Source organism: Brevibacillus panacihumi W25, from assembly GCF_000503775.1.
GTDB lineage: Bacteria > Bacillota > Bacilli > Brevibacillales > Brevibacillaceae > Brevibacillus > Brevibacillus panacihumi_A.
The window spans coordinates 417501-474590 of record NZ_KI629786.1; the positions used below are offsets into that span (position 1 = coordinate 417501).

Below are 57090 nucleotides of genomic sequence, written 5' to 3' on the forward strand. Positions count from 1 at the left end.
GATTCGAACCCCTGTATGACAGCGTGAAAGGCTGCTGTGTTAAACCGCTTCACCAACGGGCCTTGAAGTGGCTCCTCGGGACGGACTCGAACCGCCGACCGATCGGTTAACAGCCGATTGCTCTACCAACTGAGCTACCGAGGAACAATGATTATGTATCATGGTGGAGCTGAACGGGATCGAACCGATGACCTCCTGCTTGCAAGGCAGGCGCTCTCCCAACTGAGCTACAGCCCCAAGAACCCAAAAAGGGACACTTGCGCATCGCGGGTACTTCCGAAGTCCTTTTCGGAGATCCCATCGACGAAAGCTATATGGTGGGCCTAGGCTGACTCGAACAGCCGACCTCACGCTTATCAGGCGTGCGCTCTAACCAACTGAGCTATAGGCCCGTAACCTCTTGGACTTTTAATCTAGCACATATTTTAATTCATTGCAATAGAAATTCTCATTTTTTATTTGTAAATTCTTCTCTTGCTCACAGGAGCTTTTTTGAAAGCCTTGAATCATTCTGGAGAGGAGTACATTCCTCCTAAAAATTTCACTTCTAAGGAGTAAACAACCAAATGAATGAACCTCATTCCTCTCACACATCAAACATAGGGAAATGGGCTGCTCTTGCAGAGGTCCTAGGTGTTTCCATAAAGCTGGGGCTCACTTCCTTTGGTGGTCCCATTGCCCATCTTGGTTATTTTCATCATGAATACATCCGTCGGCGAAAATGGCTTGATGAAAAGAGCTACGCTGAACTGGTCGCGCTCTGTCAATTTCTTCCCGGTCCGGCGAGCAGTCAGGTCGGCATCGGGATTGGCATTATTCGCGCCGGGTTGTGGGGCGGATTCGTTGCTTGGCTCGGCTTCACCCTACCTTCTGTTATCGCCTTGGTCGTGTTTGCCTTTCTTTTGCAATCTTACGGTCTCTCTGATACAGGGTGGATTCACGGTTTAAAAATCGTAGCCGTAGCCATTGTCGCTCATGCCATTTGGGGAATGGGGCAAAAACTCACACCCGATCGGGAGCGCGTGACCATTGCCGTACTCACCGCGGCTGTCGCCTTGTCTTGGCAGTCCGCATACAGTCAAGTACTACTGATTCTCGTATCCGGACTTGTCGGCGTCTACTTATTCAGGAAAAAACCAATCGATCCAGTGCCAGAGGTACATATCCCGATCAGCCGTTCCTTGGCGGTAGTTTGTCTGCTCTTCTTTTTCGCACTGCTATTCGCGCTTCCTTTGCTCAGGCAGTGGGGGGAGTCGGAATGGCTGGGGCTTGCAGACAGCTTTTACCGGGCAGGCTCCCTGGTCTTTGGCGGCGGACATGTCGTCCTCCCGCTTCTGGAACACGAAATTGTATCGGCCGGCTGGGTCCGTCCGGAGGATTTCCTTGCAGGTTATGGGGCTGCACAAGCTGTTCCCGGGCCCTTGTTTACCTTTGCGAGTTATCTCGGTGCCTTGGCAGGGGGAATTCCCGGTGCCATTCTAGCCACAATCGCTATCTTTTTGCCCGCATTTCTTCTCGTGGTTGGTTCGCTCCCGTTCTGGAACCAACTGCGGAAAAGCAAGAACCTTCAGGCTGCCCTCGCAGGGGTAAATGCAGCAGTGGTAGGAATCCTGCTAGCAGCGCTGTATGATCCTGTATGGACGTCAGCCATATCGAAACCAGCCGATTTCATTTTGGCGATCTTGCTGTTTGTATTGCTGCAGGTATGGAAAATGCCTCCTTGGTCAGTCGTTCTGACCGGTGTACTCGGCGGTATGATGCTCGATTTCCTGTAAAGATGAAACACGTGAACCATTACCCGGCAACAGCTTTTCATCCTGTCATTGATCGGTCACATTGATCCTTTAGAATAGAGCCTTAGCTGATTTCTCGTATCATGGAATCTTTGACAGCAATTCTTGCAGATCCTTTTAGTATGATAGCTTTTGGGATCAGAGAACGGGAGAGAAAGGTTGTTACATAGTGAAACGAATACTTTTGATTGAGGATGAAACACCTATTGCCGAGATGCTTCAAGCGTATTTGGAACAAGCCCAATTTGCTGTGACATGGGATGCGGGAGAAGGGAATGTACTGGACGTATTTTTACGATGTAGACCCGATTTAGTGCTTCTGGATTTAATGCTGCCTGATAATGATGGACTGGACCTCCTTCAACAGATCCGCAAATACGGAAGCTGTCCCATTATCATTCTGACTGCCCGCGGAAGTGTGCCAGACCGCCTGGAAGGATTGCAGCGAGGAGCGGATGACTACATTTCCAAGCCGTTTGATCCGGATGAAGTAGTGGCTCGTGTACAGGCTGTGCTACGTCGTTCAGCCTATCTGGAAGATAGCGAAGTAATACGATTAGGACGCTTGATTGTTGATTATACTGCCCGTACTGTGGCTCTTTATGACCAGCAGATTGTATTGACTCCGCGTGATTGGAACTTGCTCGCTTTCTTGGTGAGGCACCCGAATCAGTGTTTTTCCCGCTTACACCTGCTCGACCATGTTTGGGGGATCGATTACGATGGCGGAGATCGTGCAGTAGATGCCTCGATCAAACGAATCCGTCAAAGCTTACAGGACTGGCCAACGAGTGAGGGAGAAATCCAAACCATCCGTGGAACGGGGTACATGCTGCATGTCAAATAACCCCCAGCACGATAAAGCAATCCCGTTGCTGCGTTTTTGGACGTGGCGCTACGCCCTGATTCTTCTCGGTACGCTTGTCGTGCTCGGGCTGCTCGCTGGTTTTTGGATGCAAATGAATACCGAGCAGCAAAGCTTTCAAGTGCTGCAGGCGAGAGCCGAACAGTTGGGGGATTCTTATGTCAGAGCAAAACATGTCATTCAGCTGCAACGAATCAAATTAGTGGAGACGGCGTTCAAAATTTCTCCAACCTTGCCCGCAACAACCGCCGTCCCCTATACATCGACCATAGTGATGAAACCGCTGGAGATTGCCCGTCCCATTGAACGTGATTACATGCAAATTTTCAATAAAAACGGTGCCGTCCTTGACTCTTTTGGTGCTGACCCAACAGTACCAGTCGACATTATGAAGCCATCCTCCCATCAAAAGCTGGTGTTGGAGGGAAAAAGCATACGCGAAAAAATTCGGGTAAACGGTGTTACCTGGTTGCGAGTGGGTGTGCCCTTATGGAAAGATGGCACCGTCATGGGAGCGCTGTATCTGAGTGCACCTCCAACAGATAACATGGCGAAAATGAAGGAGACCTATGAAATTCTTGCTCTCGTCATCACAGGAATCGCTTTTGGGGGCTGGACGGTCATCTATCTTCTCTCGCGAAAACTAACAAGACCCTTACGTCAGTTGGCAGGCGCTGCGATCCAGGTTGCAGAAGGAGACTACTCTCCCGATTTGCCTTTGCCATCAGATGTCAAAGAGGACGAACTGAAACAACTGGTCACCTCTTTCAATACGATGACCGAACGTCTAAAGCAGCTTGAACAGCTGAGAACTGATTTGTTGGCGGGTGTATCCCACGAGCTGCGGACACCTGTTACCTCCATTCGCGGTATGGTCCAAGCTGTACAAAGAGGAGTCGTGACGGGAGAAAAGGCAGACAGGTTTTTGCTGACAACACTAGAGGAAGCCAAGCGCATGCAGAAAATGGTAGAGGATTTGCTTGAATTCTCTTCCCTTGAAGCAGGTGTGGTGCAGGGGGAACAGAAATGGATTCCTGTTTCGGAGTTGATAACTGAAGTCACCCAACAAATGCAGGCCATGTCTTTTTTTAAAAGCGTCAAACTAGAAACGTCTCCACCGTCTGACCCGGTTGAAATTCGTGGGGACAGAGGACAGCTGAAACAAATCCTGATGAATCTATTGGCGAATAGCGTTGCTGCAGGTGCGACGCATATTACGCTGGAGGCTTCGCTGAACGATCACAACCTCGTTATTGATGTAGCCGATAACGGAAAGGGAATCAAAGAAGCAGAAGTGCCTTATATTTTTGAACGGTATTATCGCGGGGATAGCAAAAGGAAGAAAAAGCATGGCTTGGGACTCGGGCTTCCGCTCAGTCGATTGCTAGCCAAAGCCAACGGCGGAGAGCTTTTTCTCCTGCATACTTCTGAAAAGGGAACCGTATTTCGGTTGTCATTACCGAAGCAATAGAGAAAGATCGCTCGGCTTTTGGCAGTGGCAGTAATGGCTATGGCATTGTCCGCAATGGCGGGCTCTGCATTTGCAGCTCAGGAAGACACCACCTATCAGAAATTGACTCCAGCAGTGAAAACAGTCAAAGCTGAACTGATGCCTGCAAAAATAGTGCCCATCCAAAACGCTGTAAAAATAACTCGGAACCCCTAAAAAATAATGGCATAAGAAGCCCCCTGACAACGATTCGTCAGGGGGTTTTGCAACTAAAGACTGGATACTACCAAATAGGATCCAGTAAAAAGCAAGATCATGTATGTGATTATTTTAAACACCCTTTGACTGATCCGTGCAAACAATAGCTGTCCGAGCCATATCCCGACGAGAAGCGGGGGAAGCGCAATCATGGATGATACCCAGACCTCTTTGCTGGAACCGTCAAAAGAGATCTGCAGGACTAAACTAATCAAATAGACAAACAAATAATAGGCCAATGTCGTGCTGCGCAATGTCTCCTTTTTCGTCCCAACTCCCGCAAAATAAAGCAGCAGAGGAGGACCCGGCACCCCGATGCTTGTCGTTAACAAGCCAGAGATTCCCCCGGTGAAAAAGTCTCGAAGCCTGGTTTGCCTTATCGTTAGCTGCAAAATCAACAGCACCGTTAGAATCAGGATAAGGCTACCTACCGCCATTTTTAACAATTGCACATCTACATACAAATACACCATCAATCCCGCCATCAGCCCGATCAGACTGCCTTCTATCAGTCTGACTAGCAAAGAGCGATCAATCTCTTTTCTGATCTTGTAAATCATGATGACGGATATGCAAAGAGACAAAACGATATTGATTTGGATAGCCGTATGGGCCGGATAAAGCAAGAACAGAAATGGTGTACCGATAATGGAAAAACAATAGCCCGTACTTGTTTGCAGCAATGCAGCTACAAGGACGATCAAGACCAGGAACAGCCAATCCTCCATTGGAATTCGACACATCACTTTCATGCTAGATTGTTTGCGTATCGGTCTTTGCCTTGGGATGTATGCATACCTTGGTGTAAAAGGAAAAGGGGCCAGGCACTGCTGCGTCTTGACTAACATCACATTTATTCTATAATTTGAATAAATTGGAGATGAAGAAAAGGGGACTCGCTATCCAATGTGGACTGCCTTGTAATGGATTGATTGAATCTGATCGCATGACTCGGACATGGTTATTCGCCAATGGTCCGATTCATCATGCTGATCCTCAACCATTCAAGGGACGCGAGCAACCGTTTTATCGACCCGTTGCGCGGATACTTGATGTATCCGCTTTTTCTTATGCGGCGGTAATATTCCATCTCCATACGATGAACGATGTGCTCGTTTTCCCATAACGGGAGGTATATCTATAATGGCCAGATTGCAAGGAAAAATCGCCATCGTCACGGGGGCAAGTCGTCCCGGTGGAATCGGAGCTGCAATTTGCCGGGCATTTGCCGCTGAAGGCGCGAGCATATTCTTTACACATCTGTATGACTACGATAAAAACGTTAATCCAAGCGATGCCGATGAAAGCTGGCCTGATCTTTTCGCTCGGGAACTGCGTCAATCGGGTATAAAAGTTGGACATATGAAGTTGGACCTTGCCTTGCCGGGTTCAGGGTCTTTATTACTGGAGGAAGTACGGAAAGTAGTGGGGTTTCCGACCATCCTCGTTAATAACGCTGCGTATAGCGTTGATTCAGATTTTCGACAAATAAACGAGGCTCTCATCGACGCGCACTGTGCTGTAAACATAAGGGGTACATTCATGTTATCGGCTGAATTCGCGCGCATGATTGAGGCAGAGAAAAACACTCATTCCTCCCATAGCAGCAAATTCTGTGGACGAATCATTAACCTCACTTCCGGTCAGGGGAAAGGCCCCATGCCCGGAAATCTTGCCTATGCCGCGACAAAAGGTGCCATTTCTGTTTTTACCGAATCGCTAGCTGCGGAGCTGGCACCGCTTTGTATAACAGTAAACGCTGTTGATCCCGGTCCTACCGACTCGGGGTGGATGTCCGAAGAGGTGAAAAAGGCTCTGTTTCCACGATTCCCAATGGGTCGGATCGGTCTTCCTGAAGATGCGGCACGCCTGATCACTTTTCTCGCAAGCGACGATTCTCAATGGATCACCGGCCAAATTATTCATTCCAGAGGTGGTTTTTAAAGCTTCGCCTCTACTCTGACGTGTTCGTTCGTCTAAAAAAAACAGCGGTCAGTCTAAGACTTTATTTTCAGGTCTTAGACTGACCGCTTTCCGGTTTATTAAGAAACTAATCAAAAATCCAAGTCCCGCACGTTGGAAGCAAACCGCTCAATAAACTCCCTGCGCGGCTCTACTTCGTCACCCATCAGCGTTTCAAACACCATATCCGCTTCCATCGCATCCTCCAGGCTGACCTGAAGCATGGTCCGCTCTTCCGGATTCATCGTAGTTTCCCACAATTGGTCGGCGTTCATCTCGCCCAATCCTTTATAGCGCTGGATACTTGGTTTTGGTACGGTTTTCAGCGTGGCAAGGATCTGATCACGCTGTTGATCGGTATACGCATAATGCATCTGCTTGCCCTGCTTGATGCTATAGAGTGGCGGCTGCGCAATGTAAATATAGCCCGCTTCGATCAACTGGCGCATGTAGCGGTAGAAGAAGGTCAAGAGCAGAGTACGGATGTGTGAACCGTCTACGTCCGCGTCCGTCATGATTACGACTTTGTGGTAACGCGCTTTGGAAATGTCGAAGTCTTCGCCTACACCTGTCCCGAGCGCCGTAATGATTGCACGGATCTCATTGTTGGCCAGAATTTTATCCAAGCGCGATTTTTCTACGTTGAGAACTTTCCCGCGCAACGGCAGGATTGCCTGAAAATGACGGTCGCGTCCAGACTTGGCAGAACCGCCCGCAGAGTCACCCTCAACGATGAACAGTTCGGATTCGGAAGCGTCCTTGGAGGAGCAATCCGCCAGTTTACCCGGCAACGCGCTCACTTCCAATGCGCTTTTGCGTCTGGTCATCTCCCGTGCCTTCCGCGCTGCTTCACGAGCTCTCGAAGCCATCAAGGCTTTCTCCACGATCTTTTTCGCTACACCCGGATTTTCCTCCATGAAGGTGTTGAAGCGATCGCCAAACACGGACTCCGTAATGCTCCGCGCTTCGGAGTTCCCAAGCTTGGTCTTGGTCTGCCCTTCAAATTGCGGCTCCTGGATTTTTACAGAAATAATCGCCGTAATCCCTTCGCGCACATCATCCCCGGAGAGGTTCGGGTCCTTTTCCTTCAGGAAGTTGAATTTGCGGCTGTAGTCGTTGATGACACGAGTCAGGGCTGTTTTGAAGCCCGTCTCGTGGGTACCGCCTTCATGCGTATTGATGTTGTTGGCAAAAGAGTAAATATTGCTGACATAGCTGTCGTTGTACTGAATCGCGACCTCGACCAGCAAGCCGTCCTTTTCTCCTTCGCAATAAATCACGTCTTCATGCAAAGCTTCGCGGTTTTTATTCAAATACTCGACGAATTGCACGATCCCGCCCTCGTAATGGAACGATTCCTCCCGCTCCTGTCCAGGCCGCGTATCCTTGAGGGTAATCCGCAGTCCTTTGTTGAGGAAGGCCAGCTCGCGAATCCGTTTTTGCAAAATATCGTATTCAAATTCGGTTGTTTCGGTAAAAATAGTCGGGTCTGGTTTAAACGTAACAGTTGTCCCTGTCTCTTCCGTCTCGCCCACGATAGCGAGGTCTGCTTCTGGCGCCCCCATGCTGAAACGCATGAAATAGACGTTGCCGTTTTGCTTGACTTCGACTTCCATCCACTCTGACAACGCGTTTACAACAGAGCTACCTACCCCGTGAAGACCGCCGGAAACTTTATAGCCGCCGCCGCCGAATTTACCGCCGGCATGCAGCACTGTCAAAACCGTCTCAACGGTCGATTTTCCCGTCTTTTCATGAATACCTGTAGGAATCCCGCGCCCGTTGTCCGTCACTGCTACAGAGTTGTCAGGGCGAATGACAACCAAAATATCGTCGCAGTAACCGGCCAAGGCCTCGTCGATGGCATTGTCCACGATCTCCCACACCAGATGATGCAGGCCGCGGCTGCTGGTAGACCCGATGTACATCCCCGGGCGTTTGCGTACCGCTTCCAGCCCTTCCAACACCTGAATCTGACTGGCGTCGTAGTTTGTATCTTTCGTCGTCACTTGATCCACTACTCTGTCAACTCCTCCACTTCAGCTTGTACGATGGGCACCTGATCCAAGCTGTCCACGAACTGAGCGCGTCGCTTCAGCGTCAGAGAAGAAATAGGTGAACAGTATATGGCATCCTGCGTGATTACATACGATTTCGTCTCTTCCACACTGTGATCGACGACTGTCTTTCGCTTATCCTGCAAAAATCCCTTGTTGGTCTTCGAGGATTTGACAGTCTGGTGATCCAGGATGGAAATCACTTCCTTCGTGCTCACAACAGTATCTCCACCAATGTGTATAAACATCCCTGTTCCCCCTACCTTTCCCCTGAGATAGTCCCTTCCTTCACGTAAAAACGAGAGGCTTGCTGGAGTACCTGATGCTTTAAGCCTTCCACACCCGTCGTGCTTACAAACGTTTGAACCCGATCCTGAATCGTTTCCAGAAGCAGGGTCTGCCTGTGCTCATCCAATTCGGACAAAACGTCGTCCAACAAAAGCACAGGGTATTCGCCTACTTCTTCCTTGATCAGTTCGATCTCGGCTAATTTGATGGACAGCGCGGACGTCCGCTGCTGTCCTTGGGAACCGTATGTCTGTACATCCATGCCGTTCACTTTTAGAGAAAAATCATCGCGGTGCGGGCCAATCATCGTGCTTCCGCGCATGATCTCCCGGTCACGCAAATCATCGTATGCAGCAAGCAGCATATCGACTGCTGCATCCGCTCCCATTTCTTCCGTGACTGGCGTCGTATTTTCATAATGCAAAGAGAGCGTTTCCCTGCCGTCGGTAATGCCGGTGTGGATGTCTTTAGCCCACGACTCCAGCTTCCGAATGAACTCAAAACGCTTTCGTAACAATTTTACCGCTAAATCAGCCAATTGGGTATTCCAAATTGACAGCATTTCCAGCGAGTGGCTTTTTTTCATCGCCAAATCCTTCAAAAGCTGGTTGCGTTGAGCCAGTACTTTGTTGTAATTGCTCAAATAGTACAGATAGGTCGGCGATACCTGTCCGATCTCCATGTCGATAAATCGCCTGCGCTGTGCCGGCGAGCCTTTGACGATGGACAGGTCCTCTGGCGCAAACATGACGACATTCAAGGCGCCTACGTACTCGCTCAGCTTCTGTTGTTCCATTCCGTTGATTTTGGCCCGCTTTCCCTTCCCTGTCAACTGCAACTCCAAACGAACAGATCCGTAGCGACGAAGAACATCGCTACGGATGGCGGCATAATCAGCATCCCACGCGATCAGTTCCTTGTCCCGTGGGGTGCGATGTGATTTGGCAAGAGCGAGCACATAGATGGATTCCAGCACGTTCGTCTTGCCTTGAGCATTATTTCCAATAAAAAGTTGAATCGGGCTGTCGAAGGAAAGCGACAGCGACTCGTAATTGCGATAATGGGTCAGCGAAAGGTTCTTGAGAAACAAGCGTCACGCTCTCCTCTCAGCGGCTTACCACTTGATAGCGGCCAAAGCCTTCGATCGCCACTTCATCACCCGGATACAGCTTGCGGCCGCGTCTGTTCTCAAGCTCTCCATTGACTTGGATGGGAACCTCGGCGAGAAACGCCTTCGCCATGCCGCCTGTGTCAATCACTTCAGCCAGCTTTAAAAATTGCCCTAAGGCGATGTATTCGGTCTTGATGGAAACCTCACGCATGGTTTGGCTCCTTTCTGGGTGGAAATCGACTAATAGGTACGAACAGGCAGGATCAGATGCAGCATCCAGTCATGGTCAGTAGGGCGGAGCACGAAGGGGCTCATCGGACCGTTAAAGCTTGCCTTGATCTCGCTGCTGTCAATGGCGCGCAGGGCGTCGATCATGTATTTTGCGTTGAAGGAGATTTTCAATTCTTCTCCTTCCATTGCTTTCGGCTGCAAGACGTCGGTTACTTTCCCGATCTCCGGCGCGTTAGAGGTAATTTCCACATTGCCGTCTGGCAGTGTAACCATTTTGACGACGTTGGATTTTCCTTCGCGGCTGAGCAGGGAAGCGCGCTCGATCGACTGCAAAAATTCCTTGGTGTTGACGGTAATCTCTGTTTTGCTGCCTTGGGGAATGATCCGGGTAGTATCCGGGTAGGTTCCCTCCAGCAACCGGGAATAAAACAGAATATGCTTTGATTTTACCAGGATCTGGTTATCCGTCACAACAATATCTGCTGGACTTTGGTCCTCGTCCAAAATTTTCACTAGTTCATTGCAGCTTTTGCCGGGAACGACAACATTGTGGAACGAAAGCTCTTCAGGACATTCTACCATAGCTGTGCGGCTAGCCAAACGGTGACTGTCTGTCGCGACGAAACGAAGCTTCCCTTGTTCGAGAGACCACATCAGCCCGGTCAAGATCGGACGCATTTCGGACGTAGACACGCCAAATACGGTTTGACGAATCATGGTTTTCAGCAAATCTCCTGGAATGCTGAATACTTTTTCCTCTTCCAGATGCGGCAATTGCGGATATTCATTGGCGTCCATGCCGTTGATTGAAAATTCGGCTTGTCCGGAACGAATTGACGTAACCAAACGCTCGTCTGCTTCGATGTGAATCTCGTTGCTAGGAAGTTTGCGCACAATTTCGCTAAAAATACGAGCAGGCAACACGATGTTTCCTGCTTGGTGGACGGTTACGCCCCATTCATCCGCTTCCTCCAACGGAATTTGCACCTCGATGGATACATCTGAGTCGCTTGCGGTTAGTGTAAGTCCTTCCTCATCGGCTTTTATTTTGATTCCGGTCAAAATAGGAATAGTAGTCCGGCTGGAAACAGCTTTGCTTACATGTGATACGGCGTTGGACAGTTTGTCGCGTTGGACAGTGATTTTCATCAACGTGGCCTCCCTCGATCGTCGCTTTTTTTTCGAAAATGAATGCATAGCAGCGACGCCTTTATCATATCTTATTAGGATAATCTTTTTTAACAGAAGTAGTAATAGGGCCTGTGGATTTGTGGATATGTGGATTGATGACGTAAAAGAGAGCCTATACACATGTGGGTAAAGTGTGTATAGGCTTTTTGCGTTATTCACAGGTTAATGGTTTGCTTTTAATTTTTCAATGAGCGCCTGGATGGTCGTTTGCATCTGAGGATCAGTGGCCAGGGCACGCGAAATTTTTTCATGAGCATGGATGACGGTAGTATGGTCCCGACCGCCAAATTCATCGCCGATTTTCGGCAGGGAGGCATCTGTCAGCTCCCGAGATAAGTACATGGCGATCTGACGAGGAAAAGCGACGGTTTTGGTCCGTTTTTTCGCTTTGAAATCCTCCAGTTTGAGACTGTATTCTTCTCCTACGACCCGCTGGATGTCCATGATGGTAATCACCCGTGGCCTGGAGGAAGGAATGATGTCTTTCAAGGCTTCCGCGGCCAATTGAGTATCGATATCGCGATTGATCAGGGATGAATACGCTACAACTCGGATAAGTGCACCTTCCAGCTCGCGGATGTTGCTGTCGATTTGATTGGCGATATAGGCCATTACTTCATTGGGTATGTCCAGGTTCTCCGCTTTTGCCTTCTTTCGCAGAATGGCGATCCGCGTTTCCAGATCCGGTGGTTGAATATCAGTAATCAAGCCCCATTCAAAGCGGGAGCGCAGCCGATCTTCCAGCGTCGGGATCTCCTTGGGAGGCCGGTCGGAGGAAATGATGATCTGCTTGCTTTCTTCATGCAAAGCATTGAAGGTATGGAAGAACTCTTCCTGGGTAGACTCTTTTCCAGCGAGAAACTGGATGTCGTCTATCAGCAAGACATCGACGCTGCGGTACTTGTTGCGGAATTCGACGGCCTTGTTGTCCCGAATCGAGTTGATGAATTCGTTTGTAAATTTTTCAGATGACAAATAAACCACTTTTGCCGAAGGATTGTGCTGAATCACATAATGTCCGATGGCGTGCATTAAGTGTGTCTTCCCCAATCCCACACCCCCGTATATAAAAAGGGGATTGTACGCTTTGGCAGGGGCTTCAGCGACTGCGAGAGACGCAGCGTGAGCAAAACGGTTGCCAGAGCCGATGACGAACGTGTCAAACGTGTACTTGGGATTTAGAATGCTGGGCGGCTGATCATCCGCGGCTTGTGGCGGTGCAGAAGTCTTGACGCGGGCAGGGGGCTGTTCGTCGGCTAATGCGGAGTCCGGATTTTGCAAGACTACGAATTTCACCTTCATATTAACCCCTGTCACTTCATATAGTGTATCGGTGATCAGTTGAGAGTACCTGGTTTCGAGCCAATCCCTGGCAAAGTCATTCGGTGCCACGACAATAAGGGCATCTTCTTCCAAAGTAGTCGCCTTGGTCGCTTTGAGCCAGGTATCAAAACTGGGTTTGCTTAGCGATTTCTCTATCTTGGCCAAGACTTTGCGCCATAGCTCGCTAATCGCTGCATCCAACCAGAATCCCTCCTTCATAAAAAAAGTATCAATAGAAAACAAACTGGGAAAATATAGAGATAACGACGGTAAATAGCGCTGCCAGGATCAAACTTATCACCAGGTCGCGCTTTCACAACTGTGGATAAAAAAAGTCGAAAAATAGGGATTCCACTCGGAGCAAAGAAAAAAAACAGACAATTATCCGCATCCTTGTGAGTAAACAGACCCACAATGGGTGCAATCTGTCCACAAACTTATCCACATGCTGTGGAAAACCCGTTCATCTAGATGGAGTTATTCACGCTCCAAAACAAAAATATAATAACAGATAAAAGGCATGTCAGCAATGGTTTTTTCAGACTTATCCACAAACACAACTACTGGTATGCTAGACATATTCACACAACTAGATTTTGTGTACAAGCTGTAGATAATCTTGTCGAAATTTTGTGATGTGGATAAAATGATATCCACAGGTTCGGGAAATAATGGAGTGGGGATATTTACCGTGGTAGACAAACCCAGGACTGACTTGACTTTTCGGCCATATCTTTTTATAATTCGAAAGAATGTCTGCCTAGGACGGAGGTGTATACTGTAATGAAACCATCTTTCAATCCTAATAACCGTAAGCGCAAAAAGGACCATGGGTTCCGTACGCGCATGAGTACGAAAAACGGCCGTAAGATTTTGGCGGCTCGTCGTCGTAAAGGTAGAAAAGTTCTTTCCGCTTAGGCCACACTTTCAGTGGCCTTTTTTGTTTCTATCTTGATTTTTTCACGAAAATAGGCGGCTATCAGGTAAAAAAGTGGTGGAAAGAAGGATATACTGGTAGATGCTGTTTGCTTTTTCTACTATAATTGTGATGTTAGGGGTTGTTTACCTTGCATCGTTCGCACCGGCTAAGAAAAAATGAGCACTTTCAGGCAGTGTTTCAACGAGGAACTTCGGCAGCCAACAAGCAATTTGTCTTATATTCTGCCAGGCAGGAGGGACAGGCTGCATTTCGCGCCGGAATTTCTGTAAGCAAAAAAATCGGCAACGCCGTTATCCGCAACAGGGTCAAGCGGCTCATTCGCGAGGCGGTGGCTCGATTGGAGGATGCCATTCCAAAGGGAGTGGATCTCGTGATCATCGCTCGTCCAGGAGTCGAGTCGATGTCCCTTGAGACAATCGAGCAGTCGCTTTTACATGTAATGAAGCGAGCCAAAGTGATCAAGCAAGGCCCCATACATAATGGAAAAAGAGGTTGAACAGCAATGTCTACATTATTGGTGTGGCTGATTCGGGGATACCAAAAATTCATTTCTCCGTTGAAACCGCCTACATGCCGATTTGCTCCGACCTGCTCCCATTATGCGATCGAAGCAGTACGACGTTTTGGCGCGTTCAAAGGGGGATGGCTGGCAGTGCTCCGCATTTTAAAATGCCATCCGTTTCACCCGGGAGGAATCGATCCGGTACCTGAAAAACGCGAATCATCACATCATTTATTGAAGCGGGGAAAAGGAGGTTCATCCCTTGAGTAGACGTACCCTCAGCATGATTTTGCTGACTTTGCTGGTTCTGGTTTTGTCGGGGTGTAACCCGGCTACCGCAGAGCCAATCGGGCCAGATGCAACCGGAATTTGGGACAAGTATCTTGTGTATCCCTTGTCATGGTTGATCAAAGAAAGTGCCCTGATCCTTGGCAACAATTACGGTTTGGGGATTTTGGTTGCGACGGTCATCATCCGTTTGATCGTATTGCCGCTAATGGTCAAGCAGATCAAGAGCTCCAAGAAAATGCAAGAGCTTCAACCGGAAATGCAAAAAATCCGTGAGAAGTACAAAAATGATCCGCAGAAGGCGCAAATGGAAACCATGGCTATTTTCCAGAGAGAAGGCGTCAACCCGTTGGCTGGGTGTCTGCCACTCCTGGTGCAAATGCCGATCCTGATCGCGTTCTATCATGCGATCATTCGAACACATGAAATCAACACGCAAACGTTCCTGTGGATGGAGCTGGGAGCGAAGGACCCGTATTACATCTTGCCGATCATCGCTGCGATTACGACGTATCTGCAATCCAAGATGATGGGACAAGCGACACAAGGCAATCCGCAAATGCAAATGATGATCATCATGATGCCGTTGATGATCTTGGCGATTGGGGTTACCTTGCCGTCTGCACTTTCCCTGTACTGGGTATACGGAAACCTGTTTACCATCGTGCAAACGTATTTCTTGTACCGAGATAAAGGCGATAAGAATCCAAAGCCAACTCCTAAGGGGGGAGCCTCCAAGTGAAAAAGGTGGTTGCTACGGCTAAGACGATAGACGATGCTGTGCAGAAAGCTTTGTTGGAATTGGGTGTGCCTCGGGAAAAGGCAAGCATTCGGGTACTGGAGGAGCCGAGCAGGGGACTGTTCGGCCTGATCGGAGCCAAGGATGCCAAAGTGGAGGTTGAATTTCACTTTGACCCGGTTGTAGAGGGACGTAACTTTCTTCAAGATGTATTAACCAATATGAAGGTAGATGCTCGGGTGGAATCCCGTCCCAACGAAGAAGGCATGCTTTTTGACATCCAGGGGACCAATCTGGGGATCATCATTGGCCGCAGGGGACAAACGCTAGACTCCCTACAGTATCTCGTAAATGTCGTAGCAAACCGTCATGCGGACAAGCATGTGCGCATCACGTTGGACGCTGAAAATTACCGGCTGCGCCGCAAGGAAACACTGGAGCAGTTGGCCGACCGGGTCGCCAAAAAGGCGCTCTCTACCAAACAGAACATTCGTTTGGAGCCGATGTCAGCAGCAGAGCGCAAGGTGATTCACGCCTTTTTGCAGAAGCGCTCGGATGTTGTGACGTTCAGCGAAGGAGAAGAACCCAACCGTTATATTGTCATTGCCGCAAAAGGAGCCTCTCGTTAGGCTCTTTTTTTATTCGAAAATCGTGTTTGTTCGTCCCTGCAGCATTGTCCACTGTGGATAAGAAAGCGCGAGGGTTGGTTGGGACGAAAAACGCTCATACTGTGGATAACAAGAAAAGGGAGGCAACCTTCAAAACAAGGTTGCTTTTTCGGTTTTACCGGATGCTGGAAGCGTCGTAGATGCAGTTTTCGCTTGGTATTTTTCGACTGTATCTGTTAAGCTAATAAGTTAGTGGCTGATTCGTGTGAAGGGAAAGCTTGAGGTGAACAATCATGAAATTCGATACGATAGCGGCAGTGGCTACACCAATGGGTGAGGGCGGTATTGCCGTGATCCGGGTAAGCGGTCCCGAGGCGATCGAAGTTGTGGATAAGATCTATAAAGGGAAGCGAAAATTGTCCACTGTGGATACACATACGATTCATTACGGCCATTTGGTGGACCCGCAATCAGGGGATCTAATAGAAGAAGTGCTCGTATCCGTAATGAAGGCGCCGCGAACGTTTACGCGGGAGGATGTCGTAGAGGTCAATTGCCATGGCGGGATTGTCTCTGTCGAGCGCGTCCTGGGGCTGATTCTGGAGTACGGGGCAAGATTGGCAGAGCCCGGCGAGTTTACCAAGCGCGCTTTTTTAAATGGACGTGTGGACCTGTCGCAGGCAGAGGCAGTAATCGATTTGATCCGCGCAAAGACGGATCGGGCCATGAAGGTAGCCCTGCATCAGGTGGAGGGGAAATTATCCCGACTCATTCGCAATTTACGCCAGAATTTGATTGAAGCGATGGCACATATAGAGGTAACGTTGGATTATCCCGAGCATGACGTAGAGGAATTCACCCAGAATTTCTTGCGTGAAAAATGCTTGGAGGTAAAAGAGGAAGTAGGCAGGCTGCTGCAGACAGCCAAGCAGGGAAAAATTCTGCGGGAAGGCTTGTCTACTGCCATTATCGGCAGGCCTAATGTCGGGAAATCATCACTGCTGAACAGTCTGGTGCAGGAGGAGAAGGCGATCGTCACAGATGTAGCTGGGACCACTCGTGACGTGATTGAAGAATACGTCAATGTGCGCGGAGTGCCGTTGCGCTTGATCGATACAGCCGGAATCCGCGAGACAGAAGACGTCGTAGAGAAAATCGGAGTGGAGAAATCCAGACAGCTTTTGCAAAAAGCTGATCTGGTCTTGCTTGTCGTCAACTACAACGAACCGCTCAGTCCCGATGATTATGCCATTTTTGAGACGGCGAAGGGCTTTTCGGTGATCGTCATCGTCAACAAATTCGATCTGCCGCAGAAAATTGACCTGGAAGAGGTCAAACGGCATTTTCCTGATCAACCGCTGATCATGACATCGGCTAAAATGGAGCAGGGGATTGAATTGCTGGAGAAGGCGATCGCGGATATTTTCTTCGCGGGACGTGTGCAGCAGGACGATTTGACCTATGTGAGCAATGCTCGGCACATTCATCTGCTGCGTCAAGCAGAACGGGCGATAGACGATGCATTGGCTGGAATCGACCAGCTCATGCCGGTGGATATGATTCAGATTGATATTAAAAAGGCTTGGGAGCTGCTGGGAGAAGTGATCGGAGAAAGCGTCGGCGAAGATCTCATCGACCAGATCTTTTCCCAATTCTGTTTGGGCAAGTAGGCAAGGAAATAAGGAGGATTTACTATGAGTGATGCACCAACCTATGAAGCCGGCTCGTTTGACGTGATCGTAATTGGAGCGGGGCATGCTGGTTGTGAAGCGGCTTTGGCGTCAGCGCGGATGGGATGTAATACCTTGCTTTTGACCATCAACCTGGATGCAGTCGCTTTTATGCCTTGCAACCCTTCGGTAGGGGGACCTGCCAAAGGGCACGTCGTACGCGAGGTAGACGCATTGGGCGGCGAAATGGCGCGCAATACGGACAAAACCCACATCCAGATGCGGATGCTGAACACAGGGAAAGGACCTGCTGTCCATGCCCTGCGTGCGCAGGCAGATAAAATTGCCTATCAGCATGAAATGAAAAAAACGATCGAAAATACACCTAACCTGCTGTTGCGTCAAGCGATGGTCGAAGAACTGGTCGTCAACGACGGAGTTTGTGAGGGCGTTTTGACACAGACGGGCGCAATCTATCGTGCGAAGGCCGTCGTGCTGACCACAGGTACCTATCTGCGCGGAAAAATCATTTTGGGCGATTTGCAGTATGAGAGCGGTCCAAATAACATGCGTCCATCGATTCGCCTTGCTTATCATCTCAAAGAGCTGGGCTTTGAATTGAAGCGTTTCAAGACCGGGACGCCACCGCGGGTTCACAAGCACAGCGTAGATTTCAGCAAAATGGAAATTCAGCCGGGCGATGATGTTCCGCGTGCTTTTTCCTATGAAACGACTGAATTTATCACCGATCAACTGCCTTGCTGGCTGACGTACACCAACGAGGAGACGCATGGTCTGATCAACAGCAACCTGCACCGTGCGCCGATGTATTCTGGAACCATCGAAGGAGCAGGTGCGCGTTATTGCCCATCGATTGAAGATAAGGTTGTCCGCTTTAATGACAAGCCTCGCCACCAGATTTTCCTGGAGCCGGAAGGAAGAAATACGGAAGAGATGTACGTCCAAGGGCTGTCTACAAGTATGCCGGAAGAGGTGCAGCTCTCGATGCTTCGCTCCCTGGCGGGGATGGAGCAAGTAAAAATGATGCGCCCGGGCTATGCAATCGAGTACGATGCAGTCGATCCTACGCAGCTCTGGCCATCTTTGGAAACGAAAAAGCTTCCTGGATTGTTTACAGCGGGTCAAATCAATGGAACGTCCGGGTACGAGGAAGCGGCGGCCCAAGGTCTGATGGCTGGAATCAACGCTGCCAGAAAGGTGCAGGACAAACCTCCCGTTATTTTGGGGCGGGAACAGGCCTATATTGGCGTGTTAATTGACGATCTGGTAACTAAAGGGACGTATGAGCCTTATCGTCTGCTTACATCTCGTGCTGAGTACCGCTTGTTATTGCGCCACGATAACGCGGATCTGCGTCTGACGGATATCGGGTACGAAATCGGACTGATCAGCGAAGAGCGCTACCAACGCTTCGTTAAAAAGCGGGAATTGATTGAGCAGGAAAAGGAACGTGTCCTCAATACCCGCGTGCGTCCTGATTTGCCGCATGTGCAGGAGGTTTTGCGGGAGGCAGGTTCGCCTGAGCTGACAGAAGTAATCGAGCTGGCACAGTTGCTGCGTCGACCTGAACTGAACTATCAGCACATCATCAAAATGTCGCCAGCTCCCGTCGAGCTTCCCGAGGAAGTTATGGAGCAGGTAGAGATTCAAATCAAGTACGACGGCTATATTCGCAAATCGCTTCAACAGGTGGAACGAATGAAAAAGATGGAGGAGCGGCGTATACCCGAGGATATCGATTACCATAAAATCACGGGGATGGCAAAAGAATCGCGTGACAATATGAGCCGCATCCGTCCTTTGAATATCGGGCAAGCAGCGCGTATCTCCGGGGTGAATCCTGCAGATATTTCCGTACTGATGATCTATTTGGAGCAGTACAATCGCGTAGGGGCCGCTGATTAAGGAGCGTACGAGATGAAGAGAGAAGAATTTGCCCAGGCGTTGCTCGAAAAAGGAATCGAGCTTTCCGCCAAGCAGTTGGAGCAGTTTGACCAGTATTTTCGCCTGTTGGTGGAATGGAATGAAAAGATGAACCTGACCGGCATTACCGAGGAAGGGCAAGTCTACAACAAGCATTTTTTCGATTCCATCACACCTGCCTTTTTCTTTCCGTTTGATCAGATCGAATCCGCTGTCGATATCGGGGGAGGAGCTGGCTTTCCGAGCATTCCGTTGAAAATATGCTTTCCACATCTAAAGATGACGATTATCGACTCGCTGAACAAACGGATGGGATTTTTGCAGCATGTAGCTGACGAACTCGGCTTGGAGCATGTATACCCGGTCCATGGCCGTGCGGAGGATCGCGGCCAGGAGCCAGCGTATCGAGAAGCTTTTCAAGTAGTCGTGGCCCGCGCTGTAGCACGCCTCAATCTGCTTTCAGAGTTTTGCTTGCCGTTTGCCAAGGTAGGCGGTCATTTCATCGCGCTGAAAGGCGCAGAGATTACGCCGGAGCTGAATGAAGCGAAAAAGGCCATTAAAACCCTCGGCGGAAAGACGCGCAAGGTAGAAACTCTCCATCTGTTGGAGGATGCTGGCGAGCGCAATATCGTCATTATCGAGAAAGTAGACAACACGCCAAAGAACTACCCCAGAAAAGCGGGAGTTCCGGCAAAAAAACCGATCTTGTAATGAAAATAACAGGGGAGCGGTCCCAGCAGTCAAAAGACTGGGGCCGCTTCTGCTATTGAGATCTTCCATGTTTGGTTAGAAAAAGAGAGAAGAGGAAGAGCGTAGCCAGGGGGCATGGCAGCGATAAGTTGGAATTAATCATTTCATTCATCAGAGCTTTGGAAATGGGATTCGTATCAATATTTTTCTGCTACACGGGATACCATTAACTCCTTGAGAAACCAGCAAAAGATAGCTTGGATTTCAGAAAAAGCTGGTTGAGGAAAAGGAGAAAAAAGAGTAAGGCTTTTGGGATCTTGACCCAGGCGCAACGGAAAAGGCGGAACACGGACTTAGCGGCCAACCTTGAAACACATCCTCGAAATGGCTGCTTTTGGCCGCGGTTCCGCCTTTGAAGTGGAGGCGGCCAGGGATGACCTAACAGCGAAGATCCCAACTATCCTGAAGCGTTTTCTCCTTTTCCTCTTCTCCACTATGGCCTTACTGCCACCAACCCAAAATGAAGGCTTGAAAACCAGTCTAAAGAAGCAGGAACAGACCGCATAGATTCTCCGGACAAGTCATATACATACAGATAACTTTCACAAGGGCTGTCTGGGGAGATGAGAACATGCTAGCAATGATCACAGACTTTTTTCCTGCGGAGCTTCCAGAGATCCTGCTTCGCCTAGTTTTGGCTTTTTTGGCCGGTGCAGTGATGGGATGGGAGCGGGAGCGATTTATCAAGGATGTCAATCGCCAAAGAGGGGCTGGATTTCGGACATACAGCCTCGTTTGTTTTGGTTCTTGTTTGTTTGGACTAGCTTCGATATACGGTTTTTCTTCCAGTGGAGTTAACCATGATCCCGGTCGTGTGGCTGCCCAGGTAGTAACGGGAATGGGCTTTTTGGGTGCGGGTGCCATCCTGAAATCTAATGGTTCCGTAAAAGGATTGACGACTGCGGCGGGGATGTGGGTAGCCTCTGCAATCGGTTTGATGTTTAGTGCAGGCATGTACATTTCGGCAATTATTGCATCTTTATTTGCTTATTTGATCCTGGATTTACACAAGCTCTTTCCTCATCTCTTTCGGTCCTCAAAACATGTTCAAGAGGATGAACATCGATATGAAGAAGACGATGACAAATGACATAGATGTTTCACGTGAAACGTTCTTTCTTCAGCAGGAATTGGGCGAAATTTGCAGAATACCAAAGAGTAACAAGACGCAATATTCATCGAAGAAAACCAAACTTCCATGCTTTCCTGTATAGACAAGGAATCTCCTATTTTGACCCCATCCAAGCCTGTCGGCAATATCTTTTCATCTTGCAAAAAAGGCAGGCACAAAAAGGTCCTTTTGGAAAATTCAATTTGTACGGATGTTGCAGCTGCGTATGCTGGAGCTTCCGGAGCTTGCAGGAAACAAAAAATAGAAGAGGAAGTTGGCCTTACATCGAGGAGAAAGCGGACGGAACGGTTAGAAGTGGGGGTTTTTAGTATGGCAGTAAGAGATTCCTTTTCTCGTATCTTTGGCTTGAACGAGAAAACAGACATCGAAGAAATTAGTCAGATACCTGTCGAGGAGATTGTGCCCAATCCCTACCAGCCACGTACGGTATTTGATGATGAAAAAATTGACGAGCTGTGCCAAACCATTCGTACCCATGGTTTAATTCAGCCGATCGTAGTACGGGTGAGAGACGGTCGTTATGAATTAATCGCTGGTGAACGGCGATTGCGAGCTACGAAAAAATTAGGGATGGAGCGCATTCCTGCGATTATTAAAGAGTTTAACGACGCGCAGACTGCTTCCATCGCACTAATTGAAAACTTGCAGCGTGAAGGACTGACAGCTATTGAAGAGGCCGTTGCCTATCAAAAGCTGATTGATTTGCACAATTTGACCCAGGAGAGTCTCGCGCAACGTTTGGGAAAAGGACAGTCGACGGTCGCCAATAAATTGCGCCTTCTCCATCTGCCGCAACCGATTCAAGATGCACTGATGTCGCGACAACTGACGGAACGGCATGCACGTGCCTTGATTCCGCTCAAGGATGATGAGTTGCAGCTCAAAGTGATGCAAGAAATCCTGGATCGAGAATGGAATGTAAAGCAGACGGAAGTCAGAGTCAAGCAATTGCTGGAAGCGGGAGAACAACCGAAGGAAAAGGAAGCCAAACCGAGGTGGAAGGCTTTTTCACGGGATGCGCGTATTGCGATCAATACAGTCCGGCAATCGATTGATATGGTCATGCAGACAGGTTTGCCGGTAGAGACCGATGAAGAGGATCACGAGGAATTTTATCAATTTACAATCCGAATTCCGAAAAACAAAAGAGAAAAATAAATACATCACGGAAATATCTGCAAATCAGAACGGTGGCGACAAAGCCGCCTTTCTTTTTGACTCTAGTACGAATTCTTTTAGATAGAGGAGATTCGTTTGCATGAAATAAGGGGAGTTAACGGATATTCTTTCCAGTGGATTGCATTTTTGTAGGGTGGCTGGCGAAAAAATTCAGTACGGTAGGGCATTAAATCTGGTAACATACATGTATAGAAGGCTTGTAAAGAGGCGTCACGGTTTCTTTCATTTGGAAAGACAGAACAATGAATAGCGGGTCGTTGTTACACGTGCTTTCCTACACGAAAAAAATGAGGTGGAGAAGTTGGGTAAAATCATTGCGGTAGCGAATCAGAAAGGCGGCGTCGGGAAGACAACCACATCCGTAAATCTCAGCGCTTGTCTGGCCGCATTGGGGAAAAAGGTACTGCTGGTAGACATTGATCCACAAGGAAATGCTACGAGTGGAATCGGAGTGAACAAGGCCGATGTGAGGTATTGTATTTATGATGTGTTGATCAATGACATTAGCCCCGTTGATGCCACTTTGCCTACTGAAATCGAGGGTTTGAAAATTATCCCTGCCACAATTCAACTTGCAGGTGCGGAGATCGAGCTGGTTCCCACCATTTCACGTGAAGTTCGCTTGAAAAAAGCGTTGGAAGTAGTAAAAGACAAGTATGACTTCGTGATTATTGATTGTCCTCCTTCGTTGGGAATTTTGACAGTCAATTCCCTGACTGCCGCTGATTCTGTATTGATCCCCATCCAGTGTGAGTACTATGCGTTGGAAGGGCTTAGCCAATTGCTGAATACAATTCGACTGGTTCAGAAGCATCTGAATTCCCAGCTTGCTATTGAAGGTGTTGTACTGACGATGCTTGATGCGCGGACCAATCTCGGTATCCAGGTCATCGAAGAAGTGAAGAAGTATTTTCAGGAAAAAGTATACAAGACGATTATTCCGCGGAATGTTCGTTTGAGCGAAGCGCCATCACATGGACAAGCCATCATTACGTATGATCCGCGGTCCAGAGGCGCTGAGGTGTATTCCGACTTGGCGAAGGAAGTGGTTGGTGTATGACCAGAGGCTTAGGAAAAGGGCTGAATGCGCTCATCACCTCCAACCTCATCGAGGAAGGGGAAACAATCAAAGAGGTTTCGGTTAGTGACATCCGTCCCAACCCGTACCAGCCCCGAAAGGAGTTTGAACCGGCAGCGATTGAGGAATTAGCTCTGTCTATTTCCGAACATGGCATTATTCAACCCTTGATTGTACGCAAAAGTATCAAGGGCTATGATCTTGTAGCCGGTGAACGCCGCTTGCGAGCAGCCAAATCGGTGGGTTTGAAGCAGGTGCCAGTTGTTGTAAAATCCTACACAGATCAGCAGTTGATGGAAATCGCGCTGATCGAAAATCTCCAAAGAGAAAATCTCAATCCATTGGAAGAGGCAGAGGCATACGGTAAACTTATTGCCCATCATTCCTATACACAAGAGCAATTGGCGAAGAAAATCGGAAAAAGCAGACCGCATGTAGCGAATATGCTTCGTTTGCTGCAATTGCCGGAAAAAATTCGTCAGATGCTGGCGACAGCTACACTTACGATGGGACATGCCCGCGCATTGCTTTCCGTGGAGAAGGAGAAGCTGCAGCTTGAGCTGGCGAAAGAGGTAATCGACAAAGGGCTTAATGTGCGGCAATTGGAAGAACTGGTGAAACAGCTAAGTGTTTCACGTGAAACAAAAAAGAAGAAACCGATCAAAAGCGAACCGATTCTAATAGAAATGGAAGAGAGGTTGCGCAGCCGCTTCGGTACTTCGGTCAAAATTAAAAAAGGGACGAAACGAGGGAAGATCGAGATCGATTTTTACTCGCCAGAAGATTTGCAGCGCATTCTGGATATCCTGTACATCGAAAAGGGAGAGTAGAGAAGCGATGGCAATCATTTATTTGGACAATGCAGCCTCTACCTGGCCAAAGCCACCTTCTGTAAAAGAGAAGATGGCTGAAGTAATTGAGGAGTTTGCTGCCAATCCAGGCAGGGGTGGACATGCCCTGGCGATGAAGGCAAGCAAGACGGTGTTTCGTACACGTGCGCAATTGTCGCGGTTGTTTGGGATTCAAAACCCGAATGACCTCTTTTTTTATCTCAATGCGACACAGGCACTTAATCAAGCGATCAAAGGCTTTCTGAAGGATGGCGACCATGTAGTGTCGACTACGATCGAACACAATTCTGTACGGCGCCCTTTGGAATATATGAGCCGCACCAAGCAAGTAGAAGTCACTTATGTGGAGCCGAGGGGCGATCAGCTTTTTTATTTGGAAGATTTCGCGCAGGCGATACGTCCCAATACGCGTCTGCTGGTGGTCAGTCACGCTTCCAACCTGACAGGCGTGATTCTGCCGATTGCGGAGCTGGGTCAATTGGCGAAGCAGCACGGTATCAAATTTTTGGTGGACGCATCTCAAACAGCTGGGGTCTTGCCTATTCACGTAGAAGAGATGAACATTGATATGCTGGCTTTTCCTGGACATAAGGGCTTGTACGGGCCCCAGGGAACCGGGGGACTTTACGTGCATGGCGAGATTGATCTTGAGCCGATGATTCATGGGGGAACAGGCAGTCAGTCTGAATCAATCGAACAGCCAGCTACAAGACCGGATCGTTACGAGAGTGGAACAGTCAATACCGTAGGACTGGCAGGGCTGCTGGCGGGGGGCTCGCATGTGATGGAAAAAGGGGTAGAAGCAATCGGACAGCACGAGTGGGAGTTGGTCCGAAAAACCATACAAGCTCTGCAAAAAATACCTGGCGTAACGGTATACGGTCCAGGAATCGAGACTCAACGGGTAGGGGTCGTTTCTTTTAATTTGGCAGGAGTGGACGCTTCGGAGGCCTCGTTTATCCTCGATCAGCAGTATGGCATTGCGACTCGGGCTGGCTTCCATTGCTCTCCTCTGGGACATCAGACCACGGGGACTGAGATGATAGGTGCTGTTCGCGCAAGCTTCGGCATGTACAATACGGAACAAGAGGTAGAGGCGCTGATTGAAGCAGTGGACGAAATCGCGGCTGCTTTCAGATAGAGGCCCATAGGGGGAAGTCACGTGATCTTGTTTGGAACCCTGGTCAATGCCGCAGCAATTATCGTCGGCTCCTTGCTAGGACTTTTGTTGACCCGCATACCGGAATCGATTCGCAAGACCGTCATGCAGGGGATCGGGCTGGCTGTTGTCGTATTGGGCTTGAAAATGGCCCTGGGCACAGAGAATATTTTATTGGTCATTGTCAGTATCGTGGTAGGAGCCATCCTGGGAGAATGGATCAATATTGATCACGGCTTGAATCAAGCCGGGAAATGGCTGGAGAAAAAAGTCGGCGGAGACAAGCAGGGCAGTATCGCAACCGGATTTGTTACAGCCACCCTGGTCTATTGCATCGGAGCAATGGGGGTTCTGGGCGCGATGGACAGCGGTTTGCGCAACAACCACGATATTTTATATACCAAAGCGTTGATAGATGGATTTTCGGCGATCATTTTTACGTCTACGTTGGGAATTGGCGTTTTGTTTTCGGCAATTCCTGTCCTTTTGTATCAGGGAGTAATCGCCTTGCTCTCAACGCAAATCTACAATCTGGTCAGCGAAAAAATGCTTGATGCGATTCTGCTGGAGGTAACAGCGGTCGGAGGCTTGATGATTATTGCCATCGGGATCAATATCCTGGAGCTGAAAAAAATACAAGTCGCCAACATGCTTCCCGCGTTGATCGTTGCCGCGCTGGGAGTGCCGCTTGTAGACTGGTTATCCGGTATTCTCTAAACCATGATTCACGAAGCTCTCCCAAATTGGGGGAGCTTTTTTACGGGATTTTTAGAATCATAAAAAACTCCTTGAGAAACCATCAAAAGGAGCGAGGTCCCCAGTGAAGCTGGCTGAGGAAAAAGGGGGAATACGCGAAGATATTTGGGATCTTGACCCAGGCGTAATGGAAAAGGTGGAACACGCCCTTAGCTGCCAGCGCGCCCAGCAAGCCGTTAATTGCTAGTTGGTGAAAGTCCAACCGAGGTAAGAGCCAAGTCGCCTCGTAGCTGACAGGCAACTGGTGGAGAGATCCTAAGGTTGAAGCCCTGTGACAAAGTATCCCGTAAGGGAGCGAGCAAATCAGCGGACCGTAACATAAAGTGAATCCTGCCGCTTCGTTAAAGGGACCATCAGTGGATGGACAAGGAGGAGACGAGCCCGGTGGCCGCAGGCGAAGTCCATGGACGATGTGTAGAACTTGGAGACAGCATCAAGGAACCTCCCGGAGTATGGGGAGCGGTACGCTGAGAAAGTAGTTAACGGAACTGGGGAGACCCTACTCTGCACACCCCGTTGGGGTGTAAAGCGAAAGCCTATAAGCACATGCGAAAGGGTGGACGGCAGAGAGGGAGTCGGAGGGGTTTATAGTACCGTTGAACATAAGGACAACACAACCTTGTGGAGGGAAGGAACCCTGCTTTGTTCTTGGGTTGAAAGGAGGTAAGAGTGAGTGAATGCAAGTAAACTTGCTAACTACACCAATGTAAAAGCTCGACAACTTTGGACAACCCTATATCTTTGTGCCAAGGAAAATCCAAAACGGCGATTTCATGCTCTGTATGACAAAGTGTACCGGCCAGATATTCTTGCGGAAGCGTGGCGTAGAGTTCGAGCCAATAAAGGTAGCGGCGGGATAGATGGACAGACAATTGAAAGAATCGTTCAGGAGTATGGGGAAAGTAAATTTCTCAACGAAATTTATCTCGACCTGAAGGGTAAGCAATATCATCCATCTCCTGTGCGGCGCACGTACATCCCGAAAGCGGATGGGAAACAAAGACCGCTTGGTATCCCGACCATCCGAGATCGTGTTGTTCAGATGGCAACCAAGATGGTTATTGAGCCTATCTTTGAAGCCGATTTCAAAGATTGCTCATACGGATTCCGTCCCAAACGAAATGCCCACCAGGCGATTACACAAATCAAGAAAACCAGCAGGACGGCCTCCTGGGTAGTCGATGTAGACATCAAAGGATACTTTGACAACATTAATCAGGAAAAGCTCATGAAGCTAGTAGAGAAAAGGATTTCTGATCGCAGGATACTAAAGCTGATTCGGAACTGGCTCCGTGCGGGCGTCATGGAAGATGTACAGTTTCATGAAACCGAATGGGGCACTCCGCAAGGAGGGGTAATCTCTCCACTGTTGGCAAATATTTATTTGGACTACATGGACACGATTTGGGAGAAGCAATTCACTCATCTTGGGAAGCTGATCCGATATGCGGATGATTTTGTAATCATGTGTAGATCGAAACAAGACGCTTTGGAAAGTATACAAGTCATAAAAGCGGTACTAAACAAACTGGACCTTACACTTAGTAAAGAAAAGTCTCGACTGGTTAATATCTGGGACAATACGACGGGCTTTGACTTCCTTGGTTTACACCATCGAAAATTTCCCATTCTTCTCAAGGGTGGAAAGAAAATGTACGTCATGTCACACATTCCGAGCAAGAAGGCTATGAAGGAAATGAGAAGGAAAATCAAAGAGTATACCAAACCGCGCAACAAGTTGTACTGGTCACTAGACGAGCTGATACAAGGGCTGAATCGAAAACTTCAAGGTTTCAAGAATTATTATTCACTTTCACCCATAGGAGCTAAGTGGTTATGTCGCATCGACTGGTATGTTCTGACAAGACTTGTGCTCTTTAACAACAAGAAAAGGAATAAACAAGCGAGACATGCGCGGATGAGAGAGATAGCAAAAGCTACAAGAGGAATTCTTGTGAAGCTTGCCGTACGCGATAACCGAATGCCAAGGAAAGAAGAACATCGGAAAGCCGTATGAGGGAGAACCTCACGTACGGTTTGATGAGGGGGAACTGATAGGAGTAAGGCGACCAAACGGTCGCCAGAAAGCGTCAGTTCTCTACTCTACACCTTGAATCACTCCTTGGAATCGGCTGCTTTTTGGCCGCGGTTCCGCCTTTGGAATGGAGCCGGCCAGGGATGACCCACAGCGAAGATCCCAACGAACCTGGAGCGTTTCCCCCTTTTTCCTCTTCTCCACTAAGGCCTGACGACCACCAGTCTCAAAAGGATTGTCTCATTCTTTTCAGTAAATAGAAGCCATGCGATAATAAAAATAGACAGCATACGAAGCGGAGAGGATGATCATGCTCGGATTTATTGTCAATCCAATGGCGGGCAACGGCAAAGGAAATGACATATGGAGGATAATAGAACGCTCTCTAAGGGGCTCAGGAGCCGTTTATCAGATGAGGAAGACATCGGGAATGGGGGAAGCTCAAAAACTGGCTGTAGAGTTGATTCAAAAAGAGGGAGTAACGAAAATCATCGCTGTTGGGGGAGACGGAACCGTTCATGAGGTGCTGAATGGAGTTCAGCAGTCGGGACGAGCGTGTTTATTTGGCGTAATACCAGCAGGCTCGGGTAATGATTATGCAAAGGGCCATGGTATAGCGGTAGAGCCGGTCATGGCATTGGAACAAATTCTGCGCGAGGAAAAGAAAAAAATAATCGATCTGCTGCGGATCAACGGGAGAGTGGCAGTCAATGTGGTCGGGGCCGGGTTTGATGCGCAGGTGGCGAAAACGACGAACGAAGCTTCCTACTAAGGTTGGTTAAATAAAGGCGGACTCGGCAAAGTGGCCTATATCTTGTCTGTTTTGCGGGTCATCTGTTCCTTTCAGCCTACAGATGTGACCCTCGTTGTGGATGGGCAGAAGTATCGACTGCAAAAGGTCTGGCTGATCGCGATTGCCAACATTCCCAATTTCGGGGGAGGCATGCTGATTTGTCCGGGGGCAGTACCGAATGATGGCGTCGCGGAAATCTGTGTAGTGAGCAACGTCAATCGGTGGCAACTTCTTCGAGCTTTTCCGTTGATATTTACCGGCTCTCACGTAAAGCATCCAGGCGTTCGTTTTTTTAGAGGTCAGCACATTCAGCTGGACTCGCAAACTCCATTGTTCGTACAAGCAGATGGTGAAGTAATTGCTCATACGCCTTTTACCGTGGAGATGGTACCTGGTTGTCAAACGGTTTGCGGATAGAAGCTGCTACATCTCATGCAGCACATTTCCCAGCCTGTTCTCGCCAGAAGAGAGGAATGAGGCTTTGGAGAGACCGGAAGCAATGATTTCGGCCATTTTCATGACAACGGCAAGACGCGTATTTTGCAAGACAAAATACTCCATGAAGCCTCCCACGTTCACGATGCCCGTGATGTGAAAGGTTCCGACAGAGGGAAGTTCTTTTTTGACGCCAGCGCCAGGCTTGAGCGGGCCGTTGGCTACATTGATGTTGCCGACATTGGAAAACTGACCGAGACAGGCATCAATGGCGATAATCGTCGATGTCGGATGAGTGTTTTGGATCTGCTCCATTTTCTCATTCAGATTCATAGCATGGACTGGTTCTTCCAACGTTCCATAGACCTGCAGGCGAAGGGAGGGAAGCTCGTGCAATTTGGTGCCGACCAAAGGGCCAAGGGCATCTCCAGTCGAGCGGTCAGTCCCAATGCAGACGATTACAATTTCGTCGTTGTATTCCGTCAACCGCAACCTTTGTGCAAGATGTTGGGCCAGATGATCAGCGGCGTTTTCACTGCGATATTCCACTTTGAAAGGTGGCAAAAAACAAGGGTGATCCTGTTCGCGTGTATTCATGTATGGCTACCTCCACTCTTGCGGTTTTGATCAAAATTGATATTGCTGTGCAAAGGCGCGCTTGGTGTGAGGGGCATGGGCTTGGCTGCAAAGCAAAGATTTCTTCTACAGTATTCAAAGTATAGGAGCAAAATGCCATTTTCATACCCGCTAATGGGAAGGTTACGCCAGTTGTGAAAAATCAGCGAAACTGGCGTGAGAAAACCTGAACAGGTACAATAGGAATACCATTCTGACCATAGGATTGCAGAAATCTGGGGGAGGCAGATGGGCGGGAGTCGTAGCAGGATGTGCTCCATGTGACTTGATAGCGAGGATATTTTCTCCAGTTTCCGGACGCAAACAAATCGATGTAAACTGGTGAGTGGAAGAGGTGAGTCAGGTGGAACAAAAAAATTTTTTCAGCAGTTTATATGACAAAGTGTATCAATACGTAACCGATACGGAGATGTGGATCGATTTTGGACTGATCGTCCTGAAGATCGTCGCGATTCTGATCTTGTCCCGGATCCTGGTATCGATCGTTCAGGCTGCAGTTAATCAGGTTTTTCGCCATCGAAAAGGGGCCAAGCTCCAACTGGAGCAGCGGCGCGTAGATACGATGCGCGTGCTGGTCAACAATGTCGTCCAATACACGATTTACTTTTTGGCATTACTGATGGTTTTGCAACAAATGGGGATTGACCTGCGCCCTGTGCTGGTCAGTGCGGGTGTTCTTGGTCTGGCAGTTGGATTTGGAGCGCAAAGTCTGGTGCGTGACGTGATCACCGGCTTTTTCATCATTTTTGAAGATCAGTTCGCGGTGGGGGATTTTGTCACAATCAACAACATGACCGGAACCGTTCAGGAAATCGGGTTGCGGATTACCCGCATACGAAGCTGGACGGGAGAAGTGTTTATCTTTCCAAATGGAACGATTAATCAGGTGACGAATTTTTCACTGGCCAATACACTGGCGGTGATCGACATATCAGTAGCGTATGAAGAAGATCTCAAGCAAGTGGAGGGGATCTTGCAGGATGTTCTCAAGAAGGCAAAAGAGGAGTTGACCGACATTGTGGCTGAGCCGCAAATTCTCGGCGTACAGGCGCTCGGTCCATCAGAGGTGGTTATGAGGATCACGGCTGAATGCAAGCCGAATACGCATCATGGGGTCAGCCGTAACATGCGGGCGATGATTCGGACGGAGTTCACGAGACTGGGCATTCAGATTCCGTACCAAAAAATCGTCGCTATGCCCGTCAAAGGACAGGAATACGCAGGAGGGAGAGGACAATAAATGGAACGGAAGCAATTCGGCCTGGGTGATGTCGTACAGATGAAAAAAGCACATCCCTGTGGGACCAATGCTTGGAAAGTGATCCGCATGGGGATGGATATTCGGATTAAGTGCACAGGCTGTGAGCATAGTGTCATGATTCCAAGACTTGAATTCGAACGGAAGCTGAAAAAGATCCTGGTAAAGGCGCCGGAAGATACGCCCTAATCCTTTGAAAACTTATTTGTTGCCCCTGTCTGTCTTTTTTTACAATGCCCCTAACGGTGATCTCGACTAAAATGCAGAGATCTTGCCGGTTAAAGGGAGGGGTAACATGGGTACCTGGAGCAGGAAGTGGCTGCACGCAGCATGCGTAGTTGTTCTTTTGTTATTTAGCTTTGGCAACCCAGAGTATGCACAAGGCAAGAGTCCGCAACAGTGGGATGTCAGTATCTTGCCAGCAAATGGGGAAAAAGAGGTAGCGGCAGATACACTGATTGTCTTGAAATTTTCTGAGCAGATCTTGTTGAAAGGGAAAAAAGCGTTGACGGACAAGTCTGTACACACCTTGGTACAATTGCGTGATCAAAAGAACAAAAACGTAAAGTTTACAGCAAAGTGGGATAAAAACAATCGGACCATTTTGGTTGATCCGGAGGGCAATCTGGAGGAAGGACAGTCCTATACAATCACGTTACTGGATAAAAAGCTTGTCAATACCACTGGTGTTGTCAATCCAAAGGTAACGCACTCGTTTACCACCAAAAAGGCAGTGGACCGAATAGCGCCGCAAGCCGTCATTTTACCGGGCCATGGCGCGAAAAAGGTGAATGTGAAGGAAAAAATCACGCTGCAGTTCGTGGAAGATGTTCGATTGGCCAATGGAGAGGCATTAGTCAGCAAAAACGCAGGTTCTCTAGTACGGATAACGGACGGAAAAGGCCAATCAGTTGCCTACACGGCTACTTGGAACAAAAGCAAGCGTACATTGACTGTGAAGCCCAAGGGCGGCAAATGGCTCCCGAATACGACCTATCGGATCTATCTGATTCCTGGGAAAGTGAAGGATATGGCCGATAACCGCAATTCTGCCCAGAGCTCACAATTTTCCACAGGATCAAAATAAACAAGATAAAAAAAGGATGCGTGCCGTTTGTTTGGGCGTGCATCCTTTTTTATTTGTACTATCACAGGTGGGACCGCCATTAGATAGTACGGGGAGATATAGCTGATCACGGCCGATTTGGCGTAACGGTCAGCAGATCTGTTTCAACATTGATCGAGAGGAGGGAAGCCCGGCTCCCAGATCCCAGTGAGAGAAACGTTCCGCTCGTCGCGGTTTGCTAAACGGTGATTCGATCATGATTCATGAAGTAAAGTAGAGAGTGAAGGCAAAGCAGATTTGCTTCCCTTCAGATAGGCTGGATCGCAGCGGGATGATTAGTCGCAGTCACAACCAACGATTACGAGCAGGATGAAGAGAACCAAAATCAGCGCGAAGTCGTCGAAGCCGTTAAAGATACCCACTTGCTAACACCTCCTACCCTAGATTCAATACTTATGCTATGTCAGAACAGGGAAAGGGGTATGGGCGGGTGTCACGATTTTGCGGAAAATAAGTTATTCACAAAATATCCACAGAAAATGTGGACAACTTTTTGCGTGAAAATAGGATGTGGAAAGAATGAAGGAGGACAAACAGGGGGAATTGTTGAGATTGTCCACAGTTTTATCCACAATATAGAGGGAACCTCTGGATAAAATGACAGTACTTAATGAATTTTTAGAATTTTTTATGAATCAAGCAGGAATTTTCGATTGGTAAAGATAATTATTATAACAATAATTGGCAATGATAATCCGGAAAGGGGAGATTTGTTTTGAAGAAACATGTTTTTGCTTCTATTACAGCCATTGCTATTGCTTTATCGACTGTGTCCGGTCCATTCATTCCCTACAGTTCGCCGGCGGTAGCATTTGCAGCAGAGGTTGCGCCGGTATATAAAACTCGGGCCGAAATACCTGACCAATATAAATGGAAGCTGGATCACATATATGCCAGTGTCAGCGATTGGGAAAAGGACGTAGCCAAAGTCGAAGAGATGGCCAAGGCTTTTACCAAGCATCAGGGCAAGCTGGGGAATTCAGCGGCGTCCATGCTGAAGGCATTTGAAGATTATGAAGCGATGATGCGCATCAATGACAAGGCGTATGTCTATGCCAATATGGCCCTGGATGTAAACTCTGCGAACTCCGATCTGCAGGATCTTGCGGACCGTGCCGAAAAAATGTACACCTTGGTCTCCGAGAAAACATCCTGGATTCAGCCTGAAATGGTGTCGATTCCAGACGCCAAAATGAAAAGCTTGCTGGCAGACAAGAGCCTTGCGCCATACAAGCTGGTGATCGAAGACATGCTGCGCACCAAGCCGCATTCGCTCTCGAAAGAAATGGAGGAGCTGCTGGCGAAATCATCTCCATTGGCCAGTTCACCCACTAACATCTACGGGATGCTATCTAAAGATGTACGGTTCCCGAAAATCAAGGATGAGAAGGGGCAGGAGGTACAGCTTACCCGCGCCAATTTCATCTCTTATATGGAAAGCAAGGATCAACGGGTGAGACAGGAGGCTTTTAAAGCGTATTACAGCTCGCTGTTGAACTTCCAGGATACCTTTGCCCAGACGTTGGCAGCGAAGGTAAAAGCGGACAATTTCTATGCAAGCGTACGCAATTATGATTCTGCGCTTGAAGCCAGCCTGACGCCCAACAATATTCCGACCAAAGTGTATGACGAACTGATTGAGACGGTAAACGACAACCTGCCACTGCTGCATCGCTACATTTCCCTGAAGAAAAAGATGCTCGGGGTAGATGAGCTGCATATGTACGACATCTATGTGCCAATCGTGGAGTCGGACGATAAGTACATTCCTTATGAGGAAGGCAAAAAAATGGTTGTAAACGGCTTGAAAGCGATGGGCGATGACTATGTGTCCATACTGGCTGACGGGTTGGAAGCGGGTTGGGTAGACGTCTATTCAACGGATGACAAGCGATCCGGCGCTTATCAATGGGGAGCTTACGATACACATCCGTATGTGCTGTTGAACTATCAGGGAACCCTGGACGACGTGTATACCATTGCCCATGAGATGGGGCATGCGATGCAGTCGTACTATACGAACGAAAATCAGCCGTACATCAATTCAAACTACCCGACTTTCACGGCTGAAGTGGCATCGACAATGAACGAAACGCTTCTCTTCAAAAGTATGTATGCGGAAGCGAAGACCAAGGAAGAGAAGATGTACTTGCTTAATCACTATCTGGAAAACTTCCGCTCCACGCTCTTCCGCCAAACTCAATTCGCAGAGTTTGAGAAAGCGATCCACGACCGCGAGCAGGCAGGAGAGTCTCTCAACGCGGAGGCGATCAAGAAAATCTACCATGACATTAACAAAAAGTACTATGGCAAAGACATGGTTTCCGACGATGAGATCGCAATGGAGTGGGCGCGTGTGTCTCACTTCTTCAACTACCAATACTACGTCTACCAGTACTCGACCAGCTTCGCAGCTGCTCAGGCGCTGGCCAAGCAAGTCATGGACGAAGGAAAACCTGCAGTAGATCGCATTCGCACCAACTTCCTGGAGGCGGGCAATTCCGCACCGCCGATAGAGGTGCTGAAAGCAGCAGGGGTAGACATGTCTACATCCAAGCCAATTGAGCAAGCAATGGAGATTTTTGAAGAAACGCTGAACGAGCTGGAAAAGCTGGTCAACGAGAAATAAAGAAGCAAACGATAGAAGAGGGCGATCCCAATAGTCGAATGACTGTGGATCGCCCCTTTTCATTGCCAGGCTTCACGTTTAGTAAGCGATCCCGACGCGCGTATGAAGATGCTCTCGCGAGAAAACCTGCTGATATACGAAATCGGCTGTGTCAGCTACCGAGATTTGTGTTCCGTTTTCCGGTAAATAATGAGCCTCGATACGGTAGTTGCCGAGTCGTTCACCATCCGGCAGATAGGTGGGACATACAATCGTCCAGTCCAATCCGGATCGCTCAAGCAGCGTATACGCCCGGTGATGTTCTTCGGCAGCCCGTGTCAATGTCCGCTTCGATTCGCTGGATTGGTAGCGCAGCAGATCCGGAGAGATCCTGCTTTGCAAAATGCCGGCCGTTCCTACGGTTACGATGCGCGAGACGCCTGCTTTTTTCATCGCAGCGATCACCAGCGGCATTCCCTGGGACAAGGTATCTGCTCCGTCCGTACTCAAAGCGCTGACGACAACATCCACACCCTGCACGGCAGCCTCGACATCAGCCTCATTCAGTACATTCCCTATCGCTACATGCACGAGGTCTTGATCGGCAAAAGCAAGCTTGTCCGGATTGCGAACGAGCGCCGTCACCTGATGACCGTCGCGCAGAGCATGTCTCAACACCTCGCTGCCGACTCGGCCCGTGGCGCCGAGGATAAGCAAGTTCATGAAAAGCACTCCTTTTTCATCTTAACTGCCTCCCAGTCTACCATTCCTTTTTTTGTCCTACCAGCTTGCGATACAGTGGTTGACAAAGGGGGGACAGATCGATTCGCGTTGGGCGGGAAGGATAAAAAGTTGCCACAAGGAGACAATTGTATTCTCAAAAGCAAATCTATATACTGAAAAGGATGTCAGGAAGAGTATAAGGAGTGTATATAGATGGGTGCATCTTGTGGGATTGTTGGTCTGCCTAACGTAGGTAAATCGACACTGTTTAACGCTATTACGCAAGCAGGTGCAGAATCGGCCAACTATCCGTTCTGTACGATCGATCCGAACGTCGGGATCGTGGAAGTACCAGACCCAAGATTGGCCAAACTGACGGAAATCGTCGTGCCCAATAAAGTGGTTCCGACGGCTTTTGAATTCGTAGATATTGCTGGTCTGGTAAAAGGAGCGAGCAAAGGGGAAGGTCTGGGCAACCAGTTCCTCGGTCACATTCGCGAAGTAGATGCGATTGCTCACGTGGTTCGCTGCTTTGAAGATGAAAATATTACGCACGTATCCGGTCGCGTTGATCCGCTGAGCGACATCGAGACGATTAACCTGGAATTGATTTTTGCTGACCTCGACTCCGTAGAGCGCCGCATCGAGCGAATCGCGCGCAAGGTGAAGGCAGGCGACAAGGAGTCCAAACAAGAGCTGGATGTCCTGGAAAAGCTGAAAGCAGCTTTTGAAGAAGGCCAGTCCGCACGCAGCGTAGAGCTGGATGATGAAGAGCGCAAATGGGTGCGCGATCTGCACCTGCTGACCATCAAGCCGATGCTGTACGTGTGCAACGTGGCCGAGGATGGCATCGCGGACGCTGACCAGAACCCGCATGTGCAGACCGTACGCGAGCACGCGGCTGCCGAAGGGGCGCAGGTGGTCGTGATCAGCGCCAAGGTAGAGGCGGAAATCGCCGAGCTGGATGGCGAGGACAAGGAAATGTTCCTGGAAGAGCTGGGGCTTGCTGAGTCCGGTCTGGATCGTCTGATTCGCGCTGCCTACGAATTGCTTGGTTTGGTTACGTACTTTACAGCAGGTGTGCAGGAAGTGCGCGCCTGGACGATTCGCCGTGGGACGAAGGCTCCGGGTGCGGCGGGTGTCATTCATACCGATTTCGAGCGCGGCTTCATCCGTGCCGAAGTCATTGCGTATGACGATCTGATCGACGCAGGGTCGGTAGCGGCTGCCCGTGAACGCGGGAAGTACCGTCTGGAAGGAAAAGAGTACGTGGTCGCGGATGGAGATGTCATGCATTTCCGGTTTAATGTATAGACTTTCGTCTTGATTCAGGTATTTCGCTTTGCTATAATCTAATAATGCGAGTAGTTATGGAGTGCATTTATCTGCGTTCAATCAGCACTCGCTCCTTGCCCGATACGGGCCGTTAAAGTCCATAAGGAGGTGGAAAAGGTATGCGTCAATACGAAGTAATGTACGTGTTGCGTCCAGACCTTGAAGAAGAAAAAGTGAAATCCAATGTGGCTCGTTACAGCGAAGTTGTAACTAACTACGGTGGCGAAATCACCAAACTTCAAGAAATGGGCAAGCGTCGTCTTGCGTATGAGATCCAAAAGTTCCGTGAAGGTTATTACGTTTTGATGAACTTCAAAGCAAATCCTGATGCTGTTGCGGAAGCAGAGCGTCTCATGAAAATTAACGACGACGTTATCCGCTTCATGTTCGTTCGTGAAGAGCAGTAATTGTCGTCTCGGTCAGAGGGGGACCCAAGATGAATAAAGTTATTCTCATCGGCAACCTGACGAAAGATCCGGAACTTCGCTACACGCCGAATGGCGTTGCCGTTGCTACTTTTACCGTGGCTATCAATCGTCCGCGCACCAATCAAGCGGGAGAGCGTGAAGCAGACTTCATCAATATTGTCGCGTGGCAAAAGCTTGCCGATCTCTGTGCAACTTATTTGCGCAAAGGCAGACAAGCTGCTATCGAGGGACGCCTGCAAACGCGCTCCTATGACAATAAAGAAGGAAAACGAGTATATGTAACGGAAGTCGTCGCTGAAAACGTCCAGTTCTTGGGCGGCAGAGGCAACGAAGGTGGAGAGAACGCCGGATACGATCCAGGTCCTGGTTTTGGCGGCGGCAACAGACCGTCTCCACAGAGAAACGATGATCCATTTGGTGACCCCTTCGCGAGTGCTGGCAAGCCGATCAACATCTCAGATGATGATTTGCCGTTTTAGAGAGCGTAACATCTGAGATCAGAAAATGCTTTAAGACCTCAGTAAAATCAAGGGGTTTTAAAGCATTTTAACTGTGTAATGGTAATCTTCATTTACGACCAGCATCCACGGTTTATTAAGATCGCGCGATGTTGAGTAAAGTGTGTAATACGTTATGACCGTCAATGTAGTCTAGTGATGATGACCATCCTTATTTCAAGATGTGGGTGTAGCCCCGTAGTGAGAAGTCGGGTGTGGGTAAGTCGTAAGACTTATCCACACCCAACTTTGAACTAGAGGATAGTCAGAAAAAACTTGGCACGTTAACCAATGTGCAATAATGAAGGGAACGAGAAAATAACAATGGCATTTGCACAAAGAAATGACGAAGAACGTGGTGAAAGAAAGTTTGCTCCACGTAGAGGTGGCAAAGGTAAACGTAGAAAAGTTTGCTACTTTACAGTCAATAAAATTACTCATATTGATTACAAAAATACGGAAGTTCTTAAAAAGTTCATTAGCGAACGTGGGAAGATTCTTCCTCGCCGTGTGACTGGAACAAGCGCAAAATATCAACGTGCATTAACAGTTGCAATTAAACGTGCTAGGGCGGTAGCGTTGCTTCCGTACACAACGGATAATATCTAGGAAAAAGGTGTGTTGGCCTTATGGCAACACACCTTTTTCTATGGCAGCACAAAAGAGTTCATTGAACCCGCGGCGGAAGAGCATTGCATGTGCGAATCGTTCCTTTTGTTTCTTGAGTTTACTCCGGAACTCAACTATGATAATTGACAATTAACTCTATAATAATAGATGATGGATGATATACACACTCAAGATCGGTAAAAGTGGGAAAACATTGGCTAAACATCATATAGGATTGATCTCGGTGGTGATGAATATGGGCAATCTGAAAATTGAAAAAACTTTCAATGAGGCCGGAAAACGAAATGTAGTAGTTGTGGATGAGGACTACAACATTGTCGAGGAAATAACATTGTTTCTTCACTATTTAAAAGAGAAGGGGCACTCTGAGAACACAATCGAAGGTTATAGTAGAGACTTAAAGGAATATTTCACTTGGTTAAACGAAGTGGGGCTTAAATTTTACGAGGTTAGGAAAGCGGATATGTTTTCTTGGCTTGAGTATTTGAAAACGAAAGTCGGAAAGACGGACAAAGAGAAATCTGCAAAGACAAAGAATAAGTATATGGCAACAATAGCCTCATTTTATCGATATTATGAAGTGATTGGGGGCTTTGTGACGGAGAACCCATTAACTTATAAAGATGATTCAAAAAACAGACATTTCCTAGTTCAGAAAGTTAGTCGTAAAGATATGGGTTTTAATTTCTTCCGAGTTAAAGAGAAAAAATCAGTTAAGGGTAAGCGTTTGACTCGGGAACAGGTTGAAAAGCTCTATCAAGGACTTGAGATGTTACAGTCAGATGAGAGCTTGAATGCCCGAAATCAGTTATTGTTCAGATTTCTTTATGAAACGGGTTGCCGGATTAGTGAGGCACTAGGTCTTCGTATAGGTGATTATGAGATTCAAACAAAAGTTGGGGTTATAAAGGTAAAAGAGCATGATCCACTATACCATAAAGACCACAACATCAAATCACTAGAAAGGGAAATACCCGTCAGCAGAGATATTGTCTTTGCCATAGAGGATTATATCTTGTATCATCGCCCTGATGATGGAAAACATCTTACGATATTTGTGAATCATGAAACCAGCCCTGGCCAATATATGATCCGCGATACGATAACAAAGCTCTTCAATAAGCTATCTGAACAAGTGGGTATTAAATGCACTCCTCACATGCTTAGGCACACCCATGGAACCGAACTCACCGAATCGGGATTTGATATGCGTTATGTCCAAAATAGGTTAGGTCATAATGATGTTAAGTCTACGAGTAAGTATCAACATTTGTCGCTTGAAGCGAAAACAACGGCATATGAAAGCTTCATGCGTCAGAGAAGGAGCGCGGAGTTGAATTGAGTAGAGCGTATATTTCAACAGTTGATACAAAAACTGATAGATGGGAGGTTCCGTATCAATCGAGTTATGGTGATAAATTATCTTTTGAATTTTCATATTTGCCAAATAAATGGTTCAAGAAAATACATAAGCAAATAACAATTGAATGCATGAGTCTAGGGAAGCCGAGCGTTGAAACACTGTATCGATATAATTATTCATTGAAACGGTTCTTTGAATTCGTGAAAGAATACAATTTGAAAATTATGGATTATGCCGATTTATCGCACCAAATCACTCAAATGTATATTTATTATTTACAACAGATTCAATTAGCAAACTCTACAAGATCGGTTGCTATGTCTGCACTAAAATGGGTAGTAGAACATGGGCAGTTTTTTGAGTATGATGGTTTTCCGGAGGGACAGGTTTTTGATGGAGATGAGTACCAAGCACTTAAGCAAGATGATGTTTTAAGGACAAGGTATATACCCGATAATGTAATGGAACAGATTGAAATAGCTTTAAAAAAGGAGAAAAACATCCTCTTGAAGTCTATTGTGGAGATCGGCATCGATTCGGGAATCAGGCTTTCAGAGGTTTTGGACCTAACCGAGGGGTGTATAACTGAAGATTTTACAGGAAAACCCGTATTGTATGTTTTCTCTCCGAAAAATAAGGCTGACAGATATATCCCCGTATCAAATCGAGTCAAACGGGCAGTTCAACTACTTGAACAATACTCAGAAGTGGCCAGGAAAGAACTTGCAACAAATTACATTTGTCTTTACTGGCAAAAACGGAATATACGGTACGCCAGACTGCTCCAAAAAATATTTCGAGATAAACTTTATCGGTTTGTCAAAAAGCATGATATCAGAGATAACGATGGCGAATTATACCCATTAACCTTTCACGCATTTAGGCATACGCTTGGAACGGACATGCTAAATAAGGGCATGAGCATGTTTGAAATTCAAGAATATTTAGGTCACGAATCATTGCACTCCACAAGCTTATATGCAAAAGTCAAAAATCCAAAAGTTGAAAGCGAATATAAAAAGCTTGGATTTATCGGCATGATAGTCAAGGAAATCAGTGATAAGGAACTTGGTCAAGGAAAGAATCTCGACACGGAAACGCTATTGTCTGCTTCATTGCCTGATGGGGCTTGTCAGAAGCCGATAAATAATGAGGGCAAGATATGCTCTAAATTTAATATGTGCGTGATCTGTCCTAAGTTTATCACGACTCCCGAACACTTACCAATTCATAAAGACCATTTGGATCGTCTCAGAGCCAACAGAGAGGCATATATGGCTCAGGAGTACATCGGTACGACGAATCATCTTGAGACTGTTGAATACGCCTTAGAAACGATTATAGGGCGTTTGGAGGCGATGCTGAGTGGTTGAAAGTATAAAGCTTCAATTGTTTGATTACAACCCCCTAATACCCCAATTAGATTTCCGCTGCGGTAATAGTAAATTCTCAGACAATGTATGGGATTTTAACGGATTTATTAATGTAGAGCATTTGTCTGGCAAGAGGCTTATGATTGATTTTGAATTTGTTGTTGATAAGCCCAAAATGCTAGAAGTAATAAAATGGTTTATGCATCATGAGTTAACCACGGGCAAGTTTTCAACTGCCAAACGAAATTTAGACGGTGTTGTTCGATTTTCTAAATTTATAAAAGAATATGCGCCGGAAGTGGAGTCGTTTTCAGAAATTGATCAGAGTTTATTGGAGAAGTATTTTACGTATTTGCCTGAAGCGAAAAGCGAGACAAGTGGTCAGTCAATAAGCTCTGTTTCAATCAAGAAAAGTGCATTGGCGTTAAAAGAAATCTTATTAAAGGGAAATATTAAAGGCTGGGATGTTCCAAAAGATGTTCGATTTGTTCAGGGCATGTACAATGAGCTCATTATTAATAACAAAGCGTTAAAGAAGGATGCCAAGCAAGCAGAGCAAGTAAACATTGATAAAATATCGGACGAACAGTTGATCGATCGGATATTGCGTAAAGCAGTAAGTGATTTAGATATGGACGAAAATATACTTGTTGCAGCTAGCGTAGTAGTTGGATTGCAGCTTGGACTTCGCATTAGCGAAATCATTACGATGTATAATGCCTCCATTGAGCCAATTGGCGGAGAAACAAAATTAGTATACAACACCGGTAAACTGCAAGCCGAACCTACGAGGGTGTATAAACCAGCGAATGCCCTTGTCGTACAAGCCATTACGAAAGTTGAAAAATACACGGATCCGTTAAGAAAAGAATCGGGCTTACCGTATTTATTTCTTAATCGAATACGTAATGTCAAAGGATATCCCGTGGGTATAGTTTCCCATGCAAATTGGTCAAAGAATTTTCTAAGACCCTGGCTTCAAAAACACAATCTCCGATATAAAAATGGAGATATTGCTGATTTTTCATCTCATACATTCCGCCACGCTTGCGCTACGTATGCTTTAAAAGGCGGGGCCTCTCTGGAAACCATACGGGAATTGTTAAATCACAAGTCCATTAGAGGTACACAGCACTATACACACCTGCTTCAAGAGGATGTAAGGAACAAGTTCGCGAAAGTATTCAATGAAGGCGCAGTTCTTGTTGGTAAGCAGGCTCTTCAAATAAAAGAAAAACTTAAAGTAAATAACCCATTCAAAGGAAAGACCATCGAACAAGTTGATAAATTGCGTAAAGCGCATAAGATTCAAATTTTGTCACATGGACTTTGTCTTCACCATCCAATGCGAAATGAACCTTGTGAAGGCGACGGGGTATGTTTAGGATGCCGCAATTTTTTGACTACTCCGGACTTTCTTGAAGTTCATAAAGGCCGGTTGAAAAAAATTCGTAGCGAATTGGCATCTGCACCTGCTGGGGGTCCTTATGAGAACAAGTTAAAGACAATTGAAAAATACCTCGTAGGAATTATTGATGAGTTGGAAACCCAGGTGAATTATTCCGGAATTGATAATCATTCAGATTACAATATCACACCAAGCGAATGGGAGGGAATGGCATGAGTGACCCTTCTAAAGAAAATAAACTCGTTACACTGGAGCGTATCGAACAAGCAATAACAAACCTCCGAAAAGGGAAGAAAAAACTGTCCATATCAGCGATTGCTAAAAAAGCTGGCATTGAGCGAAAGACGATCTATAATCGTCCTGATCTTAAGGAACGCTGTGATCAAGCCATTTTGCTGCAGATGGAAATTGAAAAAGGGGCAGAAGAAATTGCAGCTACTGCAATCGAAACGTCAACCAGACCAAGCGGTAAAAGATTGCTTGAGAATCGGTATGAAAAAGTTAAGCAGGCGCTTCAGAATGAGAAGGAAAAGAACGAGAAACTTCTGGAAATATGCAGAAAACATGTCATAGAGAAAGCACAACTAAAATCTCGTATCGAATATTTAGAAAATAAAATTCAAGAACTAAGGGAGAGACAATTGAAACCATTCCAATAAAGGCTTGTGCTTGACCACCACTATGTGACGAGCCGCACGCTGGGAGTCGCGCACGGCCAATAGAAATAAATAAAGGTTTCGTATACATGCCATATGTAAGCAGCAACTCTTGCCCGTATAGTGTTGCCGCTCACGTAAAATGGCGGCGTGAATCTTACCGACAATGACGGTAGATATGTAACGTCAACCCGCCAGGCAGGTGAGAAGTGTATCGCCATTCAATAGACGAAGCGTACGCCAATCTCTGTGAATAAGAGACGGCATACGCCAATTCATGTGCATATAGGGGATAAGGGCGAATTAATTCGTGAGGCCTCGCTGCCGATCCATGTCCGCGAGCACGCGAACGACATCACTTTCTTCAACAACCTCGAGATTTCGGGCGGTGGCATCGAGCAGGATCTGCGTGCAAATTTGGTTCACGACTCGTGGAAGTCCCTGGCTTGCTGCGAATATACGGCCGAGTGCGCTTTCGGCAAAAACAGGCTTCTCCGTTTTGCTTACGGTCATGTGGTGACGGATATAGGCGCTCGTTTCATCCTTGTTCATGCCGCCCAGATGGTACTGCATCCCGATGCGCTGGAGGGTCGCTTCATACTTTTTGAGCCGGAGCAACTTGCGAAGCTCAGGTTGGCCGACAAGGATGAGCGGAAACAGAGCCGCGGAGTCAATGTTGTAGTTAAGAGCGAATCGCAGCTCCAGCAGCATCGCTTCGCTCATTTCATGTGCCTCGTCAATAATGACGGCTAACGTTTTTTCTCCTGGCGCAGACCGGCTGCGCACCACCTCTTGCCAGAGCTTTCGCGCCTTGGACACCGTGTAAACCGGCTCTACGCCCACAGCTTCAAGCAGTCCAGCATAAAATTCACGCGGTTTCAGATTGGCGCAACACAGATAGATCGGCAAGTACGTCATCGGATCAAGCGAAGCGAACAAACGCCGGATCAGGGTGGATTTGCCGCCGCCCACCTCGCCCGTTAATACGCCGAGTGTTCGGTGCTTAATCATCAGGTCCAATCGGGCGGCTGCTTCCTTATGCCCGCTGAACGCATAACAGAGCATCGGATCGAGCTCTTTGCTAAAGGGCCTTTGCGGCGTGGGAGGGGCTTGCGAGACCGAATTCATGGCGTATCATCCCCTTCCACCGTGGCATAAGAGACAGGCTCGCTTGTCCACTGCGCTTGCCGCTTCTGTTCCGCCAGTTCCAGGAAGGCCACTTGCCCGTCCGGTTCCACGACAAGTGAAGAGGTCGTCTCTGGCTTTACTCGGCGGTCGTAGGGACGAGCTAAATCGACGACAGTGGCATCGGCGTACCTCTTGTCCTCATACCAGACCTGAATGGCACTTAGTTCAAAGGGGTCATAACGAAGCACCACACGCTTTCTGCACAGCTCAAGATCGACCTCATACGTGTTGCCATCGAGACTGACGCAGCCGGTTTTGTCGGCGGTTCGCTGCTCTTCCCAGAGGAAGATCTCCGTCAGTTCCGCTAGCGTTTTGCGCCGCATCTCCCGCTTACAAGAGGAAAGCCGCGCTTTGGGAGATTGCTTGGTAGAGCCATGCTCCCGAGTATGGTAGTATCCGTCCAGCCATGCGGCGAGCGCGGCATTAAGCTCGGCGAGCGTCGTTAGTCGCCCTTGCTCAATCAGCGCGTAAGCTTCCGGCTTGAAGCTGGTATCAATAAAACGGAACCAGCGTTCAATTTTACCGCGACCAGCAGGGCGTCGGACGGTACTGTGCGAAAGCTGAACGCCCAGCTTGCCGTAGATGCGCACCAGATGATGGGAAGAAAACGCAGAGCCGTTATCGCAGTAGAATTGAGAAGGAATTCCATGTTTTAAAATCGCCTTCTTGAGACTGTCCTCCATACGCGGCAGCTTTTCATCCCAATAGAACTCGGCATGGACAATGTAGCGGCTGTAGTCGTCCAGGATCGCGAAGAGGATGGCTTTCTTTCGTTTCTTCGGGTCTTTCGGGTCGGGCAAATAGAGCGTGTGCTGAAAGTCGAATTGCCAACTTAAATGAGCATCCTCAGCTTCGAATCGCCGAAACCCTTTCTCCGTGCTCTCTACGAGCAACTCTTTGCGGCTTGCGCCAGCCTTTCTAAGATGACGGGAGAGTGTGCTTGCGGCAACCGTACCAGCCTCGGCCTGACCGCTTTCCTCAAGCAGAAAGATGATCTGCTCGACGCTGCGCTCAGGACGCTCTTTGCGTAGGCGAATCGCCTCTTGAAGTACCGCTGGCGGGATGCACAGATTGGTTTTCCGGATGCGGGCTTTCGGCTTCAGGCCGTTCCACTCGCCCCTCCGGTACTGGTTCAGCCAGCGTTCGAGTGAACGCACGCTTACCTGAGTTTTCGTGCTGCCGGGAATGTGGTAGACCTACGAAGCGGCCTGCTTCAAATAAGCCTTGAGCTCACCGGGCGCAAGCGGCGTTTGCCGACTGACTACGGGTGCGATCAGGCTGTAGCGAAAAGCGGCCATTTGTTCCTGCAAGGACGAATCCATATGGGCGTTGCCTCCTTTGGAGATGAAATAGGGCGCTAAAATCCCCTTGCCTCCATTGTGAGACACCGCCAATCGATGCGACAGGACAGGCTATGTGGTATTTTATCCGTGCGCCGTCACCGTCATGGAGAAGCACTACGAAAAGCAAGGGCAATTGACGACAAGCAACGTGCATGAATTCCTGGCCAGGGTGTACAACCCTTATGCCGATCCGGTTCTTCCCTATTACGCCGTCGCGAACAATGAACTTCGTTATTCCGGGACGGCGCTGTTCCGCGGGGATAAGATGGTCGGGACGGTTTCGCTGCCCGATGACGTCTTTTTCCAAATGCTGCATGAAAAGAGAGGCGTTCAAAAGACGGTGCCGCTGCCAGCGGCGGATGTCGTGCTCGGCAGTATAAAAACCGAGCGGCAAATTCGTTTCACCGATTCGTTCCGGAGAGTCTATGTTGATGTGATGCTTAAAGGACGAGTGGAAGAAGTCCCCGCCGGACAGAAGACGGACAGCCCCCTGGAATTGCAGGAGTTCGAGCGTTCGCTTGAACGGAGAATTCAGGAGAAGCTGGAGAAAGTCATCGATCGAACGCAGTCGTTATGTGTCGACCCGTTCGGCCTGGGCATGCACACGGTAGGATGGAAGGAACGGCCATTCACCCGTGAGCAGTGGAACCAACGATGGCCGGATATGGACGTAACGATTCATGCTTCGCTGAAGTTGGAGCATACCGGGATGCTCGATTCGCATGCGGACCGGCGATGAAGACGCAGCTCGCGCGCCCTGTGTCACTCGCCAATGATCGCGACTTCATGACATGGAACGTTTGAAGCCGCGTACAAAAGCGCTCACATTCCCCAAACAGCAAGTCCCCTGCGGATTGAGGATTTCGCATGCGCAGCGGCCAGCCTGTACCTGAGTTTTGATCCGGTCAACATACGATTCCGGCATGATCGGAAGGTGCGCAGCAATCCACAGGAATTCCCCCTTGCAGGATGTGTGAAAGGAATTGACGTTCGACGCCTCTGGAATCGTAAGGTAGCTTCCAAATCTTTACGAATTTTTTTCGCACGAAAAATTTTATGTGTGGCGTCTGGAACCGGATCAACTGATCAATTATACCGGCGTTGTGATGCTGCACACCTTTTGCATTTATCCTTTGACTGCTTTTCTCTACCTGACTCGTTTTCCAGAAGTCGAATGGAAGGCTGCGGTTCACATTGCAAAATGGGTGCTGATCTATATCGGTGTAGAATGGGTTGGATATCGCCTCGGTTATATTACCTACTCCCACGGCTGGAATTGCTGGTGGTCGCTTTTCTTTGATGTACACATGTTTCTGATGCTCCATCATACAAAGCCGGTTTGGAGCATCCCGATGACGATACTGTCCATCTTCTTTTACTTGATCCTGTTCGGTTATCTGTAAAGAATCCATGCCCCGTGACTGGCATTTTTGCCGAGGACGCATATAATGACGTGATCCAACTTTTGAGGAGTGATGAATCATGTCCGTTGCGGCTCAAACAAGTACAAAGAGTGTACCTCCCTTTTCCATATGGGGGGTTCATGCATCTGTCGCCGGAAGACCGGTTGTGTGGGGCAAACTCGTGATGCGTGTTTTGCCGGATCAACAAATTCAAGGCACCATCCGATTTCGCGGAACGCCGATTCCGATTGAAGGAAGCTGGAATGAAAGCGCGCAGCAGATCATGTTTCATTCCCCCTACGCCGCCTACTCCGGCCATTTATCCATCTACGACGATGTCCAGATTCAACTTCGGCATCTGGTTCTCACCGGACGCCTCCAGATGCTCCCCCCCTCTTTACAGGCAGGTGAGTATGGAACCTGGGTAGCGACAACAGATATAAGCTTGCCGGAGTATAGCGGCTATGTCCCGCCCCAACCGTCTTCAACTTCGCTGCCGCCGGTTGGCGTATTTGTAACGTCGAATATACTGTATGGAAACTCGCGGTTATAAAGCAGGCACCTATCCGTCATTGTCCCCAAATATGGCCTTGACGGATAAAAAATGATCGTTGCCGGGTTCTGTGCAGGGTATGGAAATGGAATCGCTGGTGCATCGTCTTGTCAACAGAAGAGCACATGATGGGGATCCAGATAACGGAAAGGGGTGGAATCGGTGGACGAAAATCAGATTCATCATGCAATCGAACAAGCCTATCAATTGATTGTTGAAGCACACCGCAACATGACTGACATTTGGCGCACTCACGTACTGTTTACGCAGCAATGGTGGTTTGGAGTAGGTTTATCGATATGCCCCTGGCTATTTTGGATCGGATTTCGGGATAAGAGAGCTACGGGACAGGTTCTCCTATCCGGGTTTATGATGATTATCGTGTCGTCGTGGCTGGACCAGCTTGGGATTGCCATGGGACTTTGGCATTATCACTGGGAAGTCATACCATTCATGCCCGCTAATTTTCCATGGAATTTTTCACTTCTTCCCGTCACGGTTATGTTCTTACACCAGTACAAGTCTGGCATACATCCGTTGTTCAAAGCTCTCCTATTTGGGGGATTTTCCGCTTTTGTGGCCGAGCCGGTCTCACAAATGGCCGATTTATACCACCCCGTTCACTGGAAACATACATATTCGTTTCCTATCTATGTGGGGCTATATCTGCTGGCTTCGAGCATCGCCAAGCGGGGCGTTGATTGCACAGATTCATCCTCGGTAGATAAATAAAGGCCAAAACCATAAGTTTACCGATTCCAAAAATCATGCCCAGATTCATGAGCTGCATATTTACCATGTCATTGTTAAAGACTCAAGTTTGTTAATTGATGATCTACCGGACCACTATCGATTCTCGTCATAACGGCTGACAACGAGTTCCTTTTGGAATAAGCATTTTTTTTAAGCATAGAATTTAATGATTCTATACTATACCAGGACATGGGTGAAATATGAAGAAAAATACAAGTATGATAATACAAATCGCCGCAACATATTCGGGAACCGTGGTGGGAGCCGGATTTGCTTCAGGACAGTCGATTATGCAGTTTTTCACGGTATACGGAGCCTATGGGGTATTAGGCATTTTATGCAGCACCTTTCTTTTTGTGTGGATCGGCACTAAAATGATGATTCTAGCTCACCATATCAAAGCATTTTCATATCAGGAGTTTAATGTTTATCTGTTTGGCAAGATTTTCGGCAAAGTCGCAAATGCCTTGACTTTAATTATTCTATTTGGGGTAACGGCCGTGATGCTTTCAGGAACCGGTACCATTTTCGAAGAACAACTCCGTCTACCCTATCAACTGGGTATTATCATCAGCATCGTTTTGTGTTATCTGGTGATGACGAAGGAAATCAGCGGAATTATGTTCGTAAACTCGTTAGTTGTTCCCATGATGCTTTTTTTCACTATTCTCCTTGTCGTAAAGGTTGTCAGAATAGACAATATTTTTGATATAGTCGGTTGGCAGAACCAACAACTGTACAATTTGAAGTGGTTCGTGAGTCCGTTTGTGTATGCAGGATTGAATTTTGCTTTTATTCTAGCCGTTATGGTTCCTCTGGGGAGTGAGGTGGATGACGAAAGCGCATTAAAATGGGGAGGGTTTTGGGGAGGCATTGGTCTTGGTTTTATGCTTCTTGTCAGCCATTTTGCAATGAGCTCAAAGATGCCCGAGATTCTTCAATACGATATTCCGATGGCCGAGATTATTCGAGATTTCGGGCGGTATTTTCATGTATTGTTTTTGCTCGTAATCTATGGAGAAATATTCACCACATTGATAGGCAATGTATTCGGAATTTCTCGTCAAATCCAAAGTCTTTATAATCTTCCTAAAAGTTGGTTGGTTCTTGGCATATTACTTGCTAGTTTTTTGATTAGTCAAGCCGGTTTCACCTCCTTACTTACTTATCTTTATCCGCTATTTGGGTATATGGGTTTGATACTTCTTATTTTTTTAGCAGTTCAACGGATGCCCAGGGACTAAGTCTCCATATTTTTATAAGTTGATTCGGCACGAAATCCAACTATTGGGTAATTATGCTACTACCGGAATAAAGGCACAGGGTTCCATCGATCCAACTTCTTATTTCCAAAACTTTTGGCCTGCCGTCTTAATAGCTAACATAAATGACCTCCATAAGAATAAAGAATACAGCATAGGGTAGACAGTTGCATGTCATATAGAGTATTTCCAACGACTTCACCTAAAAAATAGCTGAAATGAAGTCAAACGGTGTTACTTGACTAAATTGGTTTTTCCCTAACATCTTTGTAATGATGGACAATCCTACAAAACCTAGCAAGAACTCAATTGAGAATTGAAGAAACAACTTTTCATTTCCTCTTTCATCAAATGATTGGTGAAAGCAAGCACGCCGTTTGATCGAGAATCCGCTGCAAATGCGTGCGTTGAGGCGGGACTTCCATCCGTAAGGGAATGGAGTCCGCAAGATCATGCTCGAATTGTTCCGCCAGTTTTCGTGCTACTTCAGAACGGTACACAACTTCGCACACTTCATAATTCAGACGGTAGCTTCTTAAATCAAAATTTGAGGAGCCTATCTCGGCAATTTCTCCGGTCCGACTTGCAGCTCCTACGATGATCGATACCACGTGGCGGGGAACTAAGCGCACTCGGACACCGCGAACCAAAGCTGCTTTAATCGCCATAATAATGTCTGCATCTGGCACAAAGTAAGGCGCGATATTCCAATGGGCGTCGAAGACTGCTTGCAGTTCGTTTGCAGGTTAACCCACTATTCGAATATGGGTGTCGCGTCAAAAGCCGACATTCGACTTTAATCCGGTATATTCATCCCCGATATTGATGCCTCCAGTAAAAGCTTCCTGACCATCGAATACAACAATCTTACAATGATTTCGGCAACTCCAATAGGACAGCGCCCAAGGGAAGCGAATGGGGAAAAAAGATCGGCATTCAATTCCAACCTTCATCATTTGGCAGCCGTAGCCATGGGCGTGCGTTGGGCCGAGGGGGAACTTGGATACTGTCAACTTTAGCAGTGGCGATGGGGGCGGCAGTGTTTAGGTTTATCCAAGGTTAGCTGTCTAAACAAAAGAATAGTGGCGAAAAGAGATCAAACCCTACTCAACTTGTAGGGTTTGATCTCTTTTCTAATCTGTTCACCGATGAAAACAGACAAGCCATGTCCTCAATATTCATGGTTTGTCTGTTTTTCTTAAAACCCCTTATATTGAGGCTCTTCATTTTCCAACTGTTGTACGCGGCTTTCTACTTGCTGCACGATTTGTTGGGTTTGTTGGGCCGCATTCGTAAAGAGCGATTTTGCTTCTTGATTTTGTGTTTCCAAAGCAAATTGTTCCAGACTCGCCTGAGCACTTTTTAAAGATGCTACGCACGTTTTCACTTGAGAAGCAACTGTCACGGAATGTCACCTCCTTTACCTTAGGATAGGATAATGTTTCAGGGGTAATAGGAATAGATGCTTACATTCTCCCAATACCGAAATTAATATTTCCGTCTCGCAACAAAAGTATACGTTAGAAAAAAAATTCAAATGGAAATGCATGAAAATAATGGAATTAGGACATATTAACTTTTGTCGATTAATGTGATTGGAAAGGAATGGTGATATTATGCCGGATTGGGTAGAAATCGCTTTGCGAACGTTATTGTCTATGGGGGTTCTTTTTGTCCTAACGAAGATATTGGGTAAACGACAGGTATCACAGCTTTCATTGTTTGAGTATATCACCGGAATCACGATCGGCAGCCTTGCAGCTTACGTTTCGTTGGATCTGGAGTCCAATTGGTATCTGGGCTTGGTTTCGATGACGGTTTGGACCGTTGTTTCTTTAGGGATTGAATTTTTACAGCTGAAAAGCAAAACGGCAAGAGACCTATTCGACGGCAAAGCAACAGTGCTCATTAAGGACGGCAAGATCATGGAGGATAACCTAAAAAAAGAAAGGATTACCACGGATGAACTTATGGAACAGCTTCGAATAAAGAATGTGTTCAAAGCTGCCGATGTTGAATTCGCCATCATGGAGTCAAGCGGTGACGTTAGCGTTCTTTTAACCAAGGAAAATCAACCGTTAACGCCTAAACACCTGGGAATAAATGTCGGGCCGGAACAAGAACCTCAATCGGTCATTATGGATGGAAAAATAATGGACGAACCGCTTGCCACGATAGGTCTAAACAGGAAATGGCTGGATACGGAACTGGAGAAATTAGGTGTTTCGATTGATAACGTATTTCTTGGACAGGTGGATTCCTATGGCCAGCTATACGTTGATTTATTTGATGATCAGATCAAAGTACCGAAACCCCAGAAAAAAGCCGCGTTGCTTGCAACATTGAAAAAGTGTGAAGCGAATCTCGAAATGTTTGGCTTATCTACCAAAGAACAAAATACAAAGCAGATGTACGAGCAATGTTCAAAAGCGTTAGAAAAGATTATTGATGAAGTTAAACCATTGCTGATTCGTTAACAATTCGCTAATTATACGTCAGCTGAAAATCGAGGAGGATGTTCATGGCAAATAATATAAAGAAAAATTTAACGCGGGTACAACAGGAATATAAAGAATTGGCGCAAAGCGTCGAACCTCCGAGGCCCATACTCAAAAACTTCATTCGTGCGTTTATAGCCGGCGGGGCCATTTGTTTGGTTGGACAAGCCATCCAGGAAATGTTTGTGCATTGGGGCGGCTTTGATGAGAAAAAAGCTGGGGACCCTACCGTGGCGGTTATGATACTCCTTTCTGTCATTCTGACCAGCATGGGGGTGTACGATAAGTTTGCCCAATGGGCTGGTGCGGGTTCCGCAGTGCCTGTGACGGGATTTGCGAATTCGATGGCATCCGCTGCGATTGAACATCAGAGTGAAGGTATGGTGCTCGGTGTTGGCGGTAAAATGTTTAAACTGGCTGGACCGGTTATTGTATTTGGTACAGTCGCCGCCTTTGCGGTAGGAATTGTACATTTGCTGATCAAAGGCGGGGGAGGCTCTTAATATGTTAAAGGGACACCAGAGTTGGCTATTTGAGAACAAGCCGTTCATCCGATCAACAGCAACGGTAGTGGGTCCATTTGAAGGAAGAGGCCCGCTGGCCAAAGATTTTGACATTGTCCATGGAGAATCCATGATGGGACAAAAGAGCTGGGAGAAAGCAGAAAAGGCATTGATTGAAGAAGCGGCAAAACTGGCTATTGAAAATGCGGGGTTGACAAAGGAACAAGTACAGTTTTACATAGGCGGGGATTTGATGAATCAAATCATTAGCAGCAGTTTTGCCGCGCGAACATTATCGATCCCTTACATCGGTGTGTTTGGCGCTTGTTCAACCTCGATGGAAAGTCTGGCATTAGCAGCTAACCTTGTAAATTCCGGTTCGGCGAAATTTGTGTTGGCGGGGACATGCAGCCATGATTCCAGTGCGGAGAAACAGTTCCGATATCCGACCGAGTACGGTTCGCAAAAACCGCCAACCGCCCAATATACGGTAACCGGGGCCGGTGCTGCCATCGTATCCATGGAAGGTGACGGACCGGTTGTTACATCTGCCACCATTGGCCGGGTTATCGATATGGGCATTAAAGATCCGTTTAATATGGGCGCAGCGATGGCTCCTGCAGCGGTAGACACCATTGAGGCGCATGTTCGAGATTTGGGAATTGAACCGGGTTATTACGATTTGATCGTTACCGGCGATCTTGCGAAAGTCGGATATGAAATCGCCTGTAAATTGTTTAAGAAACATAACTTTCCCATCGAACAAACCGAATATTCCGATTGCGGGATGATGATTTACGATTATGAAACCCAAATGGTTCAAGCCGGAGCAAGCGGCTGCGGTTGTTCGGCAGTTGTTACCTATGGACATTTGCTAAATCGGATGCGAAGAGGTGAGCTGAAACGAATCCTCGTTGTCGCTACGGGGGCGCTGCTATCCCCGATTTCATTTCAACAAGGGGAAAGCATTCCTTGTATCGCTCATGCCGTATCCATAGAGGCAGGAAGGGAGATATTATGATTTTTCTTTGGGCTTTTTTGGTGGGAGGTGCAATCTGTGTTTTCGGACAATTTTGTTTTGATGTCTTGAAACTTACACCGGCCCACACCATGACCCTGCTTGTTGTATTGGGCGCGATTGTCGACGGAATTGGATGGTATGATCCGCTGATTGAATTTGCCGGGGCAGGAGCATCGGTCCCGATTACAAGCTTTGGTAACGCTCTTGTCCATGGTGCGCTTCAAGAACTAAAGAGCAATGGCTGGATTGGGATCATCACCGGAATTTTCGAAGTGACCAGTGCCGGAATATCCGCAGCGATTATTTTTTCGTTTCTCGCTGCATTGTTCGTAAAGCCCAAAGGATAATACGGGGCCCAATCCGAATTTCGTTGGCTAAAATACACTGTAACGGTCGGTCAGGGCGATCCCTAACCGGCCGGTTTTGATTATGAGAAACATTTACTTGTTCCAATCTGTACGGAATGTCCCCATCGATAATCTCAAAGGTTACGTTGACCAAGCTATAAAAGCCATATACTGTCAGACGCTATTTATTTCGGTTCCTATATTCTCCATCACTTCTTTGGTTCGCTCCATTAAACTCGGCTCGGTTGGAACATTTTCACTTGCCTTTCCATCCAAGATTATTGGAGATTTGTTACTTGTCGTTTTGATTCGCTGTCTAAATTGTGATTTAAGTTCGCTTTTTTCCATACTTTCTCCTTTTCATTCGCCATTTTCAGAATATGCAACTGATATTATTCCGATTTTCATATCCTTTATGCATCATAGGAGTCAGGTCCCCGAAAGGCTGTGTTTCCGCCTGCATATAGACAACCAACCCGATAAAATGACCGGAAACCGGGCGGATGCCGTTGTCGCTTCTATGCGCCTGCCATAGACTAATGCTGTAAGTTCAACTTTACCTAACCCAAGGAGGAATGTTTTCAAATGCAGTTTATCAAACAGGCAATGCCCATGTATACGCATGACCAGGCCGCTTATGTCAGGCAAATGTACGATTGGCACATGAAAATGGCTCAGTATCACGAACAATTACGTACCTTTCATCTGGAAAGGGCGAAACAATTTCAAAAGCTCTCCGAAGAAAAAGCGAAAACGTCAGAAATATCCAGCGACACCAGCGCCGCTTAAAGGCGAACCGACATGGAGCGATGTGATGAATTGGCAGCATTCCGAATCAAAATCTGGGACCGCTATGTAACCCTTCGTTCCCAATATGGAGCCCGGATGCCCTTGTCTTTCGACCAGTTCTGGTATGACTTTTTGGCCAGGCACATGCTATCCGACTGTGGCGTAGAGCAAGTATATGAGGACTTCTGCAACAACTGGGAGAATCGGTGTGTGAAAAATGTTTGCGATTCGAGCCATCGGTAGAATGCCTGCGAAATAGGACCAAATGGCCGGCTGTTGCCCAAAATGGGTTGCTCCGGCCTTTGATATTTGTATGCAGGGGACAAGGGTAGATGGGATCAAATCCAAGCGGACTTTCACGATGCGGATAACTGCATAGGATGATTCGTTTCTGGACAACTTAAATGCTGTTTGCATAAATTTGGAAAGGCGGATGCCTGCATGTTACCAACATTCAGTACAAGCATTAAAAACTGGACTACCTCTGCCCCAAGACAACCAAATCGATGTAAAAATTGCATCTGGGGCAACTGGGATGGGTTGAAACAATTTTGTTCGAAACCTGTCTGCATTAAGAAACAACCAGTATAAGAGAAAGTCCATCTTCTTTACTTGATCATGTTCGGTTATCTGTAAAGAATTCATGCCCAGTGACTGGCATTTTTGCCGAGGACGCATATAATGACGTGATCCAACTTTGAGGAGTGATGAATCATGTCCGTTGCGGCTCAAACAAGTACAAAGAGTTTACCTCCCTTTTCCATATGGGGGGTTCATGCATCTGTCGCCGGAAGACCGGTTGTGTGGGGCAAACTCGTGATGCGTGTTTTGCCGGATCAACAAATTCAAGGCACCATCCGATTTCGCGGAACGCCGATTCCGATTGAAGGAAGCTGGAATGAAAGCGCGCAGCAGATCATGTTTCATTCCCCCTACGCCGCCTACTCCGGCCATTTATCCATCTACGACGATGTCCAGATTCAACTTCGGCATCTGGTTCTCACCGGACGCCTCCAGATGCTCCCCCCCTCTTTACAGGCAGGTGAGTATGGAACCTGGGTAGCGACAACAGATATAAGCTTGCCGGAGTATAGCGGCTATGTCCCACCGCAACCGCCTTCAACTTCGTTGCCGCCGGTTGGCGTATTTGTAACGTCGAATATACTGTATGGAAACTCGCGTATATAAAGCAGGCAAAGCAGGCACATATCGGATGAAAAATGATCGGTATCCGGATAACGGAAAGGGGTGGCATCGGTGGACGAAAATCAGATTCATCATGCAATCGAACAAGCCTATCAATTGATTGTTGAAGCACACCGCAACATGACTGACATTTGGCGCACTCACGTACTGTTTACGCAGCAATGGTGGTTTGGAGTAGGTTTATCGATATGCCCCTGGCTATTTTGGATCGGATTTCGGGATAAGAGAGCTACGGGACAGGTTCTCCTATCCGGGCTTACGATGATTATCGTGGCTGGACCAGCTTGGGATTGCCATGGGACTCTTGCATTATCACTGGGAAGTCATACCGTTCATGCCGGCCAATTTTCCATGGAATTTTTCACTTCTTCCCGTCACGGTTATGTTCTTACACCAGTACAAGTCTGGCATACATCCGTTGTTCAAAGCTCTCCTATTTGGGGGATTTTCCGCTTTTGTGGCCGAGCCGGTCTCACAAATGGCCGATTTATACCACCCCGTTCACTGGAAACATACCTATTCTTTTCCTATCTATGTTGGGCTGTACTTGCTGGCTTCAAGCATTGCCAAGAAGGGCATAGATTGCGGTAAGTCTTTTCAGAAAGACTCTAACCCCTGACAATAGCCAATCATCAAATTTTACCATTCATTATTTTTCTGACGGGTTGACATATTACATATGGATGCCATTTCAGGAGGTGATTCAACATGACGGTAGCTTCTCAAGTGAAAACAGCTGTAGCTTCATTAAAAAGCGCACAGGCCAGCTTTGAACAGTTTGCGTTAAATACACAA

62 protein-coding genes, 4 tRNA genes and 1 pseudogene (2 of these 67 running past the window's edge) are annotated in these 57090 nt (G+C 47.5%); 47 read left to right on the forward strand and 20 right to left on the reverse strand.

Translation table 11 applies throughout. The features are described 5' to 3' along the window. The 4 genes from T458_RS51760 to T458_RS51775 all read right to left on the reverse strand — a co-directional run. Positions 1–62: transfer RNA gene (locus tag T458_RS51760), tRNA-Glu, on the reverse strand; it reaches 15 nt to the left of the window's first position. 6 nt (positions 63–68) lie between these two features. Then, positions 69–144 (reverse strand) — tRNA-Asn (locus tag T458_RS51765). 17 nt (positions 145–161) lie between these two features. Beyond that, positions 162–237: transfer RNA gene (locus tag T458_RS51770), tRNA-Ala, on the reverse strand. Between the two features lie 78 nt (positions 238–315). Beyond that, a tRNA-Ile gene (locus T458_RS51775) sits at positions 316–392 on the reverse strand. A 174-nt stretch (positions 393–566) separates the two neighbouring features. On the opposite strand from T458_RS51775, the gene T458_RS51780 reads away from it, so the two are divergent. The 3 genes from T458_RS51780 (at position 567) to T458_RS51790 (ending at position 4129) form a co-directional block, all read left to right on the forward strand. After that, the gene (locus T458_RS51780; protein WP_023559015.1) at positions 567–1775 is read left to right on the forward strand and encodes a chromate transporter; all 1209 of its coding nucleotides are present in this window, start codon (positions 567–569) and stop codon (positions 1773–1775) included. A gap of 187 nt (positions 1776–1962) precedes the next feature. Then, complete coding sequence (locus T458_RS51785) at positions 1963–2640, forward strand: response regulator transcription factor (RefSeq protein WP_023559016.1); 678 nt, start codon at positions 1963–1965, stop codon at positions 2638–2640. Beyond that, on the forward strand, positions 2630–4129 hold the full coding sequence (locus tag T458_RS51790; RefSeq protein WP_023559017.1) for a sensor histidine kinase: 1500 nt from the start codon (positions 2630–2632) through the stop codon (positions 4127–4129). The genes T458_RS51785 and T458_RS51790 overlap by 11 nt, the downstream gene beginning before the upstream one ends. A gap of 248 nt (positions 4130–4377) precedes the next feature. On the opposite strand, the gene T458_RS51795 is transcribed toward T458_RS51790, so the two are convergent. Further along, positions 4378–5094, reverse strand: coding sequence for a sulfite exporter TauE/SafE family protein (locus T458_RS51795; protein ID WP_023559019.1), 717 nt, complete (start codon positions 5092–5094; stop codon positions 4378–4380). A 415-nt stretch (positions 5095–5509) separates the two neighbouring features. Here T458_RS51795 and T458_RS51800 point away from each other — a divergent pair, with 415 nt between their 5' ends. Further along, positions 5510–6310: an SDR family oxidoreductase gene (locus T458_RS51800; protein ID WP_023559020.1), complete on the forward strand. Its 801-nt coding sequence runs from the start codon at positions 5510–5512 to the stop codon at positions 6308–6310. A 110-nt stretch (positions 6311–6420) separates the two neighbouring features. Here the strand turns inward: T458_RS51800 and gyrB are convergent, their stop codons facing one another. The 6 genes from gyrB to dnaA form a co-directional block, all read right to left on the reverse strand. Then, on the reverse strand, positions 6421–8346 hold the full coding sequence (gyrB, locus tag T458_RS51805) for a DNA topoisomerase (ATP-hydrolyzing) subunit B (protein WP_023559021.1): 1926 nt from the start codon (positions 8344–8346) through the stop codon (positions 6421–6423). Continuing rightward, complete coding sequence (remB, locus tag T458_RS51810) at positions 8346–8633, reverse strand: extracellular matrix regulator RemB (protein WP_023559022.1); 288 nt, start codon at positions 8631–8633, stop codon at positions 8346–8348. The genes gyrB and remB overlap by 1 nt, the downstream gene beginning before the upstream one ends. An 11-nt stretch (positions 8634–8644) precedes the next feature. After that, the gene (gene recF, locus T458_RS51815) at positions 8645–9763 is read right to left on the reverse strand and encodes a DNA replication/repair protein RecF (RefSeq protein WP_023559023.1); all 1119 of its coding nucleotides are present in this window, start codon (positions 9761–9763) and stop codon (positions 8645–8647) included. Positions 9764–9779: 16 nt separating this feature from the next. Then, the gene (gene yaaA, locus T458_RS51820) at positions 9780–9995 is read right to left on the reverse strand and encodes a S4 domain-containing protein YaaA (RefSeq protein ID WP_023559024.1); all 216 of its coding nucleotides are present in this window, start codon (positions 9993–9995) and stop codon (positions 9780–9782) included. A 29-nt stretch (positions 9996–10024) separates the two neighbouring features. Next, positions 10025–11164: a DNA polymerase III subunit beta gene (gene dnaN, locus T458_RS51825; RefSeq protein ID WP_023559025.1), complete on the reverse strand. Its 1140-nt coding sequence runs from the start codon at positions 11162–11164 to the stop codon at positions 10025–10027. 204 nt (positions 11165–11368) lie between these two features. Beyond that, a complete protein-coding gene (gene dnaA, locus T458_RS51830; protein ID WP_023559026.1) occupies positions 11369–12730 on the reverse strand; it encodes a chromosomal replication initiator protein DnaA in 1362 nt (453 codons plus the stop codon). A gap of 582 nt (positions 12731–13312) precedes the next feature. Here dnaA and rpmH point away from each other — a divergent pair. The 17 genes from rpmH (at position 13313) to T458_RS57685 (ending at position 29370) form a co-directional block, all read left to right on the forward strand. Further along, positions 13313–13447, forward strand: a complete 135-nt coding sequence (rpmH, locus tag T458_RS56700) for a 50S ribosomal protein L34 (protein ID WP_084568070.1) — start codon at positions 13313–13315, stop codon at positions 13445–13447. 149 nt (positions 13448–13596) lie between these two features. Beyond that, on the forward strand, positions 13597–13965 hold the full coding sequence (rnpA, locus tag T458_RS51835) for a ribonuclease P protein component (protein WP_023559027.1): 369 nt from the start codon (positions 13597–13599) through the stop codon (positions 13963–13965). 6 nt (positions 13966–13971) lie between these two features. Next, the gene (yidD, locus tag T458_RS51840) at positions 13972–14241 is read left to right on the forward strand and encodes a membrane protein insertion efficiency factor YidD (protein ID WP_023559028.1); all 270 of its coding nucleotides are present in this window, start codon (positions 13972–13974) and stop codon (positions 14239–14241) included. After that, positions 14234–15001, forward strand: a complete 768-nt coding sequence (gene yidC / locus T458_RS51845; protein ID WP_023559029.1) for a membrane protein insertase YidC — start codon at positions 14234–14236, stop codon at positions 14999–15001. Before yidD ends, yidC begins: the two co-directional genes overlap by 8 nt. Further along, positions 14998–15627 carry an RNA-binding cell elongation regulator Jag/EloR gene (gene jag, locus T458_RS51850; protein ID WP_023559030.1) on the forward strand — a complete coding sequence of 210 codons (630 nt, stop codon included), beginning with the start codon at positions 14998–15000 and terminating at the stop codon, positions 15625–15627. Before yidC ends, jag begins: the two co-directional genes overlap by 4 nt. Positions 15628–15899: 272 nt before the next feature. Further along, positions 15900–17276, forward strand: a complete 1377-nt coding sequence (gene mnmE / locus T458_RS51855) for a tRNA uridine-5-carboxymethylaminomethyl(34) synthesis GTPase MnmE (RefSeq protein WP_023559031.1) — start codon at positions 15900–15902, stop codon at positions 17274–17276. A gap of 24 nt (positions 17277–17300) precedes the next feature. Continuing rightward, on the forward strand, positions 17301–19202 hold the full coding sequence (mnmG, locus tag T458_RS51860) for a tRNA uridine-5-carboxymethylaminomethyl(34) synthesis enzyme MnmG (protein WP_023559032.1): 1902 nt from the start codon (positions 17301–17303) through the stop codon (positions 19200–19202). A 12-nt stretch (positions 19203–19214) separates the two neighbouring features. Next, the gene (rsmG, locus tag T458_RS51865) at positions 19215–19931 is read left to right on the forward strand and encodes a 16S rRNA (guanine(527)-N(7))-methyltransferase RsmG (protein ID WP_023559033.1); all 717 of its coding nucleotides are present in this window, start codon (positions 19215–19217) and stop codon (positions 19929–19931) included. 610 nt (positions 19932–20541) lie between these two features. Beyond that, a complete protein-coding gene (locus tag T458_RS51875; RefSeq protein ID WP_023559035.1) occupies positions 20542–21060 on the forward strand; it encodes an MgtC/SapB family protein in 519 nt (172 codons plus the stop codon). A 351-nt stretch (positions 21061–21411) separates the two neighbouring features. After that, the gene (noc, locus tag T458_RS51880) at positions 21412–22260 is read left to right on the forward strand and encodes a nucleoid occlusion protein (protein WP_023559036.1); all 849 of its coding nucleotides are present in this window, start codon (positions 21412–21414) and stop codon (positions 22258–22260) included. Positions 22261–22582: 322 nt separating this feature from the next. After that, positions 22583–23341, forward strand: coding sequence for a ParA family protein (locus T458_RS51885; protein WP_023559037.1), 759 nt, complete (start codon positions 22583–22585; stop codon positions 23339–23341). Then, complete coding sequence (locus T458_RS51890) at positions 23338–24189, forward strand: ParB/RepB/Spo0J family partition protein (protein WP_023559038.1); 852 nt, start codon at positions 23338–23340, stop codon at positions 24187–24189. Before T458_RS51885 ends, T458_RS51890 begins: the two co-directional genes overlap by 4 nt. 7 nt (positions 24190–24196) lie before the next feature. Next, positions 24197–25351 (forward strand): aminotransferase class V-fold PLP-dependent enzyme, encoded by a 1155-nt coding sequence (locus T458_RS51895; RefSeq protein ID WP_023559039.1) that lies wholly within the window; start codon positions 24197–24199, stop codon positions 25349–25351. A 21-nt stretch (positions 25352–25372) separates the two neighbouring features. Beyond that, positions 25373–26086, forward strand: a complete 714-nt coding sequence (locus tag T458_RS51900) for a DUF554 domain-containing protein (protein ID WP_023559040.1) — start codon at positions 25373–25375, stop codon at positions 26084–26086. 712 nt (positions 26087–26798) lie between these two features. Then, positions 26799–28142: a group II intron reverse transcriptase/maturase gene (gene ltrA, locus T458_RS51905; protein WP_023555181.1), complete on the forward strand. Its 1344-nt coding sequence runs from the start codon at positions 26799–26801 to the stop codon at positions 28140–28142. 328 nt (positions 28143–28470) lie between these two features. Then, complete coding sequence (locus T458_RS57680; protein WP_290367283.1) at positions 28471–28932, forward strand: diacylglycerol/lipid kinase family protein; 462 nt, start codon at positions 28471–28473, stop codon at positions 28930–28932. Positions 28933–28962: 30 nt separating this feature from the next. Further along, positions 28963–29370, forward strand: coding sequence for a diacylglycerol/lipid kinase family protein (locus tag T458_RS57685; RefSeq protein ID WP_290367284.1), 408 nt, complete (start codon positions 28963–28965; stop codon positions 29368–29370). Between the two features lie 6 nt (positions 29371–29376). Here T458_RS57685 and yyaC read toward each other — a convergent pair whose 3' ends face one another. Beyond that, positions 29377–29985 (reverse strand): spore protease YyaC, encoded by a 609-nt coding sequence (gene yyaC / locus T458_RS51915; protein ID WP_023559042.1) that lies wholly within the window; start codon positions 29983–29985, stop codon positions 29377–29379. 373 nt (positions 29986–30358) lie between these two features. Between yyaC and T458_RS51920 the strand changes: the two genes are divergently transcribed. The 3 genes from T458_RS51920 to T458_RS51930 all read left to right on the forward strand — a co-directional run bounded on the left by T458_RS51920 (position 30359) and on the right by T458_RS51930 (position 32369). After that, positions 30359–31264, forward strand: a complete 906-nt coding sequence (locus T458_RS51920) for a mechanosensitive ion channel family protein (protein WP_427333498.1) — start codon at positions 30359–30361, stop codon at positions 31262–31264. Beyond that, positions 31265–31471 carry a DUF951 domain-containing protein gene (locus T458_RS51925; RefSeq protein WP_023559044.1) on the forward strand — a complete coding sequence of 69 codons (207 nt, stop codon included), beginning with the start codon at positions 31265–31267 and terminating at the stop codon, positions 31469–31471. A gap of 106 nt (positions 31472–31577) precedes the next feature. Then, complete coding sequence (locus T458_RS51930; RefSeq protein WP_023559045.1) at positions 31578–32369, forward strand: Ig-like domain-containing domain; 792 nt, start codon at positions 31578–31580, stop codon at positions 32367–32369. A gap of 314 nt (positions 32370–32683) precedes the next feature. Here the strand turns inward: T458_RS51930 and T458_RS56710 are convergent, their stop codons facing one another. Further along, the gene (locus T458_RS56710) at positions 32684–32770 is read right to left on the reverse strand and encodes a YjcZ family sporulation protein (RefSeq protein ID WP_017246824.1); all 87 of its coding nucleotides are present in this window, start codon (positions 32768–32770) and stop codon (positions 32684–32686) included. Between the two features lie 353 nt (positions 32771–33123). On the opposite strand from T458_RS56710, the gene pepF reads away from it, so the two are divergent. Beyond that, positions 33124–35037 carry an oligoendopeptidase F gene (gene pepF / locus T458_RS51940; RefSeq protein ID WP_023559046.1) on the forward strand — a complete coding sequence of 638 codons (1914 nt, stop codon included), beginning with the start codon at positions 33124–33126 and terminating at the stop codon, positions 35035–35037. 78 nt (positions 35038–35115) lie between these two features. Here pepF and T458_RS51945 read toward each other — a convergent pair whose 3' ends face one another. Further along, the gene (locus T458_RS51945; RefSeq protein ID WP_023559047.1) at positions 35116–35739 is read right to left on the reverse strand and encodes an NAD(P)-dependent oxidoreductase; all 624 of its coding nucleotides are present in this window, start codon (positions 35737–35739) and stop codon (positions 35116–35118) included. A 213-nt stretch (positions 35740–35952) separates the two neighbouring features. Between T458_RS51945 and ychF the strand changes: the two genes are divergently transcribed. From ychF to T458_RS51985, 8 genes are all read left to right on the forward strand, one after another. Further along, positions 35953–37053: a redox-regulated ATPase YchF gene (gene ychF / locus T458_RS51950; RefSeq protein ID WP_023559048.1), complete on the forward strand. Its 1101-nt coding sequence runs from the start codon at positions 35953–35955 to the stop codon at positions 37051–37053. Positions 37054–37193: 140 nt separating this feature from the next. Continuing rightward, the gene (gene rpsF, locus T458_RS51955; protein WP_023559049.1) at positions 37194–37481 is read left to right on the forward strand and encodes a 30S ribosomal protein S6; all 288 of its coding nucleotides are present in this window, start codon (positions 37194–37196) and stop codon (positions 37479–37481) included. A 29-nt stretch (positions 37482–37510) separates the two neighbouring features. After that, a complete protein-coding gene (locus T458_RS51960; RefSeq protein WP_023559050.1) occupies positions 37511–37981 on the forward strand; it encodes a single-stranded DNA-binding protein in 471 nt (156 codons plus the stop codon). A gap of 342 nt (positions 37982–38323) precedes the next feature. Then, the gene (gene rpsR / locus T458_RS51965) at positions 38324–38608 is read left to right on the forward strand and encodes a 30S ribosomal protein S18 (protein ID WP_023559051.1); all 285 of its coding nucleotides are present in this window, start codon (positions 38324–38326) and stop codon (positions 38606–38608) included. Between the two features lie 214 nt (positions 38609–38822). Then, entirely contained in the window at positions 38823–39971 is a 1149-nt protein-coding gene (locus T458_RS51970) for a tyrosine-type recombinase/integrase (RefSeq protein ID WP_246062132.1), read from the forward strand. Next, positions 39968–41365, forward strand: a complete 1398-nt coding sequence (locus T458_RS51975) for a tyrosine-type recombinase/integrase (RefSeq protein ID WP_023559053.1) — start codon at positions 39968–39970, stop codon at positions 41363–41365. Before T458_RS51970 ends, T458_RS51975 begins: the two co-directional genes overlap by 4 nt. Next, a complete protein-coding gene (locus T458_RS51980; RefSeq protein WP_023559054.1) occupies positions 41358–42989 on the forward strand; it encodes a tyrosine-type recombinase/integrase in 1632 nt (543 codons plus the stop codon). Before T458_RS51975 ends, T458_RS51980 begins: the two co-directional genes overlap by 8 nt. Next, complete coding sequence (locus T458_RS51985) at positions 42986–43432, forward strand: DUF6262 family protein (RefSeq protein ID WP_023559055.1); 447 nt, start codon at positions 42986–42988, stop codon at positions 43430–43432. Before T458_RS51980 ends, T458_RS51985 begins: the two co-directional genes overlap by 4 nt. Before the next feature lie 300 nt (positions 43433–43732). Here T458_RS51985 and T458_RS51990 read toward each other — a convergent pair whose 3' ends face one another. Together T458_RS51990 and T458_RS51995 are read right to left on the reverse strand one after the other, a co-directional pair. Next, on the reverse strand, positions 43733–44494 hold the full coding sequence (locus tag T458_RS51990; protein ID WP_252989872.1) for an ExeA family protein: 762 nt from the start codon (positions 44492–44494) through the stop codon (positions 43733–43735). Positions 44495–44553: 59 nt separating this feature from the next. Further along, a pseudogene (locus T458_RS51995) lies at positions 44554–45939 on the reverse strand (DDE-type integrase/transposase/recombinase). Between the two features lie 94 nt (positions 45940–46033). Here T458_RS51995 and T458_RS52000 point away from each other — a divergent pair. From T458_RS52000 to T458_RS52020, 5 genes are all read left to right on the forward strand, one after another. Beyond that, positions 46034–46699: a Ger(x)C family spore germination C-terminal domain-containing protein gene (locus tag T458_RS52000; protein WP_023559057.1), complete on the forward strand. Its 666-nt coding sequence runs from the start codon at positions 46034–46036 to the stop codon at positions 46697–46699. Between the two features lie 319 nt (positions 46700–47018). Continuing rightward, a complete protein-coding gene (locus tag T458_RS52005) occupies positions 47019–47363 on the forward strand; it encodes a hypothetical protein (protein ID WP_023559058.1) in 345 nt (114 codons plus the stop codon). Between the two features lie 79 nt (positions 47364–47442). Beyond that, positions 47443–47916: a hypothetical protein gene (locus tag T458_RS52010; protein WP_023559059.1), complete on the forward strand. Its 474-nt coding sequence runs from the start codon at positions 47443–47445 to the stop codon at positions 47914–47916. 162 nt (positions 47917–48078) lie between these two features. After that, positions 48079–48648, forward strand: coding sequence for a CBO0543 family protein (locus T458_RS52015; RefSeq protein ID WP_023559060.1), 570 nt, complete (start codon positions 48079–48081; stop codon positions 48646–48648). Between the two features lie 221 nt (positions 48649–48869). After that, the gene (locus tag T458_RS52020) at positions 48870–49913 is read left to right on the forward strand and encodes a YkvI family membrane protein (RefSeq protein ID WP_023559061.1); all 1044 of its coding nucleotides are present in this window, start codon (positions 48870–48872) and stop codon (positions 49911–49913) included. A 220-nt stretch (positions 49914–50133) separates the two neighbouring features. Here T458_RS52020 and T458_RS58065 read toward each other — a convergent pair whose 3' ends face one another. The 3 genes from T458_RS58065 to T458_RS52030 form a co-directional block, all read right to left on the reverse strand. Continuing rightward, on the reverse strand, positions 50134–50385 hold the full coding sequence (locus tag T458_RS58065) for a DUF421 domain-containing protein (protein ID WP_326069412.1): 252 nt from the start codon (positions 50383–50385) through the stop codon (positions 50134–50136). Next, the gene (locus T458_RS52025) at positions 50279–50599 is read right to left on the reverse strand and encodes a phospholipase D-like domain-containing protein (RefSeq protein ID WP_023559062.1); all 321 of its coding nucleotides are present in this window, start codon (positions 50597–50599) and stop codon (positions 50279–50281) included. The genes T458_RS58065 and T458_RS52025 overlap by 107 nt, the downstream gene beginning before the upstream one ends. Before the next feature lie 530 nt (positions 50600–51129). Next, positions 51130–51336: a DUF1657 domain-containing protein gene (locus T458_RS52030; protein WP_007781230.1), complete on the reverse strand. Its 207-nt coding sequence runs from the start codon at positions 51334–51336 to the stop codon at positions 51130–51132. Between the two features lie 211 nt (positions 51337–51547). Between T458_RS52030 and T458_RS52035 the strand changes: the two genes are divergently transcribed. Genes T458_RS52035 through spoVAE form a run of 4 tightly spaced genes read left to right on the forward strand, consistent with a single transcriptional unit; the run spans position 51548 to position 54300 of the window. Beyond that, a complete protein-coding gene (locus tag T458_RS52035) occupies positions 51548–52408 on the forward strand; it encodes a DUF421 domain-containing protein (protein WP_023559063.1) in 861 nt (286 codons plus the stop codon). A gap of 44 nt (positions 52409–52452) precedes the next feature. Continuing rightward, a complete protein-coding gene (gene spoVAC, locus T458_RS52040) occupies positions 52453–52932 on the forward strand; it encodes a stage V sporulation protein AC (RefSeq protein ID WP_005832062.1) in 480 nt (159 codons plus the stop codon). Position 52933: 1 nt separating this feature from the next. Beyond that, the gene (spoVAD, locus tag T458_RS52045) at positions 52934–53953 is read left to right on the forward strand and encodes a stage V sporulation protein AD (RefSeq protein WP_023559064.1); all 1020 of its coding nucleotides are present in this window, start codon (positions 52934–52936) and stop codon (positions 53951–53953) included. Then, on the forward strand, positions 53950–54300 hold the full coding sequence (gene spoVAE, locus T458_RS52050; RefSeq protein WP_005832063.1) for a stage V sporulation protein AE: 351 nt from the start codon (positions 53950–53952) through the stop codon (positions 54298–54300). The genes spoVAD and spoVAE overlap by 4 nt, the downstream gene beginning before the upstream one ends. 174 nt (positions 54301–54474) lie before the next feature. On the opposite strand, the gene T458_RS57370 is transcribed toward spoVAE, so the two are convergent. Continuing rightward, entirely contained in the window at positions 54475–54648 is a 174-nt protein-coding gene (locus T458_RS57370; RefSeq protein ID WP_023559065.1) for a hypothetical protein, read from the reverse strand. A gap of 237 nt (positions 54649–54885) precedes the next feature. Between T458_RS57370 and T458_RS52055 the strand changes: the two genes are divergently transcribed. The 5 genes from T458_RS52055 to T458_RS52070 all read left to right on the forward strand — a co-directional run. Continuing rightward, on the forward strand, positions 54886–55089 hold the full coding sequence (locus T458_RS52055) for a hypothetical protein (RefSeq protein ID WP_023559066.1): 204 nt from the start codon (positions 54886–54888) through the stop codon (positions 55087–55089). Between the two features lie 12 nt (positions 55090–55101). Further along, positions 55102–55332 (forward strand): hypothetical protein, encoded by a 231-nt coding sequence (locus T458_RS57020; RefSeq protein ID WP_144083905.1) that lies wholly within the window; start codon positions 55102–55104, stop codon positions 55330–55332. A 471-nt stretch (positions 55333–55803) separates the two neighbouring features. Continuing rightward, entirely contained in the window at positions 55804–56277 is a 474-nt protein-coding gene (locus T458_RS52060; RefSeq protein ID WP_023559067.1) for a hypothetical protein, read from the forward strand. Positions 56278–56590: 313 nt separating this feature from the next. Further along, positions 56591–56914 carry a CBO0543 family protein gene (locus tag T458_RS57835; RefSeq protein ID WP_290367285.1) on the forward strand — a complete coding sequence of 108 codons (324 nt, stop codon included), beginning with the start codon at positions 56591–56593 and terminating at the stop codon, positions 56912–56914. A gap of 89 nt (positions 56915–57003) precedes the next feature. Further along, on the forward strand, positions 57004–57090 hold the start of the coding sequence (locus T458_RS52070; protein ID WP_023556419.1) for a DUF1657 domain-containing protein. Its footprint extends 120 nt past the window's final position; only the first 87 of its 207 coding nucleotides appear in the window; it begins with the start codon at positions 57004–57006; its stop codon lies off the right edge, out of view.

Coding starts and splice junctions, on each gene's coding strand:
- T458_RS51780 (WP_023559015.1), top strand. CDS start 567: ATGAATGAACCTCATTCCTCTCACACATCAAACATAGGGAAATGGGCT.
- T458_RS51790 (WP_023559017.1), top strand. CDS start 2,630: ATGTCAAATAACCCCCAGCACGATAAAGCAATCCCGTTGCTGCGTTTT.
- T458_RS51795 (WP_023559019.1), bottom strand. CDS start 5,094: ATGGAGGATTGGCTGTTCCTGGTCTTGATCGTCCTTGTAGCTGCATTG.
- T458_RS51800 (WP_023559020.1), top strand. CDS start 5,510: ATGGCCAGATTGCAAGGAAAAATCGCCATCGTCACGGGGGCAAGTCGT.
- remB (WP_023559022.1), bottom strand. CDS start 8,633: ATGTTTATACACATTGGTGGAGATACTGTTGTGAGCACGAAGGAAGTG.
- yaaA (WP_023559024.1), bottom strand. CDS start 9,995: ATGCGTGAGGTTTCCATCAAGACCGAATACATCGCCTTAGGGCAATTT.
- dnaN (WP_023559025.1), bottom strand. CDS start 11,164: ATGAAAATCACTGTCCAACGCGACAAACTGTCCAACGCCGTATCACAT.
- rpmH (WP_084568070.1), top strand. CDS start 13,313: ATGAAACCATCTTTCAATCCTAATAACCGTAAGCGCAAAAAGGACCAT.
- yidD (WP_023559028.1), top strand. CDS start 13,972: ATGTCTACATTATTGGTGTGGCTGATTCGGGGATACCAAAAATTCATT.
- mnmE (WP_023559031.1), top strand. CDS start 15,900: ATGAAATTCGATACGATAGCGGCAGTGGCTACACCAATGGGTGAGGGC.
- mnmG (WP_023559032.1), top strand. CDS start 17,301: ATGAGTGATGCACCAACCTATGAAGCCGGCTCGTTTGACGTGATCGTA.
- rsmG (WP_023559033.1), top strand. CDS start 19,215: ATGAAGAGAGAAGAATTTGCCCAGGCGTTGCTCGAAAAAGGAATCGAG.
- T458_RS51875 (WP_023559035.1), top strand. CDS start 20,542: ATGCTAGCAATGATCACAGACTTTTTTCCTGCGGAGCTTCCAGAGATC.
- noc (WP_023559036.1), top strand. CDS start 21,412: ATGGCAGTAAGAGATTCCTTTTCTCGTATCTTTGGCTTGAACGAGAAA.
- T458_RS51890 (WP_023559038.1), top strand. CDS start 23,338: ATGACCAGAGGCTTAGGAAAAGGGCTGAATGCGCTCATCACCTCCAAC.
- T458_RS51895 (WP_023559039.1), top strand. CDS start 24,197: ATGGCAATCATTTATTTGGACAATGCAGCCTCTACCTGGCCAAAGCCA.
- T458_RS57680 (WP_290367283.1), top strand. CDS start 28,471: ATGCTCGGATTTATTGTCAATCCAATGGCGGGCAACGGCAAAGGAAAT.
- yyaC (WP_023559042.1), bottom strand. CDS start 29,985: ATGAATACACGCGAACAGGATCACCCTTGTTTTTTGCCACCTTTCAAA.
- T458_RS51925 (WP_023559044.1), top strand. CDS start 31,265: ATGGAACGGAAGCAATTCGGCCTGGGTGATGTCGTACAGATGAAAAAA.
- T458_RS51930 (WP_023559045.1), top strand. CDS start 31,578: ATGGGTACCTGGAGCAGGAAGTGGCTGCACGCAGCATGCGTAGTTGTT.
- T458_RS51945 (WP_023559047.1), bottom strand. CDS start 35,739: ATGAACTTGCTTATCCTCGGCGCCACGGGCCGAGTCGGCAGCGAGGTG.
- ychF (WP_023559048.1), top strand. CDS start 35,953: ATGGGTGCATCTTGTGGGATTGTTGGTCTGCCTAACGTAGGTAAATCG.
- rpsF (WP_023559049.1), top strand. CDS start 37,194: ATGCGTCAATACGAAGTAATGTACGTGTTGCGTCCAGACCTTGAAGAA.
- T458_RS51960 (WP_023559050.1), top strand. CDS start 37,511: ATGAATAAAGTTATTCTCATCGGCAACCTGACGAAAGATCCGGAACTT.
- rpsR (WP_023559051.1), top strand. CDS start 38,324: ATGGCATTTGCACAAAGAAATGACGAAGAACGTGGTGAAAGAAAGTTT.
- T458_RS51985 (WP_023559055.1), top strand. CDS start 42,986: ATGAGTGACCCTTCTAAAGAAAATAAACTCGTTACACTGGAGCGTATC.
- T458_RS51990 (WP_252989872.1), bottom strand. CDS start 44,494: ATGCTCTGTTATGCGTTCAGCGGGCATAAGGAAGCAGCCGCCCGATTG.
- T458_RS52010 (WP_023559059.1), top strand. CDS start 47,443: ATGTCCGTTGCGGCTCAAACAAGTACAAAGAGTGTACCTCCCTTTTCC.
- T458_RS52020 (WP_023559061.1), top strand. CDS start 48,870: ATGAAGAAAAATACAAGTATGATAATACAAATCGCCGCAACATATTCG.
- T458_RS58065 (WP_326069412.1), bottom strand. CDS start 50,385: ATGATCTTGCGGACTCCATTCCCTTACGGATGGAAGTCCCGCCTCAAC.
- T458_RS52025 (WP_023559062.1), bottom strand. CDS start 50,599: ATGGCGATTAAAGCAGCTTTGGTTCGCGGTGTCCGAGTGCGCTTAGTT.
- T458_RS52035 (WP_023559063.1), top strand. CDS start 51,548: ATGCCGGATTGGGTAGAAATCGCTTTGCGAACGTTATTGTCTATGGGG.
- spoVAC (WP_005832062.1), top strand. CDS start 52,453: ATGGCAAATAATATAAAGAAAAATTTAACGCGGGTACAACAGGAATAT.
- spoVAD (WP_023559064.1), top strand. CDS start 52,934: ATGTTAAAGGGACACCAGAGTTGGCTATTTGAGAACAAGCCGTTCATC.
- spoVAE (WP_005832063.1), top strand. CDS start 53,950: ATGATTTTTCTTTGGGCTTTTTTGGTGGGAGGTGCAATCTGTGTTTTC.
- T458_RS57370 (WP_023559065.1), bottom strand. CDS start 54,648: ATGGAAAAAAGCGAACTTAAATCACAATTTAGACAGCGAATCAAAACG.
- T458_RS52055 (WP_023559066.1), top strand. CDS start 54,886: ATGCAGTTTATCAAACAGGCAATGCCCATGTATACGCATGACCAGGCC.
- T458_RS57020 (WP_144083905.1), top strand. CDS start 55,102: ATGGAGCGATGTGATGAATTGGCAGCATTCCGAATCAAAATCTGGGAC.
- T458_RS52060 (WP_023559067.1), top strand. CDS start 55,804: ATGTCCGTTGCGGCTCAAACAAGTACAAAGAGTTTACCTCCCTTTTCC.
- T458_RS57835 (WP_290367285.1), top strand. CDS start 56,591: ATGGGACTCTTGCATTATCACTGGGAAGTCATACCGTTCATGCCGGCC.